The following is a 57671-nucleotide window of genomic DNA, read 5'->3' on the forward strand; positions in this document are numbered from 1 at the left end:
GATCGACCGCAAATACCTTGCCCGCGCGCCGCTGATCGCCGGCACTTCCAACCCGGTTGAGGGCATGCGCAGCTTTGGCGGCGTGGCGCGCAATGTCGCCGAAAACCTGGCAGCGCTCGGTGCCGGCGTCAGCTTCGTCTCCGCTGTCGGCGCGGATGAAAGCGGGCGCGATCTCGCCCGGCATCTCGGCGCCCGCGGCATCGATGTCGCCAATCTCTTTCAGTTGCCGGATGAGCGGACGGCGGAATATGCCGCCATTCTGGAGCCCGGCGGCGACCTTGCCTATGGCATTGCCGACATGGCGATCTTCGACCGCATGACGCCGGAGCTTATCGCCAACGCCGCGCCATCGCTTGCTGCGGCAAGGTTGGTGTTTGCCGATTGCAACCTGCCGGCGGCAACCCTTGCCGCGTTGATCGAGCAGAGGCGTGCCGGACGGTTCGAGCTGGCGATCGACGCGGTGTCGACGCCGAAAGTGATGAAGCTGCCTAGGGATCTTTCCGGCGTCGACCTGTTGTTTTTGAATCTGGACGAGGCTTCCGCCTATCTCGGATCAACTTATACCAGAGATATCAATGGTATGGAGAATGCTGCGAAAGCGCTGATCGAAGCCGGTGCGTCCGCGGTTATCCTCACATCCGGCACGCTCGGCGCCGTGGTTGCCAATGGCGGCGGGGCGATCCTTGTGCCGGTGGTTGAAGCCCGCCCCGTCGATATGACCGGGGCCGGCGATGCGATGATTGCCGGAACCCTGCATCATTACCTGCACAGCGGCGCGCTGCACGAGGCCGCGCGGCGCGGTGCGCTGATCGCGGCGCTGACGACCGAGAGCGCCGCGAGCGTTCATCCGCAAATGTCCCCACACTTTGTCGAGGCCAATCTTCACCGCCTCGCACCATTCGAAGGAGAAGCACGTGTCTGACATCGAAATCGTCCTCGGCACGGAGGTCAGGGAAGCGCTGGCGCAGAATAAGCCGGTGGTGGCGCTGGAATCCACCATCATCACGCACGGGATGCCCTATCCGGCAAACCTCGAAACCGCGCTCGGCGTTGAAGCCGTGGTGCGCGAAAACGGCGCGGTGCCGGCCACCATCGCCGTGATTGACGGCAAGCTTCATGCCGGCCTCGACCGCGACGTCATCGAGCGGCTCGCGAAGGTCGAGGACGGCGTTGTCAAGGCGTCCGGCCGTGATCTCTCGGTGGCGATCGTCAAGCGCCAGACGGCGGGCACCACGGTCTCCGCGACGATGAAGATCGCCGAGCTGGCCGGCATCCCGATCTTCGCCACTGGCGGCGTCGGCGGCGTGCATCGCGGCGCGGAGCAGACCTTCGATATCTCGGCCGATCTCACCGAACTCGGCCGCACGCCGGTGACGGTGATCTGCGCCGGGGTCAAATCGATCCTCGATATTGCGAAGACGCTGGAATATCTCGAAACCCAGCGCGTGCCGGTTATCGCCTATCGCAGCGATGATTTTCCCGCCTTCTTCACCCGCTCCAGCGGCTTCAAGGCCGACCATCGGCTGGACAGCGCCGAGGAAATCGCCGCCGCCATGATCGCTCATGACGGGCTTTCGACCGGAACCGGCATGCTAATCGCCAATCCGGTGCCCGAGGCCGATGCGCTGACGCCGGAATTCATCGACGGCACGATCGACGATGCGGTGCGCGAGGCCGATGAGCGGGGCATTGCCCGCAAGGAGCTAACGCCCTTCCTGCTGGCGCGGATCAACGAGCTGTCGGAAGGCCGCAGCCTAAAGGCCAACATCGCGCTGGTGAAGAACAATGCCGCGCTCGCCGCACGGATCGCGGTCGCAAGGGTTGCAGCGCTCGCCTGAAGGCGGATTGCGTTTCGCGCGGGTCTCGTTACTCTCCGGTGCAAAATCGCAGAACCCGAGGAGACCGCGATGACCGAGACCTTTCCCGCGCTGCTGATCCGCGACAAGGACCACCCCGCCGCCGTGCTGACGGAGCTGAAACGCGAAGACCTGCCCGCTCTGCCGGTGCTGGTGCGGGTCGATTATTCCAGCCTGAACTACAAGGACGGGCTTTCGATTACGGGCAAGGGGCGGATCGCCCGGCGGTTTCCGATGGTCCCGGGCATCGATATCGCCGGCACGGTGGTCGAATCGGAAAGCGATGCGTTTCAGCCCGGCGACCAGGTGATTGCCACCGGCTCCGGCCTTTCGGAGACGGAGTGGGGCGCCTTCTCGGCCTATCAGCGGCTGAAGCCGGAATGGCTGATGAAGCAGCCGGACGGCTTCGACCAGCGTCAGGCAATGGCGATCGGCACGGCAGGCGTCACGGCGGCGCTCTGCGTCAACCAGCTTCTCGCCTGGGGCAATCTGTCGACAGATGGCGGCAGCGTGCTTGTTACGGGCGCGGCCGGCGGCGTCGGTTCCTATGCGGTGGCGCTGCTTTCAGCGCTCGGCTTTCACGTGACCGCTTCCACCGGCCGGCCGGAGACCCATGACTATCTGCGCCGGCTCGGCGCGAAGGACTTCATCGACCGCAAGACGCTGTCGGAAGCCGGCAGGCCGTTGCAGGAAGAGCGCTGGATGGGCGCCGTCGACAGCGTGGGCTCGACCACGCTCGCCAATGTTCTGGCGCAGACGGTGCGCGACGGCGCGGTTGCCGCCTGCGGCCTTGCCGGCGGCCCCGATCTTCCCGCAACGGTGATGCCGCATATCCTGCGCGCGGTCACGCTGATCGGCGTCGATTCCGTGTTCGCCGCGCCCAAGCGCCGCGAGGCCGCATGGCGGTTGCTGCAGAACAATCTGACGCCTGAGCACATCGACCTCGTCACCGCCGGCGAGATCGATCTTAAGGGCCTGCCGCAGGCCGCGGAGGACATTCTGGCCGGCAAGGTGCGCGGACGGCTGATCGTGAAGGTGGCGTAGCGCCGCCTATCGCCGCCGCGCCTCCATCCACCGCGTTCCCTGGAGCGCAAGCAGGATCACTGCCACGCCGATGAAAATGCGCGGTGGGGGCACCTCGGCGAAGAAGAAGAAACCGGCGGCGGCGGAGAAGAACACCGAGAGATAGCCGAACGGGGCGAGCACGCTTGCGTCGCTCTTCTGATAGGCCTTCAGCCAGCAATATTGTCCGGCCTGTGCCAATAGTCCGATCAGCGCCAGCACCGGCCAGTGGGCGAGTGGCACGGGTTGCCACAGCATGAGGGCGGGGATGCCGGTCAGCAGCGCGAGGCCGACGGTGTAGAACACCATCATCACGATCGTGCTTTCGTCCTTCAGCCGCCGGGTCTGGATCGTCGCCATCGCGCCGAAGACGATGCTGGCAAGCACCACCAGCAGGCCGGGATGAAACGCCATTTCGCCGGGCGCGACGATGATCAGCGCGCCGCCGAAGGCGAGGCCCGCGCCGAGCCAGCGGAGCCGGCTGACCGTTTCGCCGAGCAGAAGCGCCGCAAGTCCCATGGTCACCAGCGGCCGGGTGAAGCCGAGCGCGTTCACGAGCACGAGCGGCAGCATGGCGAAGGCGAGGAAGTTCGAGGTCAGCGCGATCGCGTTGCAGGTGACGCGAAAGGCATTGCGCAGCGGATAGCGGATGTTCATCAGCGCCGCGCGATTGCGAAAAATCATCGGCAGGATGAACACGAGGCCGATCAGGGCGCGGATGAAGACGAGCTGGATCGCCGGATAGGCGACGCTGTTGGCCTTCACCAATACGCTCATGAAGGTCACTAGCGTCATGTCGGCCAAGAGCCATGCGACGCCCTGGCCCGCCGCGTTCTTGTCCTCGGTCGGCGGTGCCGGGGCGCTCACGGGATCATGCCGGCTGAACGAGATTCGCCATCAGCCGGAAAGCGCCGGGGGTGAGGCGGTCCATCTGGTGGTGGAGCACGAGGCTCGTATGGGTGTGCCGACCCTTGCCGATGACGGCCGAGACGAGCGCGCCGGTGAGCGGCTTCTCGTCGGCATCATGCATGGCGAGCAGCGGCTCGTAGGCGTCGTCCCATTCGGAAGCGAAATAGAGCCCGCGCTCCTTGTGCCAGCCGGCCCAGTCTTCCGGTCCGATGACGTTCGGGCCGGCGAGCAGCGTGTGGTCGGGCGACAGCACCTCGACCTCGCCATCCGGATTGGTGACGCGCCAGCGCAGCGATGGCGATCCGATCTTCAGATAGTGCGGCGGTGTCGTCTCCGGGTTCCAGCCGTCGGAGGGACGGTGGTAGAGGGTGACAAGGTGGCCGCCGTCTTCCACGAAGCGGTGAAGCTTCTTCGTGGCCGCCGCAAGGTCCGGTCGCGTGCCGAAGGCGAAGATGCCGATCACGATCGTGGTGAAGGCCAAGAGATCGCCCGACAGCGCGTTGGCGTCGAGTTCGGTGACGTCGAGCCCCATGCGCTGCAGCCAGACGCCGACATTGTCCGCGCCGCCGCCGATATAGCCGACCTTCGCGCCTTTCGGGAGCTCGAGATCGAGGGTCAGAACGTTCAGCAACTCCGGCCGGACGAAGCGGTTGCGGCCGATATGGGGATAGCTGAAGCTGGTGATATTGGCCGCCGGCTTGCCGTCGATCTCGGGCGTCATGACGGTGAGGCCGGAGGAGGGGCTGGAAGGTATTTTAACCTTGAAGCTTTCACCTTCGCCGGTGACCTCGAAACCGTTAACGCTCTTGAAGTGAAGTGGCAGGTCGGTGTCAGCGGTAAATGAAAGTTCCGACGGAAGCTTTTGAAGTGGAACGATAAATGCCGATGGCTTTAACGTGAGGGAATGGGCCGGCGCAAGCGGAAGGGCGGCTTCTAGGTCGAAGCTGCACGTCACTTCGCGTCCGGCGATGCCGGCCGAAAGCGTCACGGAAACCGGTCCATTGCCGCCAAGCGAGGACCAGAGCGGCGGGTATTGGTTGGAGAGCGGTGCGTCGGAATCGGCGGCTAGCGTGAAGCGGTGGATGCCATCGGCCACGGTGGCGTCGGCGACGCGGACGCCCTCCGGCAGGCTCGGCGTCACGGTGGCGTCCGCGCCCTCGGCGAGCACGACCGTCAGCGTCGCGGTTCCGCCCGGCGTCAGGTAGTCGACCTCGCCATAGGCCCGCTCGAAGACCTGCGCGCTCTCGAACAGGGCTGCGTCGATCTCGGCGCGCTTGCGGGCGAGACGGTGGCCATGGAGGGTGCGGAAAGTCTCATCGGCGGCAGCTTCCGCCGCCTCGATCCGAGCCGCCGCCTCGGCAAGGCACTGCTGCACGGCATCGGCATTCGGGAAGGCGGCCAGCGCCGCGGCTATCACCTCATCGACAGCGGCGAGTGCCGCGCCGAGCGCGCCTTCGGGGGCAAGATCCTCAAGCGTCGACGGCAGGCCGTCGAGGATCGTGGCCTCCGGCATGCCGGCCTTGTCGCCGCGCAGCAGATGAAGCTGCCAGACATGGTCCGGGCGTTCCGGCCACCAGCCCATGCCCTGCGAGGCGTGGTAATAGCGCGACCATTCGCCGATGCGGTCGTAATCGGCGCCGGTGACCGGGTCCTTGTCATGGACCTCAATGGTCAGCGTTGCGGGGGGCGGGGGCAGGTCGTCATCATAGGTCCCACCGCCGCCGGACCATGCCGGCAGGTAGTATTTTGCCATTTTCCATGGCGTCAGGCCCTCGGTGAAATGCTCGGGGAAGGCGGTGTTATCGGCCGCAAGCCGGATCGCGGTCTCGGCGGCGCGGGTCATGGCACGGTGGTGGCCGTGCTGGCCCGGCACGTCGAGAAAGGTCGGGATCACGATATCGGGCCGCTCCGCGCGGTAGGCGCGCACCAGCCGCTCGACGATCCGGTCCTCGCCCCAGCGGGCGAATGTGGCATCGCCATCCTTGGAGAAACCGAAGTCGTGAACCGGGTCATCCGGGCCGTGGCCAAGCCAGTGGATATCGGCATCGAGCGCGCGGGCGGCCTCTTCCAGCTCGCGGGTTCTGAGCACGCCGAGCGCGCCGAGCCGTTCGGGACCCAGCACGTTCTGCCCGCCTTCGCCGCGCGTGGAACAGGCGATGATTACCCGTATGCCCAGGCCGAGGCTCAACCATGCGAGCATGCCGGACTGTTCGTCATCGGGGTGGGCGCCGGTGTTCATCATCGTCAACGGCGAGGTCAGCCGCGTCAGCGCCCGGTAGAGCCGCACATGGGCGGAAGACGACATTTCCTGTTCGATGCGCTGGCGCGGCGTAAGCATGCTGTTCCCCGTGATTGTTTCAGGCCACCTGTTGATCAGATGGCGATGTTTCCAGTTTCGGTGTCAGGATTTCGAAAAGCGGCAGGGCGGCAGCACCCAGCGCGGCCGTGTACTGACCTGTCTGGCCGCGCATCACCCGCGGCTCTTTGCGCCCGGCGCGGGCGGCGACGGAAGGCGGAAGCGGCGGCAGCCGGGCGATCACCGCATCCATGACGCTGTCGGAAAACGCGCCGCTGAAGATGATCGTTTCCGGGTCGAAGATGTTTTCGAGCAATCCGATGACGGTGGAGAGGTGTGCGGCCGCCTCGTTGATCCACTCTTCAACCACTTTGTCACCGGATTCAAAAAGTTCTTCTATTTCAGATATCTGCGGACGTTCCTTGCCGTAGTAGTCGAATTTTTCATGAAGCGCGTGAAGCGAGGCGTAGCGCTCCAGGCAGCCGCGCTGGCCGCAGGGGCAAAGCCTTCCGGACGGCACCACCGGCACATGGCCGATCTCGCCGGCATTGCCGAAAGCGCCGCGATAGGGCGCGCCGTCCTGGATCATGCCAAGGCCGATGCCGGTGCCGAAATAGAGCATGCAGAAATGCGAGATCGCATGGCCCGCGCCGAACAGCCGTTCAGCAACGGCGGCGGCGGCCGCATCGTTTTCCAGCGCGACCTCCATGCCGCAGGCCTCGCTCAGCGCGGCCTTTACGTCGATGCCGCTCCAGCCGGGCAGAGTGGTGGGGCCGACGAAGCTCATGCCTTCGATGCCGAATGGTCCGGGCATCACCACGCCGACGCCGAGCAGAGGCGAATCGAAGGCGCTGCGCGCGCGCTCGACCTCATGGGCAAAGACCGGCAGGCAGCGTTCCGGCGTGGTGTCGGAAAGCGCAACGATCCGCTTGTAGCGGAGCACGCCGGTCAGATCGAGCACGGTCACCACCATCTGGTCGGTGGCGATCTCGACGCCGATCGTGGCGGCCCCTTCCGGATTGACGGCGAACTGGATCGGCGGCTGGCCGCGGCCGGAACGGCGCCTGCCGGTGCTGATCAGCAGGCCGGAGCCGACAAGGTCGTCGACGATGTTGGCGACGGCCTGGGCGGTTAGCTGGGTCTGGCGCGCGATCTCCATGCGGCCGAGCATCCCATGCTGGCGCACGAGATCGAGCACGACCCGGCGATTGTGCTCCCTGTTGCGTTCCGGATTGTTGCCGATGGCGAACTGCCCGCGCGACTTCTCGTTCATTTCATTCCGCTTTCTGATGTCGTCAGTCTGATCCGCGCCGTTTCTAACGTCAATATATTAATTCAATTAGATTATGTTATTGACAAAACCGCGATGTCACGCGACCGTAATGACGAGGCGTCGGGATTGCGACGTCCCCGGCGCGCCGTAACAGCGGGCGCCGGCAGGGATAAACAACGGCCGCCACCGAGAGGGATGACGGCTTTTCGGGAACAAAAGCCCAGAGGGCCGTGGCGGCCGTCATGGGAAGTGGAGAGAATTATGCGCAAGGCAGTTTTGCTCGCCGGACTGATGTCCGGCATCAGCCTCTATTCCGTCGCCCCGGCGAACGCGGTCGAGATCGAGTACTGGCAGTATATCTACGAGACCCGCGTCAATGCGATGGATCAGCTTATCGAGAAGTTCGAGGAAGCCAATCCGGATATCACCGTCAAGCAGGTAACCTTTCCCTACGCCGATTACCAGACCCGCATCGTCGCCGCCAACATGGCCGGCAAGGGTCCGGACGTGATGCAGCTTTTCTATGGCTGGCTCGACAAGTTCGTGGCCGGCAACCTGTTGCAGCCTTTGCCGCAGGAAGCATTCCCGCATGACCAGATCGAGAGCGAGTTCTTCCCGATCGTGACGGCGATGAAGCGCGACGGCGAATATTACGGCCTGCCGACGGCGGTGCGTTCGCTGGCGCTGTTCTACAACAAGAAGCTTTTCGAGGAGAACGGTCTCGACCCGGAAAACCCGCCGCAGACGCTGGATGAGCTCGTCGCCGCCGGCAAGGCCATCGCCAAGTTCGACGACGCCGGCAATATGGTGACCGAGGGCATGACGCTCGACATGGCCGGCCAGGACCACCAGTGGTGGCGCGAGGTGCTGGTGCGCCAGTTCGGCGGCGAACCTTATGCCGACGATTATCGCAAGGTGACCTATGACAGCCCCGAAGGCACAGAGGCGCTGGAATTCTATACCAATCTGCAGCTCGTGGATAAGATCGGCCAGTCCGGCTTCATGGACGAAGGCCAGGCCGCTTTCCGCGCCGGCAAGGCGGGCATGACCATTGACGGCACCTTCCGTCTCGGCTCCTTCAGCCAGATCGAGGATTTCGACTGGGCCGTGACCGAACTTCCGGCCAATGCCGATGGCATGCGCTCCAACTATTCGAGCTATTTCGCAAACGGCATCGGCGCCAAGGTTGAGGGCGAGGAGCTCGAGGCGGCGGAAAAATTCCTCACCTATCTGACCTCGCCCGAAGCCATGAGCATCTGGCTCGACGTGGTTGGCGAACTGCCGGCGCGCCGCGCGGTGGCGCTGACCGACGAGAACACGTCGAACCCGATCTACGGTCCGTTCCTCAAGGGGCTCGACTATGCCCACACCACGCTGTTCGTGGATGAGGCCGCCCAGCGGCAGGTTGCCATCGACATGGCCAACCGGGTGCTCCTGAACGGCCAGTCGCCCGCCGACAGCATCAAGGAAGCGGCCGAGGAAGAGCAGGCCATCATCGACGACGCGATGTAAGCCGGATCGAGCCAATGTCTCTTCAGGCGGAAAACACCAAGGGGGCGGCCGCCGGCCGCCCCGAGGGCGGCGGCTTTGCCGACCGCTTCTCCATGCACACCAAGCGCCTTGTCTGGGTCTGGACCTTCCTGGCGCTGCCGGTGCTGTTTTACAGCGTCATCCGGTTCTATCCGACACTCGACGCCTTCCGGCTGTCGCTGACGGACTGGAACCTGATGCGTCCGCCGAAATTCATCGGCTTCGAGAATTATACCAAGCTCTTCGCCGATCCGGATTTCTGGCAGGTGTTCAAGAACACCTTCGCCTATCTTATCTTCGGCACGCCGATCTCGCTGGTGTTGTCCTTCACCATCGCCTTTTTCCTCGATCGCGTGCGCTTCGGTCACGGCCTCATCCGCGCGCTTTATTTCATGCCGTTCCTGACGACGGCGGCGGCTATGGCCTGGGTCTGGCGCTGGTTCTATCAGCCGGCTCCCATCGGCGTGATCAACGATGTGCTCGCCGCCTTCGGCCTGCCGCAGCAGCCCTTCCTGCGCTCCACCACCCAGGCGCTGCCCTCGATCATGGTGACGGCGATCTGGGCCGGCCTCGGTTTCCAGATCATCATCTTCATGGCGGGGCTCCGCGCCATTCCGACGACCTTTTACGAGGCCGCGCGGATCGACGGGCTCGGCGAATGGGCGATCCTGCGCAAGATCACGCTGCCGCTTTTGAAGCCGACCACCGTCTTTCTGGTCGTGCTGTCATCCATCGGTTTCCTGAGGATCTTCGACCAGGTCTACAACATGACCACGAATGATCCGGGCGGTCCGCTTGGCACCACCAAGCCGCTCGTGCTGATGATCTACCAGTCTGCCTTCTCATCCTACCAGATGGGCTATGCGGCGGCGCAAACCGTGGTTCTTTTCCTCATTCTCCTCGTCATATCACTGCTGCAGCTCTGGATCCTGAGGGACAAGTCATGAGCGAACTTCGCCAACAGGACGCGGTCTCGCGTTACAAGCCGAAAGTGCGGCCGGGCAGGGTGCTGATGTGGACGCTGCTCTTCATCGGCGGCATCATCATGATCACGCCGCTGCTCTTCATGTTCTCCACATCGCTGAAGCCCGCAAGCCAGGTCTATGACCTGCGGCTGATCCCGCAGGACCCGACCTTTTCGAACTATGTGAAGGTGCTGACGACCACCGGCTTTGGGCGCTGGTTCTTCAACTCGCTGCTGATTGCCACCATCGTCACCTGCTCGAACGTGTTCTTCGACAGTCTTGTCGGCTACACGCTGGCGAAATTCCGCTTTCGCGGCCGCCGCTTCATCTTCCTCGCGATCCTCTCGACCCTGATGATCCCGACTGAAATGCTGGTGATCCCGTGGTATCTGATGTCGGCCAATTTCGGCTGGCTCGACAGCTATTGGGGCATCATGTTTCCCGGCATGATGACCGGGTTCGGCACCTTCCTGATGCGCCAGTTCTTCGAGGGTGTGCCGGATGACTTCATGGAAGCCGCCCGGATCGACGGGATGAACGAATTCGTCATCTGGTGGAAGATCGCCATGCCGCTCGTCGCGCCCGCGCTTTCGGCGCTTGCGATCTTCACCTTCCTCGGCAACTGGACCGCCTTCTTCTGGCCGCTGATTGTCACCACCTCGAGTGAGCTCTACACGCTGCCCGTCGGCCTTTCGAGCTTCGCCGTCGAAGCCGCGATCCAGTGGGAGATGATCATGACAGGGGCGGCGCTTGCGACCATACCCACGCTTCTCGTCTTCCTCATCTTCCAGCGCTACATCGTGCGCGGCGTGATGCTGGCGGGCGTCAAGGGATAAGAAAATGCAGAACCCAGCCAACAACGACACCACGCAATTTCCCGATCCCGTGTATAAGGAAACGGTCCTCAAACCGCTGTTCGACGGTGCGAAGACGCATTTCGTCGACGGTTTCCGCGCCATTGATCGCGCTCATCTGGTGATGCTCGCCGAAACCGGCATTCTCACCGCCGAACAGGCCGGAAAGATTGCCGACGCGCTGGTCGCCATCGATGCCGAAGTCGAACCTGCCGCGCTCGAATATACCGGCGAGGTCGAGGACTTCTTCTTTCTGATCGAGAAGGAACTGAAAACCCGGCTCGGGCCTGATCTCGGCGGACGCCTGCACACTGCCCGCTCGCGCAACGATATCGACCACACGCTGTTCAAGCTCGGCCTGCGCCGCTATATCGACGTCGCGCTCGGCAAGGCGCTCGGCCTGCTTTCGGCGATGATCGACACGGCGGAGCGCGAGAAGGCGACGCTGATCGTTGCCTATACCCACGGCCAGCCCGCGCAGCCGACCACCTTCGGCCATTATCTCGGCGCCGCCATCGAGGTGCTGTCGCGCGATATCGCGCGGCTTTTCGAGGCCCGCAGGACGGTCGATCTGTCGCCGATGGGCGCCGCCGCGATCACCACATCGGGGTTCCCGATCGACCGCCATATGATGTCGGAGCTGCTAGGGTTTTCGGCGCCGCTGCAGAATTCCTATAGCTGCATCGCCGCCGTCGACTATGTGACCGGCGTCTATTCGGCGCTCGAACTCATGTTTCTTCACCTCGGCCGGTTGATCCAGGATTTCCAGTTCTGGACCAGCTTCGAGGTCGGCCAGCTCTATGTGCCGAACGCGCTGGTGCAGATATCCTCGATCATGCCGCAGAAGCGCAACCCGGTGCCGATCGAACATATGCGCCATCTCGCAAGCCAGACTGTCGGCCGGGCGCAGACGGTGCTGACGGTGATGCACAACACGCCGTTCACCGACATGAACGACAGCGAGGGCGAGACCCAGGCGATGGGCTATCAGGCCTTCGAGACAGGCTTCCGGGTGCTTGATCTGATGGCCAGCCTGATCTCGGCCGTCCGGATCAATGGCGAGCGGGTGGCGGCCAATCTCGACCGCTCCTGCATCACCATCACCGAGCTTGCGGATTCGCTGGTGCGGCGCGAGCAGCTCTCCTTCCGCCAGGCCCACGAGATTGCTGCCGACGTCGCCCGCGCCGTCGTTGCCGCCTCCGGCGCACTCGCAAGCGATGGCTATGCGCCCTTCCGCAAGGCCTTCGCCGCCCATGCCGGACGCGAGACCGCGCTGGATGAGGCCGCCTTCCGAGAGATCGTCTCTCCCGAATATTTTGTCAGCGTGCGCGCCCGTTACGGCGGGCCGGCGGAAGAGCCGCTCGGCAACGCCATTGCCGGCTACCGCCATACGCTCGGGAACTATCAGCAACAGGCCGATGAGCAGGCCGCCCGCCTGGCGGCGGCAAGCGCGGAGCTCGCTGCCCGCTTCGAACGGTTGAGGGGAAAAGCATAATGGCTTCAATCGCACTGGAAAAACTGGTTAAGCGTTACGACAAGGTCGAAGCGGTTCATGGCATCGATCTCGAGATCGCCGATGGCGAGTTCGTGGTGTTCGTCGGCCCGTCCGGCTGCGGCAAGTCGACGACCCTCCGCATGATCGCGGGGCTGGAGGAAATCTCCGGCGGTACGCTCCGGATCGGCGGCGACGTGGTCAATGAGCGCGCGCCAAAAGCCCGCAACATCGCGATGGTGTTCCAGAACTACGCCATCTATCCGCATCTGACCGTGCGCCAGAATATTGGCTTCGGCCTCTACACCGCGAAGCTTTCCAAGGAAGAGAAAAATGCCCGGATCGATGAGACGGCCCGGATTCTCGGCCTCACCCATTATCTCGAACGCCGCCCGGCGGCGCTTTCCGGTGGCCAGCGCCAGCGGGTCGCGATCGGCAGGGCGATGGTGCGCAATCCGTCAGCCTTCCTGTTCGACGAGCCCTTGTCCAACCTCGACGCCCAGCTACGCGCCCAGATGCGCATCGAGATCAAGAAGTTGCATCAGGAGCTGAAGACCACCACCGTCTATGTCACCCACGACCAGATCGAGGCCATGACCATGGCCGACCGGATCGTGGTGATGAAGGACGGCAATATCCTGCAGACCGGCACGCCGGTGGAGCTTTACGAACATCCCGCCGACGTGTTCACCGCCCGTTTCATCGGCTCGCCGTCGATGAACATGCTGAAGGCCGGAAATCTCGGTGAACCCGGCGAGGCCATCGCGGAAGGCCGCGATGTGCTCGTCGGCATCCGCCCACATGATCTCGTCGCCGTCGTTGATGGCGAAGCGCCGCCGGATGCGATCCTGACGCTTCAAGGCAAGGTCGAGGCGGTCGAGCCGCTCGGGCCGGAAACGATGGTGCATCTCGTTGTTGGCGGCGAGAACGTGATCGCCACCTCGCCGGGCACGGTGTCGCCGGCGGTCGGCGCGGCGGTCACATGCGCCGTCATGCCGGGAAAACTCTATCTGTTCGACGCCAAGACGGAAAAGAGCCTGGGCCGCAGATGACAGCCGGACATGATGAAGGGTCGGCCGTCCTCTGCGTCGGCCGGATTTACTGCGACCTGATCTTTACCGGGCTTCCGCGCATGCCGGTGCTGGGGCGCGAGGTGTTTGCCGACGATCTGACGATTGCCGCCGGCGGTGGAGCCTTCATCTCGGCCGCGCATTTCGTCGATGTCGGCCGCCATGCAGCCCTTGTCGGACGCCTTGGCCGCGACGCGATGTCGATGGCGATTGATCCCCAGCTTCAGGACAGCGGCATCGACATTTCCTTTGTGGAACGCGCCGATGATGCCGGGCCGCAGCTTACCGTCGCCTCGGTGATCGGTTCGGAACGCGCCTTCCTGACACGGAGGGCAGGGGCGGCGGAGCCATCCACGCTTGATGCGGCTCTTGCGTGGCCGCGCGCCCGCCATCTGCACATTGCCGAATATGCGACGCTTGCCGAAATGCCGGACCTCGTCACCCGCGCCAAAGCCGCCGGCCTCACGGTCTCGCTCGATCCGAGCTGGGATGATGCGCTGATCGGTGATCCGTCATTGCTGGAAAATTGCCGGGGCGTGGACGTTTTTCTGCCGAACCTCGAGGAGGCCCGTGCGATCACCGGCGAGCGCGACCCGACCGCCATGCTGGACGTTTTGAAGGCGCGTTTTCCCTATGTCAGCATCAAGGCCGGTGAGGGGGGCGGCTATGCCGCTTCCACCGAGCAGGTCCTGCATCACCCGGCGGAAACCGTCCCGGTCGTCGACACCACCGGCGCGGGCGATGCCTTCAACGCCGGTTTCGTCAATGGCTGGCTTTCCGGGGCGCAACTGCCCGCAGCCCTTGCCGCCGCGATCCGGGCCGGCAGCCGCGCCGTTCAGGTCGCCGGCGGCGCCGTGCGGCGAAAGGTCTGAGCCCTTTGACCGCCCTGTTTCCGCGCCCCGGTTACGGCGTCTGCTTTTTTCAGCGGAAAAACAACGAGCGTCTTGATCGACGTGCGAAAAACGCCTATCAGGGCCGGACCGGAGAGGTGGCCGAGTGGTCGAAGGCGCTCCCCTGCTAAGGGAGTATACCAGAGATGGTATCGAGGGTTCGAATCCCTTCCTCTCCGCCATGGATTTTTGCAAAAATTCGAGGTTAAACTCCCTGATTGCGTTTGCTGTAGCGGACCAATGGTGAGATAGCGGGCCTGTGGCATTTACGTTCAGACAGTTGCAGTATTTCGTTGCCGTGGCCGAACAGGGCACGGTTTCGGGCGCGGCCCATGTCATGTCGGTCTCGCAATCCTCGATCACGGGGGCGGTGAAGGAGCTGGAGCGCGATCTGGGCGTCAGCCTGTTCGAGCGCCACTCGCGCGGCCTGACCATCACCCAGCAGGGGCACCAGTTTCTCCGGCATGCGACGAAAATCCTGTCCGATGTCGCCGAGGCGCGCACGGTGTTCGATGCGGCGACCGCCGAGACCACCGGCACGCTTCATCTGGGCGTAACCTCGCTGGTCGCAGGCTATGTCCTGTCCGACCTTCTCTCCCGCTATCGCCGCGCCTTTCCCGCTGTCACGGTGACCACGATGGAGGATGACGGCAGCTATCTCGAACATCTCCTGGTCGGCGGCGAGGTCGATGTGGCGGTGATGTTCATCAACAATCTCAGGGACCAGCAGGCGCTGCGGTCCCAGGCGCTGGAAATGTCGCCTTTCAGTCTCTGGTTGCCAAGCGGCCATCCCTTGGTCGGGCGCGAGTCGATTACCATGGCCGATATCGTCGAGGAGCCGCTGATCATGCTGACGGTCGATGAAATCGAGGAGGCGACCCGCAAGCTGCTCGCAGCCTTCGGCGCGCGACCGCGGGTCGCCTTTCGCACCCGTTCGGTCGAGGCCGTGCGCAGCCTTGTCGCGACCGGCGCTGGCGTGGCAATCCTGCCGGATATGATCTACCGGCCCTGGTCGCTTGAAGGGGACCGGATCGAGGTGCGCGATATCTCCGCGAGCCTGCCGGCGGTCCATGTCGGGATGATCTGGCGGCGCGGCCTGTCGCTCTCGGAGCCGCTCAAACACTTTATTGAGCTCGCTCAGGCGCAGCGCATCCCCCGATTGCGGTAGAAAATCGGTAATTCTTCAAGCTACTTACGCAGTGAATTCGGAAAAACCGAAATCACTGTCGATATAAAAGAAATTGTGAAAGCGAAGTTTCCCGCTAGAGTTTTGAGGAGAGGCCGAAAACGGCTGCGATCCAAAAAAGGGGAACATTGATGAGAAAATTGTTGTGCCTTTCAACCGCGCTGACGCTGGTTTTCGGCGCTACTGTGCCCGCCTTTTCCGCCGATATGAAAACCGAAATCGGTCCCGGCGAGGGCGAAGTCGATATCGTTGCCTGGGCGGGCTATATCGAAAGCGGCGAAACCGATGCCGCCTATGACTGGGTGAGCGCGTTCGAAGAAGAGACCGGCTGCATGGTCAACGTCAAGACCGCCGCGACCTCCGATGAAATGGTGGCGCTGATGAACGAGGGTGGTTTCGACCTCGTGACCGCCTCCGGCGACGCCTCGCTGCGACTGATCGCGGGAAACAGGGTTCAGCCCATCAACACCGATCTGATCAAGGGCTGGGCCACGCTCGATGACCGGCTGAAGGACGCGGCCTGGTTCACGGTCGATGGCGTCCATTACGGCGTTCCCTATCAGTGGGGTCCGAATGTGCTGATGTACAACACCGATGTGTTCACCACGCCGCCGGACAGCTGGAACGTCGTTTTCGAGGAAATGACCCTGCCTGACGGACAGTCCAACAAGGGCCGCGTCGAGGCCTATGACGGGCCGATCCATATCGCCGATGCCGCCAACTATCTGATGAGCCACAAGCCCGAACTCGGCATCAAGGATCCCTACGAGCTGAACGAGGACCAGTATGCCGCCGCCCTCGATCTGCTGCGCCAGCAGCGCGAACTCGTCACCCGCTACTGGCACGATGCCTATGTGCAGATGGACGATTTCAAGAATGAGGGCGTCGTCGCGTCCGGCTCATGGCCGTTCCAGGTCAACATGCTTGCCTATGAGGAACAGCCCGTTGCCTCGGTGATCCCGAAGGAAGGCGCGACCGGCTGGGCGGACACGACGATGCTTCACGCGGACGCTGCCCATCCCAATTGCGCCTATATGTGGATGGAGCATTCGTTGTCGCCGAAGGTTCAGGGCGATGTCGCGGCCTGGTTCGGCTCCAATCCGGTGGTGCCGGCGGCCTGCAAGGGCAATGAACTGTTGACCGATGAAGGCTGCTCCACCAACGGATTTGACGATTTCGACAAGATCAAGTTCTGGCGCACCCCGGTCACCAAGTGCGAAAGCCAGGAAAGCTGCGTTCCCTATTACCGCTGGGTCTCCGATTATATCGCGGTGCTGGGCGGCCGGTAGGCCGCTTCTCGCGAAGCTGAAACGCGCCTTACCCTCAGCAACCAATGGCCGGTCAAACCCGTGCCATTGCCGGCGGCATGATCTTTGCCGCCGGTGGTCGCCAAGCGGATGATCAAACTTATGAATGCCATCGAACTTGAGAATGTCAGCCGGGTTTTCGGCTCGGTCCGCGCCGTTGACGGCGTCGATCTGGCGGTGGGGGCAGGAGAGTTCTTCGCCCTGCTCGGGCCGTCGGGCTCCGGCAAGACAACCTGCCTGCGCATGATTGCCGGTTTTGAAAAGCCGAGCGCGGGGCGGCTATCGCTGTTCGGCGAGGATATCGCCGCCGTGCCGCCATGGCGGCGGGACGTCAATACCGTGTTTCAGGACTACGCGCTGTTTCCGCACATGAGCGTCCGCGACAACGTCGCCTACGGTCTGATGGTGCGCGGTGTCGCCCGGGCGGAACGCTACCGGGAGGCCGAAAAGGCACTGGCGATGGTCAAGCTGCCCGATATGGGCGGGCGCAAGCCATCGGAGCTTTCCGGCGGTCAGCGCCAGCGCGTGGCACTGGCGCGGGCGCTGGTCAACCGGCCCAAAGTGCTGCTGCTCGACGAGCCGCTCGGCGCGCTCGACCTGAAGCTCAGGGAGCAGATGCAGGAAGAATTGCGGCTTCTTCAAAAGCAGCTTGGCATCTCGTTCGTCTTCGTCACCCATGATCAGGGGGAGGCGCTCTCCATGGCGGACCGGGTGGCGGTGTTCAACAAGGGCAAGATCGTGCAGGCCGGCACGCCCGAAGAGATCTACAACCGGCCAAAGACGCGTTTCGTTGCCGATTTTGTCGGCTCCTCCAACGTGCTGTCACCGGGTTTCGCCGCCCGCCATGGGGCAGGCGACCATGCCGTCAGTCTCAGGCCGGAAAAGATCCAGCTTGGCGAAGGGAGGGGCGCGGACGAGATCACCGTGACGGCGCGGCTTCTGACCGTCAATTATTTCGGCGCGACCAAGCGGCTTGCGATGGAGGTCGAGGGCGAGCGGCTGCATGCCGCCGTTTCCGCCGACGCACCGGTTTCCGGCGAGCAGGTCGCCGTGCACTGGCGCAGGGATGACATGTGGGTGCTGGCATCATGATCGCTGATGGTCTCGGCAGACGGGCACATCCCGCGAAGCTGCGCATTGCCGCCGGCGATCTGTTCTGGCGACGGCCGGGCCTGCTTGCCGCCGCCCTGCTGTTGCCGCCGCTTCTGTGGCTCGGCATCGTCTATATCGGCGCGCTGCTCAACCTTCTGGCGCAAAGCTTCTTCTCGATCGACGAGTTTTCCGGTCTCGTCATTCACCAGTTCACGCTGAAATCCTATCTGGAGCTTTTGCGCCCGGCCAATGCCGATATCATCCTGCGCACCCTTGTCATGGCGGCGAGCGTCACGCTGGCAAGTGCGGTCATTGCCTTCCCGATCGCCTATTACGCCGCGCGCTATGCCAGGGGAAAGGCCAAGGCGCTGTTCTATCTCGGCGCCATGCTGCCGCTGTGGTCGTCCTATCTGGTCAAGGTCTATGCCTGGAAGCTCATTCTCGCCAAGGAGGGTATCCTCACCTGGGTGCTGTCGAAACTGCATCTGACCTTTCTGCTTGACGGTCTGCTGGCGCTGCCGGCGGTTGGCGGTTCGTCGCTGTCGGTGAGCTTTCTCGGCACCTTCATCGTTTTCGTCTATATCTGGCTGCCCTATATGATCCTGCCGATGCAGGCGGCGCTGGAGCGCGTGCCGATGAACCTGATCGAGGCTTCGGCCGATCTCGGCGCAAACGGCGGCGCGACCTTTCGCCATGTGATCCTGCCGCTGGCGCTGCCCGGCGCGGTCGCCGGCTCGATCTTCACCTTCTCGCTGACGCTCGGCGATTACATCATCCCGCAGATCGTCGGCCCGTCGCGGCTGTTCATTGGCCAGGCGGTCTATGTGCAGCAGGGCACCGCCGGCAATGTACCGCTGGCCGCCGCCTTCTCGGTGGTGCCGATTGTCATCATGGTCATCTATCTGGCGCTGGCCAAAAAAGCGGGGGCGTTCAATGCACTCTGATGTTCGCAGCCCCCTGATGCTCAGGCTCGCGGCCTTTGGCGGGCTCTTGTTCCTGCATCTGCCGATCCTGCTGATCTTTGTCTATGCCTTCACGACGGAAGAACGCTCCTATCAGTGGCCGCCGCCGGGGCTGACGCTCAGATGGTTTGCCGCCACCTGGAACCGTCCCGATGTCTGGGCAGCGCTTGGCCTGTCGCTGCGCGTTGCCGCCATTGCCACGGGGGTAGCGCTCGTGCTTGGCACGCTGGCGGCGGCTGCCGTCTCGCGCACGCGGTTTTTCGGCCGCGAGAGCATTTCGCTTCTGGTCATCCTGCCGATCGCATTGCCGGGGATCGTCACCGGCATCGCCTTGCGCACAGCCTTTGGCGAGGCGGGCATTCCCTTCTCGATCTGGACCATCGTCATCGGCCACGCCACCTTTTGCGTGGTGACGGTCTACAACAATGCGGTTGCCCGGTTTCGCCGGACATCGTCATCGCTGATCGAGGCGTCGATGGATCTCGGCGCGGACGGTTTCGCCACCTTCTGGCATGTGGTCCTGCCGCATATCGCAACGGCGCTTCTGGCCGGCGGCATGCTGGCCTTCGCGCTGTCCTTCGATGAGGTGATCGTGACGACGTTTACCGCGGGCCAGCAGCAGACCCTGCCGATCTGGATGCTGGAAGAGCTGATCCGCCCGCGCGAAAGGCCGGTCACCAATGTGGTGGCCATGGTTGTCGTGCTGGTCACCTTCTTCCCGATCCTTCTTGCCTATTACCTGACCCGCGGCGCCGAGGACATCGGCGGGAGCGGAAAATGAACCAACGGAGCTTCGACATGGAAAAACAAATGCTGATCGGCGCCGACCTTGTGAACGGGGAGGAGCAGAGCGAAACCGTCCTCAATCCGAAGACCGGAGAGCTGATCGCTGAATTGCCGGAAGCATCCGCCGACCAGATCGACCGGGCGGTAGGCGCGGCGACGAAAGCCTTTGCCGGCTGGTCGCGCACGACGCCGGCAACGCGGTCGGCCTATCTGCTGGCGATCGCGGAGAGGATCGAGAAGGAGGCGGAAAGCTTCGCCGCGCTCGAGGCGCTCAATTGCGGCAAACCGATCAATGCGGTGCTCCAGGACGAGATCCCGGCGATCGTCGATTGCTATCGCTTCTTCGCCGGCGCGATCCGCACCCAGCAGGGCATGATTGCCGGCGAATATCTGGATGGCTTCACCTCCATGATCCGGCGTGATCCCGTCGGCGTCATCGGCTCGATTGCGCCGTGGAACTATCCGTTGATGATGATGGCCTGGAAGCTGGCGCCTGCCCTTGCCGGGGGCAATACGGTGGTGTTCAAACCCTCCGAGCAGACCCCGCTGACCGCGCTGAAGCTGGCAAAGGTAATGGCCGAGATCCTGCCGGAAGGCGTGGTCAATGTCGTGCTCGGGCGCGGCGAGACGGTCGGCAACGGACTGATCAACCATTCCGGCGTGCACATGGTGTCGATCACGGGCGACATCGCCACCGGCCGCAAGATCCTGCAGGCCGCGGCCAAGACCGTGAAGCGCACCCATCTGGAGCTCGGCGGCAAGGCGCCGGTGATCGTCTATGGCGATGCCGATATCGAGGCGGTGGTCGAGGGCATCCGCACATTCGGCTATTACAATGCCGGGCAGGATTGCACCGCCGCCTGCCGCATCTATGCGGAAAAGTCGATCTACGACAGGCTCGTCGCCGATCTGTCGAGCGCGGTATCGACCATTTGCTACAATGATCCCGACGATACCAAGAATGAGATCGGCCCGCTGATTTCCGAACGCCAGCGCGACCGGGTGGCAAGCTTTGTCCAGCGCGCGCTGGATACCGGACATATCGAACTGGCCACCGGCGGCGCGGTGCCGGAAGGGCCGGGCTTCTTCTATCAGCCGACGGTGGTTGCCAATGCCAATCAGGATGATGAGATCGTCCGCCGCGAGGTGTTCGGTCCCGTCGTCTCCGTGACGCCATTTACCGCCGAAGACGATGTGATCGGCTGGGCCAATGATTCCAATTACGGTCTGGCCTCGTCGGTCTGGACGAAGGATGTCGGCAAGGCGATGGCGGCATCTGCTGCGCTGCGCTATGGCTGCACCTGGGTCAACACCCATTTCATGCTGTGCAATGAAATGCCCCATGGCGGGTTGAAGCAATCCGGCTACGGCAAGGATATGTCGCAATATGCGCTGGAAGACTACACGGTCGTCCGCCATGTGATGATCAGTCACGGCTAGAGCGCGACAAAGCCAGACTAAAGCCCCGATCTCCCCTTTATGCCGGGGAGATCGGAGATATTGCGGAAAGCGGAGGCGTCGGGTTACGAAACCCCGCCGAGGCAGAGATATTTGATCTCCAGATAGTCCTCGATCCCGTATTTCGAGCCCTCGCGGCCAAGGCCGGACTGCTTGACGCCGCCGAATGGGGCGACTTCGGTGGAAATCAGGCCGGTATTGATGCCGACCATGCCGGTTTCAAGCGCTTCGGCCACGCGGAAGACGCGGGCAAGGTCGCGGGCGTAGAAATAGCCGGCAAGGCCGAACTCGCTGTCATTGGCCATCGCGATCACCTCGTCTTCGCTCTCGAAGCGAATGAGCGGCGCCACCGGGCCGAAGGTTTCCTCATGCGCGACCTTCATTTTCTAGGTCACGCCGGTCATGACGGTCGGCTCGAAGAAGGTTGCGCCGAGGTTCGAGCGGTTGCCGCCCGCAATCACCTTTGCACCCTTGGTGACGGCGTCGGTGATATGGTCCTCGACCTTTGCAAGCGCCAGGGGGCTGATCAGCGGGCCGACAGTGACGCCGTCTTCGAACCCGTCGCCGACCTTCAACGCGAGCACCTTTTCCTTCAGCTTCTCGGCGAAGGCATCATAGACGCCGGCCTGGACATAGATGCGGTTGGCGCAGACGCAGGTCTGGCCGTTGTTGCGGTATTTGGCGATCATCGCACCCTCGACGGCGGCATCGAGATCGGCATCGTCGAACACGATGAAGGGCGCGTTGCCGCCGAGCTCCAGCGACATTTTCTTGATCGTATCGGCGCATTGCCGCATCAGGATGCGGCCGACGCGGGTGGAGCCTGTGAAGGTGATTTTGGCGACCTTTTCGTTGGCGCAAAGCTCTTCGCCGGCCGCGGCGGCATCGGCGCAGGGGATCACGTTGAAGACGCCGGAGGGAATGCCGGCGCGCTCGGCAAGCACCGCCATGGCAAGCGCCGAGAGCGGGGTTAATTCGGCGGGCCGGGCAACGAAGGTGCAGCCGGCGGCAAGCGCGGGCGCGACCTTGCGGGCGATCATCGCGTTGGGAAAGTTCCACGGCGTGATCGCGCCGACCACGCCGACCGGCTGTTTCATCACGATGATGCGCTTGTCGGGCTGGTGGCCCGGTATGGTATCGCCATAGACGCGCTTGGCCTCTTCGCCAAACCATTCGATGAAGCTTGCGCCATAGAGGATTTCGCCGCGCGCTTCCGGCCAGGGCTTGCCCATTTCGGCTGTCAGGATGGTCGCTAGATCATCGGCGTTCTCGACCATCAGGTCATACCATTTGCGCAGAAAGCCGGCGCGCTCCTTGCCAGTCAACGCGGCCCAGGCGGGCTTTGCGGCATGGGCAGCATCGATCGCGGCGCGGATATCGTCGACGGAAAGATCGGCGACAGAGGCGATCTTCTCGCCCGAGGCGGGATTGAACACGTCGAAGGTTCGATCGCGTTCGATCCACGCGCCGTTGACAAAGGCGCGGTGCTCCAGAAGGGACGGGTCTTTCAGCTTCATGCCAGCCTCTCCTTCACGGCGGCAATCGATGCCTCGAGAATGTCGACGCCTTCGGCCAGCACCGCTTCCTCGATCGTCAGCGGGGCGAGGAAGCGGATGACATTGCCGTAAACGCCACAGGTGAGCAGGATCAGACCGCGCTTCTGCGCTTCCAGCCGGACGGCATTGGTCATGTCCGGGTTCGGCGCGCCGTCTTCCGTCATGAACTCGGCGGCGACCATGAAGCCCGGACCGCGGATCTCGGCGATTTCGGGCGTGGTCGCGCGGATCGCCTCAAGCCGCTGCTTGAGGTACGAGCCAAGCCGGTTGGCGCGGTTCAGGAGGTCTTCCTCCGCGATCACGTCGAGCACCGCGTTGGCGGCGGCGATCGACAGCGGATTGCCGCCATAGGTGCCGCCGAGCCCTCCGGGCCCGGCCGCATCCATCATCGACGCCCGGCCGGTGACGGCGGCAAGCGGCAGGCCGCCGCCGATGCCCTTGGCGATGGTCGTCAGGTCGGCGGCGACATCATAGGCTTCCATGGCGAAGAGATGCCCGGTGCGGCCGATGCCGGTCTGCACCTCGTCGGCGATCATGACGATGCCATGCTCGTCGCAGAGGGCGCGAATGGCGCGCATCAGTTCGGCGGGCGCCGGATAGAAGCCGCCTTCGCCCTGCACCGGCTCGATGATGATGGCGGCGACGCGGGCGGGGTCCAGATCGGTCTTGAACAGGGACTTCAGCGCCTTGAGGCTGTCCTCGACCGAGGTCTCGTGCAGTTCAGCGGGGTAGGGGATGTGGAACACATCCGGCATCATCGGCCCGAAGCCGGTCTTGTAGGGCGCGACCTTGCCGGTGAGCGACAGCGTCATGAAGGTGCGGCCATGGAACCCGCCGTTAAAGGCGATGACGGCGGAACGGCCTGTGGCGGCGCGCGCGACCTTGACGGCATTTTCAACCGCTTCGGCGCCGGTGGTGACGAACACGGTCTTCTTGTCGAAATCGCCGGGCACGGCGGCATTCAGCCGCTCGGCGAGCCGGATGTAATGCTCGTAGGGCAGCACCTGGTGGCAGGTGTGGGTGAAGCGCTTGAGCTGATCTTCCACCGCCGCCATCACCTTCGGATGGCAATGGCCGGTATTGACCACGGCGATGCCGGCGGCAAAGTCGATATAGCGCCGGCCCTCGACATCGAAGACTTCCGCGTTCTTGGCGCGGTCGACATAAATCTGCGTCTGCATGCCGACGCCGCGCGAAATGGCCGCGTCCCGCCGCGTGGCGATGTCCGAATTCAACATGAGCTGCTCCTGGTTTGGCGGTTCTTGCCGCTGTCTTAATGGCAGGAGCGTATGTGGCTTTCGATCGGTAAAAAAGTCTGTTTCTTGCTGAAGGCAAGATATTGATTTAATTGGTATCGAAGCAGGACCGATGAGGATATGAAGCATGCTCAGCACATCGCATGACGATATCGAGCTTGGACGGACGCTGAGGGCCGTGCGCGAGCGGGCCAAGCTGTCGCAGCGGGCGCTGGCGAAAAAGGCGAATGTATCGAGTTCGACCATCTCCTTGATTGAATCCGGCAGGCTCAATCCTTCAGTCGGCTCGCTGAAGCGGATCCTCGAGGGCATCCCGATCGGCCTGTCCGAATTCTTCGCCTTTACCCCGGAGGCCGAGAAGACGGTGTTCTATGCCGCCGAGGAACTGACCGAGATCGGCAAGGCGCGGCTATCGCTGAAGCAGGTGGGTAATTCCATCGGCCGCGCGATGATGATCCTGAAGGAGACCTACAGGCCGGGCGCGGATACCGGCCGGGTGATGTATCGCCACGAGGGCGAGGAGGGCGGGATCGTGATTTCCGGCCGGATCGAGATCACCGTCGGCGACCAGCGCAAGATACTGGGCCCCGGCGACGCCTATTATTTCGACAGCCGCGAGCCGCACCGCTTCCGTCAGGTGGGGCCGGAGGACTGCATCATCGTCTCCGCCAGCACCCCGCCGACATTCTGAGAATAGCCGTCACTCAAAGGCCCTTTGTATGAAACCCTCAGACCACAGGCGCCGATGCCGGTTCAGAAAGCCGCGCGGTAGATCGACAGCGCATCTTCCTCGCAGACCGGGCGCGGGTTGTTGACCAGAAGCCGGGTCTGGTTCATCGCGTCGGAGGCCAGTTTCGGGAGCATGTCCTCGGGAATATTCATCGCTCTGAGATTGGGCTGCAGGCCGCAGGCGCGCGACAGTTCCGCAAGCTTCTCGCAGAGGGCCGCGGCCCGTTCCTGTCCCTCCAGAGCCGATAGTTCCGGAAAAACGAAAAGCGCGAGCTCGGCATAGGGAGCAGGGGAGGTGACAATGTTGAACCGCAGGACATGCGGCAGAACCAGCGCGTTCGAGAGACCGTGCGGGATGTGGAAGTGCCCGCCGAGCGGATAGGCAAGCGCATGGACCGCGGCAACCGGCGAGTTGGCGAAGGCCTGTCCTGCCAGCATCGATCCCAGCAGCATGTCGGAGCGCGCGGCCTGGTCCGAGCCGTATTCGACCGCCTTCAGAAGCGAGCGGCCCATCAAGGTCAGCGCCTGTGTCGCCAGCATGCGCGATAACGGGTTGTTGTTGGGGCTCGCCGAGGCGTAGGCCTCGATCGCATGCACCATGGCGTCGATGCCGGTTGCCGCGGTTATGTGCGGGGGGAGGCCATAGGTCAGGGCGGGATCGAGCAGGGCGATATCGGGCAGCAGCACCGGCGAGACCACGCCCATCTTCTCATTGGCGCCGGTGGTGACGATCGATATCGGCGTGACCTCCGAGCCGGTCCCGGCGGTCGTCGGCACGAGAATGAGCGGTAGGCGCGGGCCGCGCGCCTTGTCCACGCCGTAGACATCCGCCAGCGTTTCCTTGCCCGGAACCAGAAGCGCAACCAGCTTCGCGACATCGAGCGAGGAGCCGCCGCCAAGGCCAACAATCCCTTGCGCGTCAGCCGATCGCGCCGCGTCGACGGCTGAAAGCACCACATGCTCGGGCGGATCGGCCTCTACATCGCCGAACAGTTCCACGGCGATGCCGCCTTTTCGCAAAAGGTCCACAGCCCGGTCGACGATCCCCGTCGCCATCATGCCGGGATCGGTGACAAGCATGATGCGATCTCCGATCTGGGCCTTCACCAGCGTCGGCAGTTCCTCCAGGGCGCCGACGCCGAAGCGGATGGATTTTGCGGTGTTGAAAGCGAATTTATTCATGGTTTCCTCGAAAGTCCGTCTTGGCCGGCGAAGCGGAACGCGAACGCCGCAACCGGAGTCAAGCACGCGGCGGGCGGCTCATACGGCGATGCCGCCAATCTGCAGCTCGGTAATGCGGCGCGCCATTGCGCGCTGCTGTTCGGGGGTCTCGCCGGAGCGCGGCCGATACCAGATCGCCATCCAGTTCACGGCGCCGAGCATGCCCTTGACGGCCAATGAAACGTCCGCGTCGGAGCGGATGCTTCCATCGGCCTGACCCGCGCGAAAAGCTTCGACGAAGAGCAGTTCGAACCGGTGCCTTATATCCATCAGCTCATCAAGGCTGTCGCGCTGTTCGGGGGTGGTCGCGCCCAGGCGGTGCATGTGCACGCCCTGCACGACGACCGCTTCGTAGGCGATGTTCTGCATCATGGTCAGAGCGTGCGCCTCAAGCATGCGCGTGAGCTTTTCGCGACCGGTGCCGCCGGCCGCCATCGCTTCATTCACCGCGTCCATCAGCCGTCTCATGCCTTCGCGGTGCACCTCGAAGAACAGGTCGGTCTTGGAGCGGAAGTAATGGTAGATGCGACCCTTGGTCGCGCCGAGGCGACGGGCGACATCATCGATGCTGGTTCCCTGAAACCCCATTTCGGTGAAGCAGAGCGCGGCGCAATCAAGGATTTCGACGACGCTCTCGCCGAGTTCGCCCGACTCTTGCTGACCTCGGGTCTTCAGCGCCCATTCGCGGTGCATGTCGTTTTTCGCCACCGGTTCCCCCTGCGGTCAATTCCCAATCTGCGTCCTTCCAGCAATAAAGCCGATATCGAAGGCTCACAACAAACTTGATGTCGCGTTTGCGGTCTGGACAGTTCCGGATTGGCATACTACGGAGTATGTTGCAATAAGAAAGTCGCCGATATGCAAGGAGGTCCCAAGTTGAATGAAGCGCACGCCCCCCACCTTTCCGAGTGGGTAACCGTCGATCAGCCGATGGTCGACCGATTCGCCGACGCGATCGACGACCACCAGTTCATCCATGTCGATCCCGAACGGGCCAGGGCCGAAACCGCCTATGGCGGCACTATCGTGCACGGCTTTTACCTCTTGTCGATGCTGACTTCCTTCGCACGCAGCGCCCTGCCGCCGGCAAAACCGGGCGCGGTCGACGTCAATTATGGCTTCGACAAGCTGCGCTTCCTCACCCCGGTCCCGGTCGGCTCGCGCTTGCGCGCCAGCTTTACCCTGACAGGCGAGACGCCAAAGGCGGGCGGCATTCTGCGCAGCTATGAGGCAAGCGTTGAAATTGAAGGCGTGGATCGCCCCGCTCTCGCGGCAAACTGGCTGGTTCTGACGGTTGGGGACTGACGACGAAGAAGCGGGCCAGCGGCGCTGATTGCGCGTAACAGAAACGAAATTCATCGAGACAAGTGATTCGGAGGAGATAGATATGTCGGTTTCATTCAAGGATCAGGTGGCGGTCGTCACCGGCGCGGGCGGCGGTCTGGGCCGTTCCCACGCTCTCATGCTTGCCAGCCACGGCGCGGCCGTCGTGGTGAACGATTTCGGCGGCGCGCGCGACGGCAGCGGCGGCACGACGGGGGCCAGCGAAGCCGTGGTGCGGGAAATCACCGCGGCGGGCGGGCGCGCCATCGCCAATGCCGGCAACGTCGCCTCGGAGGCGGATATGGCGGAGATGGTCGATCAGGCGCTTTCGGCCTTCGGTCGGATCGACGTGCTGATCAACAATGCCGGCATCCTGCGCGACAAGTCCTTCGCGAAGATGGAAATCGAGGATTTCCGTCGCGTGGTCGAGGTGCATCTGATGGGCACGACGATTGCGACCAAGGCCGTCTGGGCGCAGATGCGCGAGCAGAAATACGGCCGCATCCTCGTCACCTCATCGACATCCGGCAGCTATGGCAATTTCGGCCAGTCCAATTACGGGGCCGCCAAGATGGGCGTGCTCGGGCTGATGAATGTGCTCCATCTCGAAGGCGCGAAATACGGCATTCACGTCAACGCGATCGTGCCCACCGCGGCCACGCGCATGACCGGCGACATGATGGATCCGGCCATGCTGGAGTTGCTCGCGCCCGAACTGGTATCGCCCGCAGCGGTCTGGCTGGTGAGCCGCGACGCGCCCTCGCGCACCGCGCTGCTCGCAGGCGCGGGCACCGTCGCGCGCCTCGCGCTGGTCGAAAGCCAGGGCGTGTGCTTCGCCGGTCAGGAATTCACGCCTGAAACCGTCGGCGCGCGTTTCGAGGAGATCGCCAGTCTTGACGGGCAGATCGAGGTGATGGCCGGTCTCGATCACGTCGACCGGATCATCGCGAATGCCCGCGCAGCCATGGCGAAGGAGGGCTGAGGCGATGAGCGAACGTCTCCCGCCGCTACCGCGCAGCGCCTATGCCTGGCACTACGATACGGTGACGCAATGGAACGATTGCGATGTCTACGGGCACGTGAACAACGTGTCCTACCTGTTCTATTTCGACACGGCGATGAATATGGCGCTGATCGAGCATGGCGCGCTTGATCTCTCGGCCGAGGCCAAGGGGCCGATCGGGCTGGTGGTGCAGAACGGCACGCAATACTTCCGCGAGATTACCTTTCCGGCGAAGCTCAGCATCGGCGCGCGCGTCGAGGCCATCGGGCGCACCAGCCTGACCTGGGGTTTCGGCCTTTTCGACCTTGAAAGCGATAGCTGCGCCGCAAGGGGCCGCTTCGTCCACGTTTATGTGGACCGGGTCACGCGCCGCCCGATCCCGCTCACGCCGGAGTTGCGGGCCTGCGCCGAGGCGCTGTTGCGCGATCCTGCCTTAGACAACAAGGAGTCCTCGTCATGAGGGAAGCCGTCATCGTTTCGACCGCACGCACGCCGATTGGCAAGGCCTATCGCGGCGCGTTCAACGCCACCACCGCGCCCCGGCTGATCGGCCATGCTATCGAGCATGCCGTCGGCCGCGCCGGCGTTGACCCCGCGGAGATCGAGGATGTGGTCGTCGGCGCCGCCCTGCAGCAGGGCACCACCCATATGAACATCGCGCGCACGGGCCTTTTGCGCGCCGGGCTTCCGGTGACCGTTCCGGGACAGAGCGTCGACCGGCAATGCGCCTCCGGCCTGATGGCGATCGCGATCGCGGCCAAAGAGATCATATCGGACGGAATGGCGGTGACGATCGGCGGCGGCGTCGAGCAGATTTCGCTGGTGCAGACGCCCGAGATGAACACACGTCACTGGCACGACCCATGGATTAGCGAGCGGCTGCCGGCAACCTATATGGCGATGGTGGAAACCGCCGAGATCGTCGCGCGCCGCTATGGCGTGAGCCGCGAGGCCCAGGATGCCTATGCGCTGCAGTCGCAACAACGCACCGCCGCGGCCCAGGCGGCCGGCAGGTTCGATGACGAGATCGTGCCGCTCCGTACCACCATGCAGGTCACCGACCGCGAGAGTGGCGAAACCACGATGCGCGAGGTGACGCTTGAGCGCGACGAGGGCAATCGCCCTTCCACGACGCTGGATGGCCTCGCGGGCCTTGCCCCGGTATTCAAGGATGGCCAGCAGGTGTCTGAAGGCGTGTTCGTGACCGCCGGCAACGCCTCGCAACTGTCCGACGGCGCCTCGGCCTCGGTGCTGATGGAACGCCGCGAGGCGGAACGCCGGGGGCTTGCGCCGCTCGGTCTTTATCGCGGCATCGCCGTCACCGGCGTTTCGCCCGACGAGATGGGGATCGGCCCGATATCGGCGGTGACGAAGCTTCTTGCCGCCCATGACCTGAGCGTCGACGACATAGGCCTTTGGGAGCTGAATGAAGCCTTCGCCGCCCAGGTGATCCCGTCGCGCGACCGGCTCGGCATTCCCGACGAACTGCTGAACGTGAACGGCGGCGCGATCTCGATCGGCCATCCTTACGGCATGTCGGGCGCGCGCATGGTGGGCCACGCCTTGACTGAGGGCAAGCGGCGCGGCGCGCGCTACGTCGTCGTCACCATGTGCGTCGGCGGCGGCATGGGCGCGGCAGGGCTGTTTGAGGTTCTCTGAGCAAAAGCATTAAGACGGCCACCGCACGCGGCGGCCGTCTTCTTTTTTTAACAGACCCAAAGCTCAGCCCGAACCACGCAGCAAACGCCGGGCAGACAAGCGATGAGCCTCAACCCAGACCGGTGCGTCGATTGAGCCAGTCCGGGTAGGGGACATCCCGCTGCGCCATTTCCATCTCCTGCAGGCGCGCGGCGGCAGTCGGAGGGAACGGCGCGGCCTTCGGCTTGCCGGTATTGCGGGCAACGTGGAGCAGAACCTGCTCGCACCAGGCCAGCCGTTCGCCGCTCTCGTCCAGCATCTCCTGATAGAGGTGCATCCGCTTGGCATCGACCGCCAGAACCCGCGTGCCGACCGTAAAGGCGTCGCCCTCATGGCATTCGCGCTGATAGCCGATCCGCATCTCCAGCGTGTAGAGGGTGGCTTCGCTTTCGGCACGATAGGCCTCATCGAGGCCGATCTCCTCCATCAGCGCGGTCACCGAGCGGGAAAAGGCGATGCCATAGGCGAAATCGCCCATGTGGCCGTTATAGTCCACCCAGTCCGGTAGCACGCGGAACGCGCTCTGGAATATGGCGTTGCTCATGATTTGCTCCTGGCAGCGAAACGATGGCGGATTTCGCCCACGATCCCGCGGCGGAACAGCAGGACGCAGACGATGAAGGTTGCGCCAAGCGCCGTGGTCACGGGGAAGCCGGTGGTGGCGAAGTAATTCTGCAGGGTGACGACCAGCCCCGCGCCGACGATCGGCCCGGCAATGCTGCCGATTCCGCCCAGAAGCGTCATCAGGATCACCTCGCCGGACATGTGCCAGTTCACATCCGTCAATGTCGCGAACTGGAACAGGATCGCCTTGAGCCCGCCGGCCAGACCGGCAAAGCCCGCCGACATGACGAAAGCGCCGAGCTTGTAGCGCTGCACCGAGTAGCCGAGAGAGATCGCCCTCTGTTCATTCTCGCGGATGGCCTGCAGAACCATGCCGTAGGGCGAATGCACGATCCGCCAGATCGCGAAGATGCTGGCGACGAAGACAATGGCGATGACGTAGTAGAGCACATTGCCGTCGGCGAGATCGATCACCCCGAAAAGACGCCCGCGCGAGAAACCCTGAATGCCGTCTTCGCCGTGCGTGAAGGGCGCCTGAAGGCAGAAGAAGTAGAACATCTGCGCCAGCGCCAGTGTGACCATCGCAAAATAGATGCCCTGCCGGCGCACCGCCAGAAGCCCCATGACCAGGCCCAGCACAAGTGCTGCGGCGACGCCTGCGAGAATGGCAAATTCGGGGTTCACCTCCCAGACCTTCAGCGCATGCGCCGTGACATAGGCGGAACCGCCGAAGAAAGCGGCATGGCCAAAGGACAGGAGTCCGCCATAGCCAAGCAGAAGGTTGAAGGCGGAAGCAAACAGCGCGAAGCACATCAGCTTCATCAGCAATACCGGATAGATCCAGAGCGGCAGTATCATCAGTAGGGCGATGAGCGCCAGCACGATAAGCTGTTGCCGCCGGTGCGGGCGGGCGGTCTCGGCCACCGTCTCGAATTCTTCGGCTTCGATCATCTCAGTTTTCCTTTCCGAAGAGCCCTGCAGGGCGCAAGATCAGGACGATCGCCATGATGACGAAGATCGCGATATTCGCCGCCTCGGGGTAGAACACCTTGGTCAGCCCCTCGACGACGCCCAACAGATAGCCCGTGGCGATTGCGCCGAGGATCGAGCCCATGCCGCCGACGACGACCACCGCGAAGATGATAATGATCATGTTGGAGCCCATTGTCGGGCTGACCTGGAAGATCGGAGCGGCAAGCACGCCGGCAACGCCCGCAAGCGCGCAGCCAAAGGCGTAGGTCAGGGTCAAAAGCAGCGGCACGTTGACCCCGAAGGCCTGCACGAGCGTGGCGTCCTCGGTTGCGGCCCGCAGATAGGAGCCGATCTTGGTCTTCTCGATCAGCGCCCATGTGCCGAAGCAGATCAGCAGCGAGGCGATCACGACCCAGCCGCGATAGATCGGCACGGTCACGAAATCGGTGCGGATGACGCCTCGCATTTCGGCCGGGGTCGAAAACGGTTTGCCGGACGCGCCGTAGAAATGCTGGAACGCGCCCTCCAGAAGGAGAGCGAGGCCGAAGGTGAAGAGCAGGCCGTAGAGGTGGTCGAGATCGTAGAGGCGGCGCAGCATGGTGCGCTCGACCAGCGCGCCGACGAGGCCGACGAGGACGGGCGCAAGCAGTAGCGACGGCCAGTAGCCGAGACCCAGATACTGGCCCAGCATCCAGGCGGCGAAGGCCCCGAGCATGTAAAAGGCGCCGTGGGCGAAGTTCACAACTCGGAGCAGCCCGAATATCACCGCAAGGCCGAGCGACAGCAGCGCGTAGAACGAGCCGTTGATCAGGCCGATCATCACCTGCCCGGTGAGCACCACAAGCGGCACGCCAAAAATCATTGTCATGTCAAACTCCCAGTGCCTTGTTCAGCGCCTCGCGTCTGCCGGGCAGCTCGGCGACGGCAAAGCTGTCGATCATCTCGCCCTGATCCATGACGTAGAAATGATCCGCGATCCTGGCGGCGAAACGGAAGTTCTGTTCGACCAGAAGGACGCTGAGCCCGTGGGCCTTCAGCGCCTTCAGCATCTCGCCGATCCGGTTCACGATCACCGGGGCCAGACCCTCGGTCGGCTCATCAAGCAGGATCAGGCTGACGCCGGTGCGCAGGATGCGGGCGATCGCCAGCATCTGCTGCTCGCCGCCCGAAAGCTTGGTGCCGGGGCTGTGACGGCGTTCCAGCAGGTTCGGAAACAGCGTGTAGATCTCGTCGAGCGACATTTCCTTGCCGCTGCGGGCCACCAGCGGCGGCAGCATCAGGTTCTCTTCCACGCTGAGCGAGGCAAAGATGCCGCGTTCCTCGGGCACGAAGCCGATGCCGGCATGGGCGACGCGGTGCAGCGGCAGGCGCAGGATCGATCGCTGATCGAACTCGACCGTGCCGGTCCGCTTGCGCACGATCCCCATCAGACTGCGCAGCGTGGTGGTCTTGCCGACGCCGTTGCGGCCCAAGAGGGTCACGGTCTCGCCGGGGTAGACGTCAAGATCGACGCCATAAAGCGCCTGGCTTTCTCCGTACCAGGCTTCAAGGCCGCGCACCTTCAGCTGCTGCGGGCCGCGGGCCTCGCGCGTCGTCGCGGATGCATCAGTCATCGTCCTCGGTCCCCATATAGGCTTCGCGCACGCGCGGATCGGCGCTGACCTCGTCATAGCTTCCCTGCGTGAGTATCTCGCCGCGCTGCAGCACCGTGATGTCATCGCCGATATCGGCAACAACCTTGATATTGTGTTCCACCATCAGGACGGCGCAGTCCCGTGCGACATCGGCAATCAGCCGAGCCATCGTCTCGACATCCTCCTGGCCCATACCGGCCAGCGGCTCGTCGAGAAGCAGCACTTTCGGGTCGAGCGCCAGCGTGGTGGCGATCTCCAGAGCGCGCTTGCGCCCATAGGAGAGGTCCGCCGCCCGGTGATCGGCCATATCGGCAAGGCCGACGCGTCCGAGCAGCTCCATCGCGCGGGGCCTCAGCCGCGACAGGCTGGCGAGCGAGCGCCAGAACTGAACGGCAAGCCCGTTTTGCCTTTGCAGCGCCACACAGACATTGTCCACCAGCGACATGTCGCCAAAGGTCGCCGAGATCTGGAACGACCGGGCGACGCCAAGCCGCGCCACCTGCGCCGGCGCCATCCGGGTGATGTCCGTCTCGCCGACCATGATCGTGCCCGCGCTCGGCTGCAGGAACTTGGTCAGGAGGTTGAACACCGTGCTTTTGCCGGCGCCGTTCGGACCGATCAGCGCGTGGATCCGTCCGTAACGGATGTCGATATCGACATCCGTTACGGCCTGGAAGTTCCCGAAGGACTTGCTGAGACCCCGTGCCGACAGTGCGGCACGGGCGCTCTCCGGCGCGGTATGCGCCGAAACGGTAGCCATCGTCATAAGGTCGCCTTTACCCGTCGATGAGCGGGCAATCGCTCTGGTCGAGCGGCCGGAAAGCCTCGTCGCCCGGGATGGTGCGCAGGACCTTGTAATAGTCCCAAGGGCCCTCGGATTCTTCGGGTGACTTGACCTGGACGAGGTACATGTCATGGACGACGCGGCCATCCTTGCGCAGGGAGGCGTTATGGTTGAAGAAGTCGTCGATATCCATGCCGCGCATGGTTTCCATGACCTCGGAACCGCTCTTTGCCTGGCCCGATGCCTCGGCGGCCTTGAGGTAGTTCATCACCGAGGAATAGACGCCGGCATGGACCATGGTCGGCATCTTGCCGTCCATGCGTTCCCCGAACCGTTCCGACCAGGCGCGGGTTTCGTCGTTCATGTCCCAGTAGAAGGCGGTCGTCAGCGTCAGGTTCTGCGCGATGTCGAGACCGACGCCATGAACATCGGTCAGGAACAGCAGCATGCCGGCGATATCCTGCCCGCCGGCGGTGATGCCGAACTCTTCCGCCTGTTTCAGCGCGGTCATCGTATCGCCGGAGGAGTTGGCAAGCGCAATCACATCCGCGCCGGAGGCCTGGGCCTGCAGCAGGTAGGACGAGAAATCGGAGGTTTCGCGCGGATGCATGACCTGCCCGACAACCGTGCCGCCGGCAGCCTTGACGGCCGCAGCCGTATCGGCCTCAAGCGCATGGCCGAAGGTGTAATCGACAGTCAGGAAGAACCAAGTCTTGTCGCCCTGCAGCGTCATCGCGCGACCGGTTCCGTTCGCCAGCGCATAGGTGTCCCATGTCCACTGGGCCGTCGATGGTGAACAGGAAGCGCCTGTCAGCGCCGAGGAGCCCGCGGTCGAGATCAGCAGGGCCGTATCGCTCTGGCGGGTGATTTCCTGCACGGCGAGGGCCACCGAGGACGTCGGCACGTCGGCGATCGCGATCACGTTCTGCTCGTCGATCCAGCGGCGCGCCAGCGTGGAGCCGACATCCGGCTTGTTCTGGTGGTCGCCGACGATGACCTCGACATCTTCGCCCAGAAGCTTGCCGCCAAAGTCCTCGACAGCCATCTCCGCGGCGACTTGCGAGCCCTTGCCGGAAAGGTCGTAATTCATCCCCGACATGTCTGTCAGAACGCCGATCCGATAAGGCTCGGCCTGCGCTCCCGCCGCCAGCGCGACGGAGAAGGCCGACGTCAGAATGGCCTTTGTTATTACAGTCATAAATATTCTCCTCCCAATTGGCACCACTCGAGGTGCATGAAAAAGCCGGGCGAACCCACGCGCCGGCCGGTGATCAGGCCCCGCCGCCGCCTTCGGCAAGCAGCTTGGCCAGCAGAAACTGGTCGCCCTCGGCGCCTTCGGCCCAATTGCGCCGGGCATGGGCGTCGATGGCGGATTTGGTCATGCGCAGCGACATCGGCGGTATTTCCGCGATCGCTTTCGCCCATGTTTTCGCCTCTTCAAGGGCCCTGCCCTGATGAACCGTGCGGTCGGCGAGGCCGAGCGTCAGCGCCTCGTCTGCGCCGATCGTTTCATCGCAGCACAGAATTCTCTTGGCGCGGCCCGCGCCGACGCGTTCGGTTAGAAGCGGAAGGCCGCCCCAGCCGAGTGTCATGCCGAGACGCACCTCCGGAAAGCGCAGATAGGCACCCTCGGCCATGACGCGGAAATCGGCGCAAAGCGCGAGGATCGCGCCGCCGCCGATGGCCGGCCCCTCAAGCGCGGCGATGACGATCTGCGGAAGCCGCCGCCAGGCCGTGCTCATGCGCACGCCCGCATTCATGGCCAGGTGACGGGCGACCGCCGGGCCCTGCGGGTCCCAAAGCCGCGGGTCCTTCAGGTCCACGCCGGCGGCAAAGATTTTCGGCGTGCCGGCGAGAACGATCACCGAAACATCGGGATTGAGCGACAGCTCCCTTGCCGCCGTCTCCAGCGCGTCGATCATCGCGTGATCCAGCGCATTCGCCTTTCCGCCACGATCGAATCGTACGGTTGCAATCGCGCCTTCTACCTCAACCTCAACACCGGACATTGCGGCCATTTCCCTCGTCATTTCACCGTCGCCGAGCGACATACTACTAAGTATGTTGCACAATGAGGCACAACAATGCAATATGAAATATGAGAGGACGGAAGCCGACGCGCGTCCCGAATTTGAGTTTTTCCTGAGGAGGACAAGATGGCCCCCAAGCCCCCCGGCAAGGCCCCTGAAACCGCTGCGACGGCCGATCCGGCTTTGGACAGAAAGCGCTCCGTGCTGCGCTATGTCCTTGATGGGTATGCGCAAACCCAGCCCGAAGCGCCGTTCGTCCAGTTCTGGCCGGGGCCGACATGGACCTATGGCGAATTGCATCGCAGGGTGCGCCTCAGGGCCAGCGCGCTGGCGCAAGCCGGCGTCAAGCGCGGCGATCACGTGCTTTGTCTGATGGGCAACAGTCCCGACCTTCTGTGCAGTTGGTTCGCGATCAACTACCTCGGCGCGGTCTATGTGCCGATCAACACCGGCGCGCGCGGTCACATGCTCGAACACATCCTCAGCGATGCGGATGCGCAAGTGCTGATCGCGCAGGCCGCCTTGGTCGAGCGGTTGGCGGAGGTGAAGCCCGGCAAGGTGAAGACCGTGCTGGTGGTCGAGGGCGAGCCCGAGGCGATCGAGGGCTACGACATTCGGCCGCTGGTCGACCCGCAAGCCGAAGACGCGGAAGCGCTGAACCTCGCGCAGCCGATCGAACCCTGGGACCTGCATGCGATCATGTACACGTCAGGCACCACCGGCAACGCCAAGGGGGTGATGAGCACCTATGCGCAGCACTACACGATGGGCCCCGACGCCTTCGACTGCGTCGAGGCCGATGACCGATGCATGATCTGCGGGCCGATCTTCCATTGCGGTTCGACGCTTTACGTGAATGCGATGCTGGCGCGCGGGCTTTCGATCGGCATGATGCGCGAGTTCAAGACCGACACGTTCTGGCAGGCCGTTCGCGAGACCGGCTCGACCTACTGCCTCCTTCTCGGCGTCATGGCCGCCTTCCTGCTCAAGGCGCCGGTCCGCCCGGACGACCGCGACCATCCGCTGCGCCGCGCCTTCATTACGCCCTTCGGCGAGGATGGCCCTCTGTTTGCCGAACGGTTCGGCATCGAGGCCTGGACCATCTACAACATGACGGAGATCGCAAGCCCCCTGCATGCCGGCCCCGGCATCAAGACCAAGGGGATCGCCGGCAAGCCGCGCCCCTGGTGCGAGCTTCGGATCGTCGATGAAAACGACATGCCGCTGGGTGACGGCGAGGTGGGTGAACTGACCATCCGGTCGCACCGCCCCTGGGCGCTGATGGCGGGCTACTACAATAATCCCGCGGCAACCGTCGAGGCCATGCGCAATGGCTGGTTCCACACCGGCGACAGCTTCCGCCGGGACGAGGACGGAACCTACTACTTTGTCGACCGGCTCAAGGACGTTATCCGCCGGCGCGGCGAGAACATCTCGTCCTTCGCGCTGGAAAGCGAGGTCCTGAACCTGCCGGAGATCCGCGAATGCGCCGCCGTGGCGGTGCCGTCCGAGTTCAGCGAGGATGACGTGCTGATCGTCGTATCGCCGGCCAGCGGACAAGGCATAGACCCGGCTTCCGTCATCGAGCGGCTCGCCGGGACGCTGCCGCGCTTCATGGTGCCGCGTTACCTGCGCGTCCTCGAAGACCTGCCGAAGACAGCATCCGGCAAGGTGCAAAAGCACCTGCTGCGCAAGGACGGCGTCACCACCGATACCTGGGATCGCGAGGGCGCAGGAGAGTCTCGCGCGCGGTGAGAATGCGCGTGAATGATTCACAGACATGGTCTTGAGGATTGCGAACCGATAATCAGTTTACGCGCGACGGTGCGGCGATAAGCGGGCAACGCCGCGATTCTGTCGTTGAGGAAAGCTGAACCATTCTTCGCGGTTCTTTTAGGGGGGCGGCCCGGTGTCAGCGTGTTCTTCGCTTTCCCGCGCGTCCTGCCTATTCCAGATCGATCCGCTGGCCGGTTTCGTCGAAGAGATGCCAGTGGCTCTGTCTCGGGCGAACATCGACGACGTCGCCGCGCGAAAGCGCGCTCTGTCCCGGCTCATGGATCAGAACCGGTGTTCCATCCGGCAGTGTGCAGTGCAGGTAAGTGTTGGCGCCGTGCTGCTCGGAGACCGAGACGGTGACCGGCCATGTCAGTGCGTGCTCTTCAGCCGTCACGAGGTGTTCGGGCCGGATACCGAGCGTCACTTTCTGCCCGGCTGCATGCCCGGTGGCATGGTCGGCGAGTTTAAGCGGCGGCAGGTGCTCCGTGTTGAAAACCAGCGCTCCGTCGTCAGCCCGGTCGAGTTTGCCCTCGACGAAATTCATTCTGGGCGAACCGATAAAGCCGGCGACGAAGGTGTTGCGCGGGGTGTTGTAGAGTTCCAGCGGCGCCCCGACCTGCTCGATGACGCCGCGTCTCAATACCACGATCTTGTCGGCCATGGTCATCGCCTCGATCTGGTCGTGGGTCACGTAGATCATGGTGTTGCCGAGCCGTTCATGAAGTTTGGTGATTTCGAGCCGCATATGGACGCGCAGTTCGGCGTCGAGATTGGAAAGCGGTTCGTCGAACAGGAATATCTTCGGATCGCGGGTGATCGCGCGGCCGATCGCCACACGCTGCCGCTGGCCGCCGGAAAGCTGCTTTGGTCGGCGGTCGAGCAGCGCATCGATCTGCAGCATTTCGGCGGCGATCGCGACGCGGCGGTTGATCTCATCCTTCGGCATCCGGATGTTTTCCAGTCCGAAGCTCAGATTTTCCCGCACCGTCATGTGGGGATAGAGCGCATAGGACTGGAACACCATCGCCACGCCGCGATCTGCCGCCGCCACATGCGCTACGCTTTCGCCGTCGATCCGGATGTCGCCGCTGGTCACATCCTCAAGCCCGGCGATCATGCGCAGCAAGGTGGACTTGCCGCAGCCGGACGGCCCGACAAAGACGACGAATTCACCATCATCGATTGTCAGGTTGACGTCGGGGATGACTTCGACAACGCCGAAACATTTGTTGAGGTTTTCGAGGGTCAGTTTTGCCATGGTTGTCGAGCCTACTTGATGCCGGTGGAGGCGATGCCGCTGGTGATGTAACGCTGCAGAAAGATAAAGGCGAAGGCGAGCGGCAGGGCTGTCAGCGTGGTCATCGCCAGAAGCAGGTCGTAGCGGATCTCGAATTCCGTCTGGAACGAGGCGAGGGCGAGCTGCAGGGTGAAAGATTCCCGGTTGTTGAGCACGATCAGTGGAAGCAGGAAATCGTTCCAGCGCGACAGGATCGAGAAGATCGCGACCACCGCCAGCGCCGGGGAGGACAGGGGCAGGATGATGCGCCAGAAAATGCGCCATTCGCTGGCATGGTCCATGCGCGCCGCCTCCAGCAATTCGTCGGGAATGGTGAGCATGTATTGGCGCAGCAGAAACACGCCGGTCGGTGTGGCGACGGTCGGCAGGATCACACCCCACAGACTGCCGACGAGACCGAGTTGGGCAACGATCAGATAGACCGGCACCAGAACCACGGTGGCCGGGATCATCAGCGTCGCCAGAATGGCCGTCAGCGCGGCCGTCGAGCCGCGAAACCGGTATTTCGACAGCGCGAACGCCGCCATCGAATTCATCACCAGCGTGATCGCCGTGGCCACCACCGTGATGAACAGCGAATTATAGACATAGCGCCAGATGTCTGGGCCCGCCGAGGTCAGAAGATTGATATAGTTGTTGATCGTGAAACGGATCTTGCGCACCGGCTCGGCGTTCGCGACCTTGACCACGACCCGTCCTGCGCCCGGGTTGGCGGGGTCGATCATTTGGGCGTTCAGCCCGACGCGGCGGATCTGGGCGAGTCGGATGGTCTCGCCGTCTTCGGTCCTGACGTCGTAGAGCGGCAGCGGCTCGTCGAAGCCTTCGACGGAGACCGTTTCGGTCGTGACCGGCAGCAGCGTCGGGGGAAAGTCCTGCAGATTGGCGGGCGTCTTGAACGAGGAGATCACCAGCCACAGCACCGGCGCGAACATGATGACGAGGCCGAGCAGGAGGTAGCCATAGGTCAGGTAATCGGTCCAGTCGGCTTTTCTGCCGCCGCGCTTGACGAAGATCAGACCGAGAAGGCTCGGCGTCGGCGGGTTTCGGGCGATGCGAATATCGTCGAGGTCAGTCATTCCGGGCGCTCCTGGAAAGCTTCAGCTGCAGCGCCGTGAACAGCAGCAGCACGAGACCGAGCAGCAGCGAGGCGGCCGCGGCAAGGCCGAAATTGCGCGGCTGCGCGGCAAAACCGACCTCGTAGATGTACTGGACCATCAGCATGGTGGCCGAGCCGGGCCCGCCGCCGGTCAGGACATAGAGTTCGTCGAATGTCTGCACCGAGCGGATCACGCAAAGGACGAAGACCACAAGAAGCACGGGCAGCAGAAGCGGGAGGGTGATGCGCCGGAACACACGCCAATGGCTGGCCGAGTCCATCTTTGCGGCCTCATAGACATCCCGCGGGATGGCCTGGAGTCCTGCAAGAAGAATGATGGTGTAAAACCCCATATGCGCCCAGATCGTGACCGCGACGGCCCAGGCAAAGGCCGTGTCGGCGTGAACCAGCCAGTTGATGCCGCTGAGGCCGACAGCCTCCAGAAGCCCGTTGAGCGCGCCGTTTCGTTGCAGGATCCACTGCCAGGTGAGCGCGACGACCACCGGCGAAAGCATGACGGGGAAGAAGAAAACGCCCCTGAAGAAGCCGCGCCCCCTGATCTCGCGGTTGAGGCAGATGGCGGTCAGCAGTGAGATGCCGATCATCAGCACCACCTGTGTCGGCACGAAGACGAGGCTGTTGCCGAGTGCGCGCCAGAACAGATCGCGCGAGCAGGTCGATGGCTGGAGATAGTTCTGGCAGTCGAGCAGCGTCTCGTAATTGGCCATTCCGATGAACGGCCGATCGGTGGGATAGAGCCTGTCGCTGCCGGTGACGGAATAAAAGATATTGATGAAAACCGGAAGCAGCGCAAACAGCAGCACTGCCGTCAGATTGGGAATCAGGAAAATCCAGGGCATCCGCTTGATGCCGATTGTCTTCTGGACGCCGGTCATCACCGGTTCGACCAGACGCGCCGGCAAGGTCGCCACATTGGCCAGAACCCGACCAGGATGCATGCGTGCTGTCATCCGTTCCTCCCAACGGCTTTCGATGTGGGCGCCCTTCACCGGGCGCCCCCATCTTCTGGCGGGCCGCTTTACTGGTTGCCTTGGGCGGCATCGATCGCCAGGTTGACGTCCGCCTCGATCCGCGCGAGCGCCTCATCGACCGTCAGTTCGTCATTGAGCACCTGGCTGATGCGTGTCGTGAGCGAGTTCATCATCGCGCGCTGGTAGCGCCAGCCCTGGAATCGGAAGGCGGCGTCGGCCATCTTCGGCACCTGGGCGCTGAAGGTCGCGAGCGCTTCCTGGGTCCGCTCCGAAGCGCCCGGATATTCGACGCCGGCATCGCCGACCGAGCGGGAAGCCGGGATCTCGACCGAGGCGGCGATCACCTCGGTGAGATTTTCGGGCTGTGACAGATAGTTGATGAAGGCGCCCATGGCTTCCGGGTGTTCGGTGTGTTTGAACGCCACCAGCGCGCCGCCGCCCGGCATCACCGTGCAGGAGGACGGGCCGCAAGGGGCGGGTGCGACCTCCCAGTCGAACAGGTCGCCGACTTCGGCATCCATCTTGCCGAGATTCCAGGAACCGCCGAAATAAAAGACGACATTGGCATTGAGGAAATCGGCGAACAATTCGCGATGGGTCGCCCCGCCGACCGCCCCCCAGAGATCCATGGGCATTACGCCGGTTTCATGCCAGTCCTTGAATTTCTCGATGGCGTTGCGAAGGCCATCGTCGACGACCGGCCGGCCCTGATCGTCGACCAGTTCGGCGCCCTGGCTGATGGCGAAGCTGGCGAAGCGGTGGCCTGACCTGTCCATTTCCATCGGAAAGTCGGTATCGGTGGCTTCGGCCACCTTCTGTGTCGCCGCGGCCCAGTCATCCCATGTCGCGCCTTCCTCCGGCAACGGCACGCCGGCCTGCTCGAACAGGGTCTTGTTGACATAGGCACCATTGATTGTCAGCGAGGTTGGCATGCCGAAAATCGCGTTGCCATCGGGGTCGCTGCCACGCAGCCAGGACAGGGTCTGGCCGTAGTCCTTCTCGAACTGTGCCGCATCGACATATTCGGTGAGATCAAGGTAGAAACGGCTCAAGCCGCCGAGATCGGTAATGATCGCGCCATCCGGTCCTTCACCGGATTCAAGCTGGACCGGCAGGCTCTCCACGATCGTCTGATAGCTCACGGATTCCAGTTTGACCGGCAGATCGGGGTGCTCTTCATTGTAGCGATCGGCCACGGGTTGCATGGTGATGCAGCCGAAGCCGGTGTCGTCGCAAAGGATCGTGGCTGCGCCATTCTGTGCGGAAGCGGCAACGGCGCAGGCAAAAAACGCGCCGGCGGCCGCCGGGTAAGCGAAAGCGGAAAGTTTCATTTTGCTCCTCCCATTGGACGATGCCAGCCCTCCGCTAGACATCTTGTCCCGTCGGAAACGCTGGTCCGACCAGAAAACTATTCATTGGCCAGACCAAAATGTCAACACCGCAGTTTTCTCGGCAATTATTGGTCCATTTCAGCGAAAAATCATCCTATTCGTGCGAAAACGACGCTTGACAGATGTGCGGTATTTCTGTCTGGTCTGTCCAAAGTTGGGTTCTGGCGACGTGAGGCAGTCGGGGCTCAAACGGCCGCGAGGCTTGTCATCACCATGGAGGATTGGGGTAGATGTTGAGGTTTGGCGTCGTGGGCATCGACCACGGACATATTTTCGATCACGTCAACGGATTGCTGGCCGCAGGGGCGGAATTCGCCGGATATTGCGACAAAACCTCGGTTCCCGGGCTCCTTGACGCCCTCCGGAAAGCCTATCCCGATGTGCCTGTCATCGACCGGCAGGCGCTTTTTGACGATGACAGTATCGATGTCATCTGCATCGCGGCGATCCCCGCCGACCGTGCAGGTCTGGCGATCCGTGCGATGGAGGCCGGCAAGGATGTCATCGTGGATAAGCCTGGTATGACCACGTGGGCACAACTTGCCGACATACGCGAGACGGTCGAGAAAACCGGGCGGATTTTCTCGATCTGCTTTTCCGAGAGGCTTTGTGTTCCCTCCGCGGTGAGGGCCGGCAAACTGGTGAAAGCGGGTGCGATCGGCAAGGTGGTGCAAACCATCGGCATGGGGCCGCACCGCATGTCGGCGGACCAGCGTCCGGACTGGTTTTTCAAGCTGGACCGGTTTGGCGGCATCATCGTCGATATCGCCTCGCACCAGATCGATCAGTTCCTGTTCTATACCGGCTCCGAGACGGCTGATGTTGCCGCGGCCAGCATCGGAAATTTCGCCACCGGCGACCATCCCGCGTTTCAGGATTTCGGTGAGGTGCTGCTGCGCAGCGATCGTGCTGCCGGCTATATCCGCGTCGACTGGTTCACCCCGGACGGGCTGCCGACATGGGGGGACGGGCGGCTGACAATCCTTGGAACGGACGGCTATATCGAGCTGCGGAAATATGTCGATATCGGCGGCCGCGAAGGCAAGGATCACCTCTTTCTCGTCGACCAGACCCACACCGAGTACATCGATTGCTCCGGGGACAAGCTCGATTACTTCGACCAGTTCGTCGTCGATGTGCGCGAGCGGACGGAGACCGCCATGAGCCAGGCTCACGTCTTCGAGGTCTGCCGGCTGTCGCTCGAGGCCCAGGAAAAAGCCCACAACATCACTGCGCGCTGAGCGGAGCGGGAGGAGAGAATATGACCAGGAAGTTTCGCGTCGCCGTGATCGGGGCCGGCATCGCCGCCCGTCACATGGTGGGCTACAAGTGGAATGCCGAGCGTTTCGAGGTCAAGGTGATCTGCTCGCTCGACGAGGATCGTGGCCGGGCTCTTTGCGAGGAATTCGGCGTGCCCGAATACACGCAGGATACCGAATCTTTGTTCGCGCGCGCCGATATCGATATCATCGATGTCTGCACGCCGCCGCACAACCATTTTGAACTGTCGCGCAAGGCGCTGGAAGCGGGCAAGCATGTCATTTGCGAAAAGCCGCTGTTCGGCTCGCTCGCCGATATCGACGCGATGGAGAAGATCGCCGCCGCATCCGGCAGGAAGATCATGCCGATCTTTCAATATCGCTATGGCACCGGCCTGCAGAAGCTGAAACACCTGATCGCCAAGGGCCTGACCGGCCGGCCGTTCATGACCACGATCGAGACCCACTGGTGGCGGCCGCCGCCCTATTTCGCTGTGGAATGGCGGGGCAAATGGGCAACGGAACTGGGTGGCGGGCTTCTCGGCCACGCCATTCACGCCCACGACATGCTCAACTATGTGCATGGTCCCTGCACCGAGATTTTCGCCTACGGGGCAACCCTGGTCAACAAGATCGAGGTCGAGGACACAATGGCGCTGGCCGTGAAAATGAAAAACGGATCGCTGGCGAGCCTGTCGATGACGCTCGGCTCGCGCGAGGAAATTTCACGACTGCGCTTCTGCTTCGAGAACGTCACCGTCGAGAGTATTCATGAGCCCTACACGATGGGGCGCGACCCCTGGCGGTTCGTTGCCGGCGATGAGGCGCATCAGGCGCGCATCGATGCCGCTCTCGCCGAGGTGGCGGCTACGGAGGATGGGTACACTCGCCAGTTCGAACTGTTTCACGAAGCGCTTGTCGAAGATCGCGATCCGCCGGTCACGCTTCAAGACGCCAGGAATTCGCTGGCATTGGTCACCGCTGCGTATTATTCAGATCGTACCGGCAAGCCCACAGGGTTACCGATTACCGAGGACCATCCGCTTTATCGGTCATGGCTACCGGAGGCGGGGAAGGAGTAGCAGGGCGCGTGCGCAGTTCCAACACACCCAACCCGAACACCGAAGGATCGACTGCAGCCGCTCAGGGCTCGAGGGGGGAGGGGCGAAAGGTGCGCCTGCTCGCAGCCAAGCGGCTTTACCAGGTCGTGGCGCGGCGGATCGCCCGCATGATCGAAGACAATCAGGGCAAGGAAGACTGGCACTTGCCATCCGAACGGGAACTTGCCGAACAGCTGGAGGTGAGCCGAACGGTGGTGCGTGAGGCGGTGATCGCTCTGGAGATGCGTGGCATCGTCGAGGTGCGGGGCCGGGCTGGCATCGTCGTGCTACCGGCCCATGTCAACCCGCTCAGTTTCGACGCTATCAATACCGATATTGGTCCTGGTCCGTTCGAATTGCTGGAAGCCCGGCTGGCGCTTGAATCGAGTGCGGCCGCACTGGCCGCCGAGCGGGCCACACGCTACGACATCATGGAGCTCGAGGAATGCATCGAGCGCATGCAGCTGGAAACCGACGAGGTTTTCCTGAATGAAAAGGGAGACCGGGAGTTTCATCTGACGATCGCGAATATGACCGGCAACGCCATCATTCTCTCGATGATCCAGGCCTTGTGGGACCAGCGCGACGCCTCGCGCATGTGGCAGCGGGTGCACCGGCACATCCATGCCCCGAAGGTGCGCGCGCTTTGGATCGGCGATCACTATGCCATCGTTGCGGCACTGAAGATGCGCAATGGCGAAGCCGCGCGTCATGCGATGATACGCCATATCAACAATGTCACGGAGGAACTGCTGCGCGCGGACGAACTGGGCCGGTTTTCTTCCGATGGCGCGGAGGAATGAGGAGGTGGAGATCATAAATGCTTAAGGGTTTCGAACATGTTGGCATGACTGTCAGCAATATTGACAAGAGCCTGAACTTCTATGTCGACCTGCTTGGCCTGAAGCTGGTCGTGCGCCGAAAGGGACAGGACGAGCACGGTTTCGAATTCTGCTTCCTCGATGCCGGCAATGCGATGCTGGAGATGACGGGGCCTGCGACCGGTGCGCTTCTGGCTGAAGACGTAGCTGCCGGACGCGCGGGACTGCGTCATCTGACCTTCTGCTTCGATGATGTCGAAGCGCTCTACCGCAAGCTGGAGGAAGCCGGCGTTGAACTGGTCGAGGCCCCGCGCAAAGCCTACAACAGCGATATCATGACCAAAGTCGCCTTCTGCCGCGATCCTGATGGAATCCTCATCGAACTCGGCGAGCGCTAAGGCCCTCGTGAGGCGGACCACGGGGTCCGCCTCGGCAGGCATTGCCTTTGGTCCGGCTGGTCAGATGACCAGGTCGATCAGGAACGGGCCGGCCTGATTGAAGCTTTGTCGCATCAGGTCCGCGCATTGCTCCAGCGTCGTCGCGCGGGCAGCCTCGACTCCCATGCCGTTGGCCAATTTCACCCAGTCCAGATCCGGTCTGGACAAATCCAGCATGCCCATCGCGGTCGGGCCCGGTTCGGCGCCGACATTCTCGTACTCGCCGATGAGGATATTGTATCTGCGATTGTTGAGCAGGATCGTGGTGCAGGGCAGTTGTTCGCGCGCCTGCGTCCATAATGATTGCAGGGAATACATCGCCGAGCCATCCGCCTGCAGGTTGATCACCCGCCGTTCGCCCCTGGATGCGACCGCCGCGCCGCTCGCAACCGGAAGGCCGTCGCCAATCGCCCCACCGCCGAGATTGAGCCAGTCATGCGCGGGGGCGGCGTAGGTGAAATGCTCAAGATATCCGCCGAACGAGATGCTCTCGTTCGATATGATCGCGCCCTCCGGCATCAGGGCGGCCAGGGTTTGCGCCAGCCCCTCCGGCGTTGGCGCGCCTGTGCCGGCGGCGGGCAAGGGGCCGGGATCCGGAATTGCGGTTTCCGGTGCGCCGATCTCGTCCACAAGCGCCTGAAGCGCTGCTTCGGAATCCTGATCCGGTCGGGACAGGACATGAAGCTGGGCATCCGGCCGATGCAAGGCCGACGGCCGGTTGGGATAGGCAAAGAAGCCCACCGGCGGTTCGGCGTTCACGAGAATGATATGCTCGTATTTGTCGAGCGCCGCCACCGCGGCATCGACGACATAAGGAACGCGGGGCAGGGGAACGCGCCCGCGCCCGCGTTGCAAATGTCCGTTGGTGTAGCTGCCCATAAGGTCGGCGCCGGTCGCCTTGGCCACGCGCCAGGCAAGGTGCTGGGAAGGCGCAAGCGTCGCCTGATCGGCAATCAGGATCAGGACGTTCTTTTGCGAGCGCAGGATGCGGCTCGCCGTCGTGACGGCATGCGGGTCGATCGGCGGTGGCGGCGGCACGGAAAGCGGTTCCGCAACCACGCCGCCCATGTTCCATGATGAATCCGCCGGAAGGATCAGCGTGGCTATCTGGCCGGACACGGCGCTTGCCGCCTGCACGGCAGCGGCGGCATCGCGCCCGACATCACGGGCATTCGAGCAGGTGCGGACCCAATGGGAAACGGTGCGCGCCATGCCCTCGGTATCGGCTGTCAGGGGAGCATCCAGCGGCCGGTGATAGGTGGCCTGATCGCCGACGATGTTGACGATTCCGGCGCGCGCGCGCCGCGCATTGTGCAGATTGGCCATTCCATTGGCCAGGCCCGGGCCGCAATGAAGCAGGGTGCAGGCCGGCTTGCGGGCGATCCGGTAATAACCATCCGCCATCCCCGTCACGACATTTTCCTGAAGGCCGAGCACACAATGCATGCCCGGAATGCGATCCAACGCGCCAACGAAATGCATTTCGCTGGTCCCCGGATTGGCGAAACAGGTATCGACACCCGATTTCAAGAGCGTGCGAACGAGGCTCTCGGCTCCATTCATTTCAGCTTGCAAGGACAACGAATTTCCTCCTATCCCTTGGTGCGAGGCCAGCTATTAATTTGAAATCAAAAGCAAGTGGTGGCCTCTCTCCCATCCGCGGACTGCCGGCGTTCGACACTATCTCCCGATCGTCACGTGGCGGTAAAGTATCGCCGCGTAGACGTTGAATGAAGACACGTATTTTCTCTCAAGTGATAAACATCGATTATCATCATCGGTAGCCTTCCTTTTCCGGAACTACCGCCATACGACTGCGGCGCGCAAAAGGCGACAACGGTAATTTCTTTTCCGCGATCCGGCGACATCAATCGGTGGATGCCGGTCCTCCAGAAAAACGCCTGTTCCAACTGCGTGGCCGCCCGTATCCTTGTCAGGCCAAGGCGTCTTCGCCGCCGCGGGAGAATGATGACTTGAGATGTTTGTATAGCTGGTTCAGCGGTTCGAAGCTGCGGTTTTGGCTGAGCGTGACGAACTGAATATTGCTGGCCTCGATGTTGAGATCACAGGCCGACAAACGCTTTACAAGGCCGTCGGACCCGGCGCGCGCGATCGTCGTGTCGGGTATACACGACAGCAGTTGCGTTCGCGCGATGAGCTGCACCAGTGCGAAGGGGTCCGAAGACACTTCCACCACCGGGCTTGGCGTCCGCAGATCAATATCGCGGAAGGCGTTTTCTAGCAGGTTGCGATGATAGGAGCCGTCTGGCTGCAGCGCCCACTGCCATTCGAGCAGTTCTTCGGCGAAAAGAGGCGCGCGGCTCAACAAGGGATGATCACGATTGCAGATAATCGTCAGCGGTGTGCGGCCAAGCGACTCGTAGCTCAGGTTTGCGGCAGCCTGCGCGGGCATCTTGTTCCAGTTGACGATGCCAAGATAGCAGTCGATCTCGCCGTCCTCCAAGGCCTGCACCATCAATCTTTCCCGTGCGGAGCTGATCTTGTAGCGCAAGGTCGCGCCCTCGGCGAACATATTGGCGAAGGCGGTCGGAAACGCCTCATCGTGCAGTAAAACCGGGTTTGTTCCGATCCTGAGAACAGGGATCTTGCCGACTTCAAGTTCCTCGGAGAGGTGGTCGATTGCGGCGACGGCCTGGCGGACGCGCTGCAAAGCGAGGCGTCCGGCGGGTGTCAGGCTCACGCCGCGCGCGGACCGTTTGACCAGCGAGGCGTCAAAGGCGTTCTCCAGATCACGCACCAATTGCGACAGGGCCGGCTGGCTGGTGTTCAGCACCTCCGCAATCGTGCGCAGGGAGTCGTGGCTTTCGATCATCTCCAGAAGCTTGAGGTGACGAATGCGCAGGCGGTCGATGTAGATCTGGTTTCTCGGCATAAAGAAAACGTATCACTTGAGAAGAATATACGTCTATTCATTTTCACTCGAGCGTGTCAAAAATCGGACTTACAGTTGTCATATCGGGAGGTGTAAACCTAAGGGTTGAGGTAAAGCGCTGCCGACCTTCTTCGTGACCGGAGCAGCTAGCCGGATGACGCGGCGAAGCGGCTGCAGCCGGCATCTTGGTCGCGGCGGCGAGCGTGAATGGAGGATACTTTGACGATTGAAGCACACTCTGAGGTCAGGATCGCGTATCATGACAACTGATCATCACCACTTTGACGCCTATCGCAGGCCGGACGGTTCGATAGCGCTTCGCAACGATTTGCTGATCCTGTCGATATCGGGGCTCACGGTTCCGATAGCGCAGCGGGTCGGGATGATCCTGAAGCAAGCCAAGGTCATTACCACAGCCTATACCGGCGGCATTATCGCCGAGGACGCGAAGCTGCGCTACCGCATGCTGGAAGGCTTCGCGCTGCACCCGAATGTCGGCGCGGTGCTGGTGATCAGCTGCAATTTTCCCGAGGCCGAGCGATTTCGCGACAAGATCGCCGCAAGCGGGCGTCCGGTCGAGATGCTGGTGCTGGACGCTTTCGGCCACGACAGCCTGCGCCTGACCGACGCTGCCGTCCGGGCCGGCGCGCATTTTCTGCAGCAATTGTCGGCCGCGCGTCGCGGTCCGGCCAGCCTGTCCGATCTGTGCATCGGGGTCGAGTGCGGGCGTTCCGACACAACGTCCGGCATCGCGTCCAACCCTTTGCTGGGCCATGTCGCCGATGCCGTCGCGGGCGCGGGCGGAAAGGTCATCGCCGGCGAGACGATGGAATGGTTCGGGGCGGAGCATCTTCTGGAAAAACGCGCGAAGACGCCGGAGGTCATGCGCTACGTGCAGGATGCGATAAACCGGCGGATAGAGCGCGCCGCCGCCGCCGGCATTGACCTGATCGGCACGAATCCCGGACCCGTCAACATATCGATGGGCCTGTCCACGCTTGAGGAAAAATCGCTCGGCGCCGTCAGGAAAACCGGTTCGACGCCCCTTCAGGGGTTGTTGCAGCAGGGCGAAGCGCCGAAGGGGCCGGGCGTGTGGCTGATGGATCAGCCCTATTACAGCACTGAATCGCTCTCCGGATTCGTCGCGGCGGGCGCGCACATGATCCTGTTCACCACCGGTCCGGGAAACAACTATGTCAGCCTTCTGGCGCCGACCGTCAAGGTGTCGGCCAATGCGGACACCTGCGCCAATCTGACCGAGCAGATCGATTTCGATGCCAGCCCGATTCTCACGGGAACGATGGGTTTCGCCGAGGCGACGCAATTGCTCCTGGCACGTATCGCCGAGGTGGCCTCCGGGACCGCAACATTCGGCGAAATCCTGTCCGAGGGCTCTGAAACCATCAGCAGATGCGGAGAATCGCTATGACGGAGAAAGAGACGCCCTATGCGGGGCTGATGCTCGACAGTGAGGATCACGTGGCGCTTGCCCTGACGCCGCTTGCGCCCGGAGACATCGCGAAGATCAAGACCTCCGATGGCGACCGGCAAGTGGAGATCAGTGAGGTTATTCCGCGCTACCACAAATTCACGGTGCGCGCACTTTCAGATCAGACGCCGGTCATCAAGGGCGGGGAGGCGATCGGGATTACCACGGCGGATGTCCGTGCGGGCTGCCATCTGCATACCCATAACATCAAGAGCGTGCGCTATGGCGTAAGCTGAATTTCATCGCCGCGTGGAGGGGGCGGGTAATGGAGGATATTTTTGGAGCGCTGTTTCTCGGGCTCAGCACGATATTCACCGTAAAGGTCCTCGCCTGGACGTTCGTCGGCATTATCGCGGGGATGTTCTTCGGCCTTATTCCCGGGCTCTCCGGCTTGACCGGCATGGGGCTGCTGCTGCCGTTTGCAATTGGACAACCGCCCGAGGTGGCGTTCTCCTTCCTGCTCGGCATGTATGCCGTCACGACGCAGACGGATGCCATTCCGGCGGTTCTGCTCGGCATTCCCGGCACGTCGGCGGCACAGGCGACCTATCTCGATGGCTATCCGATGGCCAAGCGCGGCGAGGCGGGTCGCGCCCTGTCGGCCTCCTATTTTGCCTCCATCGTCGGCACGATCGTGTTTTCGGCGATCTTCCTGGTGCTGCTGCCGGTTATCCGCCCGATCATCAATTCCTTTGGCTCGCCCGAATTCTTCATGCTGGCGATGATGGGGCTCGTCATGGCGGCATCGCTTGTCGGCCCCAACCTGCCGCGCGGGCTGATGGTCGCCTCGGCGGGCCTGCTGATCTCGTGCATCGGCATTGCCGGCTCCACGGGCGATCATCGCTACACGCTCGGCACCTATTACCTGGAGGACGGGATGCCCATCGTGCCCGTGGCGCTCGGCCTGTTCGCTGTGCCGGAGGTGATGGAACTGATGATCCGCCGCTCGCCGATCGCCCACTCGTTCTCCGCCGTGGGCGGCGCGGCCGCGGGGCTGAAGGACACGATACGGCACGGCTGGCTGGTTGTCCGATGCTCGATCATCGGCGGGATATGCGGCGTCATCCCGGGCCTTGGCGGATCGGCGGCCGAGTGGCTCGGCTATTCCCATGCAGTGCAGACCGCACGCGACAAGTCGCAGTTCGGCAAGGGCGACATTCGCGGCGTGCTGTCGGCGGAGGCGGCGACCACGGCGCAGAAGCCGGGCGCGATCATCCCGACCGTCGCGCTCGGCATTCCCGGCAACGCGTCTATGGCGGTGATGCTCGGGGTCTTTCTCATCGTCGGCCTGCGGCCGGGCAGCGCGATGCTCAACGAGCAACTCCCGCTTACCTTCCAGATGCTGTGGACGGTAATCCTCGCCAATATCGTGGTCGCGATCCTCTGCCTTGTGCTTCAGCGCTATATCGTGAAGCTCTGCCAGGTGCGGGCGTCCATCATCGCGCCGCTGATCATCGCCTTCATGGCGATCGGCGCGACGTTTGCGAGCAACTCGTTCGGCGATCTTGTCGCCTTTGCCGTGTTCGGCGCTCTCGGGCTTTTCATGAAAGCCTATGACTGGCCGCGCGTGCCGCTGCTGATCGGCATGGTGCTGGGCGAGATTGCCGAGCCGAATTTCTTCATTTCCGTTCAGGTCTATGGCGCGTCGTGGCTCTGGCAACGGCCGATCGTTCTCGCCACCCTTGTCGTTATGCTGGCCTTCCTGCTGACGATGCTGGTTCGACGGGCGCGGGGACGCGGGGAAATCCGGGGAGGCGGCGCCGATGCGTGAACCGGTTCTGAATAGCAGGTTTCGGGATGTTTCATGGCGGTTCGGCATAGCACTGTCGGCGCTTGCCGTCGTCGCACTGATCAGCGCGTTGAGCTGGGAGACGATGGCCGCAAGCTTCCCGATCTTCAATTGCGTGGTGATGCTCGCATGCGGCATAGCGCATACGCTCCTGCCGCAATCCGCCGGCTCTTCTCCGATGATGGAGGGGGAGCGCCTGCCGATCGGACTCACCTTGCGCTATGCGGCCTGGATCGGCGCGTTCTTCGCCGGGGCCATCGTCTTAGGGTTTCCCGTTGCCACGCCTGTGTTTGTGCTCAGCTACATGCTTGCGCATGGCGAGCGATGGACGACGGCATTGATCGCGTCCGCTTCGACGCTTGTCTTTCTGCTGATCGTTGTGGAGCGCGTGCTTCGTCTTCCGCTTCCAGAGCCATGGTTCTTCTTCACCTAGCGGAAAGAGGCGTGCGACCGGTGCGACGAGCTGGAAGAGGAGCCTGCTCGCCTCGCATCGGACCAAAACCGGAATACTCGGGAAAGCGGTGCAGGGAGGACAAGTGCCGCTTCCCAAGGCGACCGTGTGCACCGGTTGCTGATTGACCAGTCTCGTGCACCCAAGGAGGAGGAAAAAATGAAGCTGAATCTGATTGCTACGGTATCGGGCGTCCTTGCCATATTGTCCATGGCGGGACCTGCGGGGGCCTCGGATGTGGATTTTTCCGGCAAGACCGTGCGCATTATCCAGAACTACGGCGCCGGCGGATCCACGGATCTCTTCGCCCGCACCATTGCGCCCTTCATTCAGAAATATCTGCCGGGACAGCCAACCGTCGTCGTCGAACCGAAACCGGGTGCGGCGGGCATTCAGGCCGGTAACTATATGCACAATTCCTCGTCGCCTGACGGAATGGAAATCTGCCTGTGCAACTCGATGCCGGCCAGGTGGGTGACCGTCAACGACTTCGACTTCGATCTGCGCGATCTCGCAATCGCCGGAAGCCAACCGGTCAACACCGTCGTTCTCATACGCGATGACATGAACGTGTCGAAGCCGACCGATCTCGCTCACACGCCGAAGCCGTTGCTTTTCAGCGCTACTTCTCCGGCCAGCGAGAACGCCAGCCGCTTCGCCGTATTCGCCAATATCTTCGGCGCCAAGGTCAATATCATCGGCGGCTACCGGCTGGCCGGCAATATGGTTCAATCGGTCACACAGGGCGAAACGAACGTCACGAGCCTCAACGGCGACTATTATGCCGTCCAGAGCACGGCCATTGCCGAAACGGGATCCGTCAGGCCTTTCGGCCAGGTCGGCATTCCGAACGGCGACAGGTTCGATCCGGAACCGGCGATCGATGCGCCGACCTTCGATACCATGGTGCGCGAATATGCGCCCGAGGTGCTGGGCACGCCGAAATACAAGCTGTTTTCGGCCTTCAATCAGGCGGCCGCCGCACAGATGATCTATGTCCTCGCGCCCGGAACGCCGCAGGAATATGTAAACGCCTGGCAGGATGCCATCGCCAAGGCCGCGGCCGATCCCGAATACGCGAAGGCCGTGGAGAACATGCAGACCGCCCTGCGACCGTTCACCGGCGAGGCGGGCACGCGGAAAATGCTCGACGCCCTTTATGACGGCTTCAAATCGCCCGATGTTGTCGAGGTTCTCAAGGAGATCGCTCCGGTCTATTTCAAATAGACCGGTCACCGCCGGACGCGTCCCGGGAGGCGTCCGGCTCAAACGGGATCAGTCTCGCGGATCGGATGCCGCGCGCTTCGACTGGCGCGGCGCGTTGCCGGTCCATTGCTTGAAGGCGCGGGAGAAGACGGCGCTGTCGGCATAGCCGAGGGCCTGGGCGACATCGGAGACGCTGGTGCCGGACTGTTCCAGCAGGCCGGCGGCCAGTTCGGCGCGGTGTTCGCGCGTCAGCTGGCGGACGGACAGACCTTCCGCGCCGAGCTGGCGTTGCAGACTGCGCACGGAAATGCCGAGTTCCTCGGCCAGGAAGCGCGTGGTGACGGGCCTTCGTCCCATATAGAGCTGGATCAGCAGGCGCACCTTGTCGGAAAACGCCTCCTGCGCCTCGACCTGGCCGATCAGATCGTTGAGATGGTGCTCGAGGATCATGGTGAGTTGCGCGTCTTCGCTGCGATAGATCCGGTCGGCGTCTTCCACGGAATAGACGAGGCGGTTATTGGCCTGGCCGAAGAAGATCGGCGCGCGGAACAGCCGGGTCAAAGGCCCTGTATCCTCGGGGCTTTCGTGCTCGAAATGCACCTCCAGAGGGTTCAGGCTGGTGCTGAAGCAGCTGCGCACGAGCTGGCAGGACGCGGCGAGCGAATATTCCGCATCCTGCCTGCGCGGCCAGATCGTCCGGTCCGAAATCCGGTAGTGCCAGACGATCATTCCGTCTTCTTCCGCCAGTCCCGAATTCGTCGCGCTCTGCAGGGCGTTCACATATTTCGAGATGCGTTCGAAGCCGCTTCTTATCGTGGGGGCGAGCGAGAACAGGATGCCCATCGGTCCCATGTCGGCCGGCTTGAAATGGGTGCCGAGCCTCGCCGCGAAGGTCGGGTCGCCCGCAGCCTCCGCAGCGTCTTCGAGAAAGGCGACATAGCGGTGAAGCGGGATCAGGGCGTAGGGGTCTTTCAGTTCGCGCATCGAGATGCTGTGGCGCGCCAGAAGCGGGGGCAGGAACACATGCGACTTCAGCAGCGTGTCCATCAACGGGGTAAAGGCCGACACCCTGATATAAGTGACGGATCGCGTTGTCCCGGTGCTGGCCCTGGCGGTGTTCATGGTGCAATGCAGCGTTGTTTGGCGTAAATTATCAAGTTAGCGGCACAAATTGCAATATGCCTCAGCGAACCTCCTCCTATTCTCATTAACAATAATCAAAACCAAAAGGGGTTCATATGTCTGTCGCATCCAGCGAGCCGACGCCTGACGGGCGCCTGGCCAGAAATTCCGTGGGCATTGCCCACATCGTCTTCTTCGTCGTTGCGGCCGCCGCGCCGTTGACTGCGGTCGTCGGCGCCACGCCGCCGGCCTTCGCCTTTGGAAACGGCGCCGGGGTGCCCGGCGCTTTCGTTCTCGCAGGCCTGCTCTACCTCCTGTTCTCGATGGGCTTCACCGCCATGAGCCGCCATATCGGCGGGGCAGGGGCGTTCTATACCTATATCACCCATGGCATCGGCAAGCCGGCCGGCGTCGGCGGCGCATTCATGGCGCTACTGACCTACAGCGCGGTACAGATCGCGGTTTACGGTCTGCTCGGGCTTTTCACCGAGGGCGCGGTTGCCGGTCTCGGTCTCGACCTGCCCTGGTGGGTCTGGTCGCTTGCCTTTCTCGTCATCGTGCACTTTTCCGGCCAGCGCAACATCGCTTTCTCCGGCGCGATCCTCGGCGTCTGCATGCTGGCGGAGATCGTCATCCTGCTCTTGCTTGATGTCGGCATCGTAGCCCAGGGCGGTCCGGAAGGGTTGAGCTTTTCCTCCTTCGCGCCGGCGACGGTGTTCACCCCCGCGCTCGGCGTTACGCTGGTGTTCGTGGTCGGCTCGTTCATCGGCTTCGAGGCGACGGCGATCTTCGGCGAGGAGGCGGAGCATCCGGAAAAGACCATTCCGCGCGCGACCTATATCTCGGTCCTGCTGATCGCGATCTTCTATGCCTTCTCCACCTGGGCAATCACCCAGTATTACGGGCCGTCCAATGTGCAGGAGGCTGCGGCCGGCGCGCTCGATACCTTCTATTTCGATGCCGCGGCCAATGTGCTGGGCGGTTGGTCGGCGCTCACAATGAACATTCTACTGATCACCAGCCTTTTCGCCTGCGTTCTGTCGTTCCACAACACGCTGAACCGCTATTTCTTCGCTCTCGGCCGCGAGGGGCTGGCGCACAGCGCGCTCGGCAAGGTGCATCACATTCACGGCTCGCCCTATGTCGCCGGCATCCTGCAATCGGCGATCGCCGCGATCATTCTTGCTGCCTTCGCGATCACCGGTCAGGACCCGTTCGCCGTGGTGTTTTCCTACATGTCGGCGCTGGCGGTGCTCGGCATACTGGGCGTTCAGGTTCTGGTCAGCGTGGCGATCATCATGTTCTTTCGCAAGAACAGGCTCGGCCACGGTCTCTGGCGCACCGCGGTGGCGCCCGTGCTTGCGCTCATCGGACTGATCGGCGCGCTGGTTCTGGTGACCTCCAATCTGGAGCTTCTGGCCGGCACGTCCAACATCGTCGTCAATTCCTTCCCCTATCTCGTCGCGCTGACCGGCATTGGCGGCATCCTCTTCGCGCTCGCCATCCGCAAGTCCGATCCGGCGCGTTACGAGGCGCTCGGAAAGGTCTTCGAGGAATAGCCTCCGCGATTGGGCCGGCCCCTAAGGGACCGGCCGATTGCCCAACGACCACCATTTCACGCGGCGGCCCGGCTGCCGCGAACCCTTCGTCACAACCTATCGAGAGTGCCCAAATGACCGAAGATACACGGATCGATTTCATCTACCTGTCGGAACAGGACATGCTGGTTGCCGGCGTCACCGACATGCCCGCCTGCGTCGACACGATGGAGGAAATGTTCGCGCTGCTTTACCATGGCGACTACCGCATGGCCGGTGCCAACAATGATTCCCACGGCGCCATGATCATGTTTCCCGAGCACTCGCCGTTTCCGACCATGCCGAAGCCGACGGCCGACCGCCGGTTCATGGCGATGCCGGCCTATCTCGGCGGGCGTTTCGGCACCACCGGCGTGAAGTGGTACGGCTCCAATATCGCCAATCGCGAAAAGGGCCTGCCGCGCTCGATCCTGATGTTTACGCTGAACGACACGGATACCGGCGCGCCGCTTGCCCATATGTCGGCGAACCTGTTGTCGGCCTATCGCACGGGCGCGGTACCCGGCGTTGGCGCCCGCCATCTGGCGCGCAAGGATTCCAGGGTCGTCGGCATTATGGGCCCCGGCGTCATGGGCAAGACCTCGCTTTCGGCCTTCATGGCGGCTTGCCCGTCGATCGATACCGTGAAGGTCAAGGGGCGCGGGCAGAAGAGCCTCGATTCCTTCCTGTCCTGGGTCCGCGAAACCTATCCGCAGATCACGACCGTCGAAGTGGTCGACAGCATCGAGGCGGTGGTGCGCAACAGCGACATTGTCACCTTCTGCAATTCGGGCGCGGTCGGCGATCCCTCAACCTATCCCATGGTCCGGCGCGAATGGGTGCGGCCCGGCACGTTTCTGTCGATGCCGGCGCTTTGCAACATGGATGAAGGCATGGAAAAGACCGACATCCGCAAGGTGGTCGACAATACCGGGCTTTATGAAGCCTGGTTTCATGAACTGCCCAAGCCGGCCCATGTTCACGTGCCGATCATCGGCGTCAAATTCATGGATATGATCGCCGAGGGTCGGATGGCGAAGGAAGACCTCGAGGATATCGGCAAGATCGTCGCCGGCGAGGCGCCCGGCCGCAAGAGCGACGACGAGATCATCATTATGTCCGTCGGCGGCATGCCCGTCGAGGACGTCGCCTGGGGCACGGTGATTTACCGCAACGCCATCGAAAAGGGCATCGGCGTCAAGCTCAATCTCTGGGAC

Annotated in this window: 52 protein-coding genes, 1 tRNA gene and 1 pseudogene (2 of these 54 running past the window's edge); 33 read left to right on the top strand and 21 right to left on the bottom strand. The window is 62.9% G+C overall.

Annotated features, from left to right (window positions below):
• From V6765_RS10290 to V6765_RS10300, 3 genes are all read left to right on the top strand, one after another.
• Positions 1-922, top strand: the 3' portion of a protein-coding gene (locus V6765_RS10290; protein WP_448428376.1) for a carbohydrate kinase. It extends 209 nt beyond the left edge of the window; 922 of the gene's 1131 nt are visible here — the last part of the coding sequence; the start codon falls outside the window, past its left edge; it ends in the stop codon at positions 920-922.
• A complete protein-coding gene (locus V6765_RS10295) occupies positions 915-1838 on the top strand; it encodes a pseudouridine-5'-phosphate glycosidase (RefSeq protein ID WP_448428378.1) in 924 nt (307 codons plus the stop codon). Before V6765_RS10290 ends, V6765_RS10295 begins: the two co-directional genes overlap by 8 nt.
• Before the next feature lie 69 nt (positions 1839-1907).
• Positions 1908-2900: an MDR family oxidoreductase gene (locus tag V6765_RS10300; RefSeq protein ID WP_448428380.1), complete on the top strand. Its 993-nt coding sequence runs from the start codon at positions 1908-1910 to the stop codon at positions 2898-2900.
• A 6-nt stretch (positions 2901-2906) separates the two neighbouring features.
• On the opposite strand, the gene V6765_RS10305 is transcribed toward V6765_RS10300, so the two are convergent.
• From V6765_RS10305 to V6765_RS10315, 3 genes are read right to left on the bottom strand one after another with little or no spacing between them, the layout of a single operon-like run.
• Entirely contained in the window at positions 2907-3785 is an 879-nt protein-coding gene (locus V6765_RS10305) for a DMT family transporter (RefSeq protein WP_448428382.1), read from the bottom strand.
• A gap of 4 nt (positions 3786-3789) precedes the next feature.
• Positions 3790-6165, bottom strand: a complete 2376-nt coding sequence (locus V6765_RS10310) for a PIG-L family deacetylase (RefSeq protein ID WP_448428384.1) — start codon at positions 6163-6165, stop codon at positions 3790-3792.
• Between the two features lie 19 nt (positions 6166-6184).
• Positions 6185-7396, bottom strand: coding sequence for an ROK family protein (locus tag V6765_RS10315; protein WP_448428386.1), 1212 nt, complete (start codon positions 7394-7396; stop codon positions 6185-6187).
• 261 nt (positions 7397-7657) lie between these two features.
• Here V6765_RS10315 and V6765_RS10320 point away from each other — a divergent pair, with 261 nt between their 5' ends.
• The 13 genes from V6765_RS10320 (at position 7658) to V6765_RS10380 (ending at position 20970) form a co-directional block, all read left to right on the top strand.
• Positions 7658-8908, top strand: coding sequence for an extracellular solute-binding protein (locus V6765_RS10320; protein ID WP_448428387.1), 1251 nt, complete (start codon positions 7658-7660; stop codon positions 8906-8908).
• A 14-nt stretch (positions 8909-8922) separates the two neighbouring features.
• Entirely contained in the window at positions 8923-9873 is a 951-nt protein-coding gene (locus tag V6765_RS10325; RefSeq protein WP_448428389.1) for a carbohydrate ABC transporter permease, read from the top strand.
• The gene (locus V6765_RS10330) at positions 9870-10727 is read left to right on the top strand and encodes a carbohydrate ABC transporter permease (RefSeq protein ID WP_448428391.1); all 858 of its coding nucleotides are present in this window, start codon (positions 9870-9872) and stop codon (positions 10725-10727) included. The genes V6765_RS10325 and V6765_RS10330 overlap by 4 nt, the downstream gene beginning before the upstream one ends.
• A 4-nt stretch (positions 10728-10731) precedes the next feature.
• A complete protein-coding gene (gene argH, locus V6765_RS10335) occupies positions 10732-12240 on the top strand; it encodes an argininosuccinate lyase (protein WP_448428393.1) in 1509 nt (502 codons plus the stop codon).
• Positions 12240-13289 carry an ABC transporter ATP-binding protein gene (locus V6765_RS10340; RefSeq protein WP_448428395.1) on the top strand — a complete coding sequence of 350 codons (1050 nt, stop codon included), beginning with the start codon at positions 12240-12242 and terminating at the stop codon, positions 13287-13289. Before argH ends, V6765_RS10340 begins: the two co-directional genes overlap by 1 nt.
• The gene (locus V6765_RS10345; RefSeq protein WP_448428397.1) at positions 13286-14179 is read left to right on the top strand and encodes a carbohydrate kinase family protein; all 894 of its coding nucleotides are present in this window, start codon (positions 13286-13288) and stop codon (positions 14177-14179) included. Before V6765_RS10340 ends, V6765_RS10345 begins: the two co-directional genes overlap by 4 nt.
• A 110-nt stretch (positions 14180-14289) precedes the next feature.
• Positions 14290-14379: transfer RNA gene (locus V6765_RS10350), tRNA-Ser, on the top strand.
• Between the two features lie 77 nt (positions 14380-14456).
• Positions 14457-15365 (top strand): LysR family transcriptional regulator, encoded by a 909-nt coding sequence (locus V6765_RS10355; RefSeq protein ID WP_448428399.1) that lies wholly within the window; start codon positions 14457-14459, stop codon positions 15363-15365.
• A gap of 149 nt (positions 15366-15514) precedes the next feature.
• The gene (locus V6765_RS10360; RefSeq protein ID WP_448428401.1) at positions 15515-16672 is read left to right on the top strand and encodes an ABC transporter substrate-binding protein; all 1158 of its coding nucleotides are present in this window, start codon (positions 15515-15517) and stop codon (positions 16670-16672) included.
• A 120-nt stretch (positions 16673-16792) separates the two neighbouring features.
• Positions 16793-17782: an ABC transporter ATP-binding protein gene (locus V6765_RS10365; protein WP_448428403.1), complete on the top strand. Its 990-nt coding sequence runs from the start codon at positions 16793-16795 to the stop codon at positions 17780-17782.
• Complete coding sequence (locus V6765_RS10370) at positions 17779-18726, top strand: ABC transporter permease (RefSeq protein WP_448428405.1); 948 nt, start codon at positions 17779-17781, stop codon at positions 18724-18726. The genes V6765_RS10365 and V6765_RS10370 overlap by 4 nt, the downstream gene beginning before the upstream one ends.
• On the top strand, positions 18716-19525 hold the full coding sequence (locus tag V6765_RS10375; protein ID WP_448428407.1) for an ABC transporter permease: 810 nt from the start codon (positions 18716-18718) through the stop codon (positions 19523-19525). Before V6765_RS10370 ends, V6765_RS10375 begins: the two co-directional genes overlap by 11 nt.
• Positions 19526-19542: 17 nt before the next feature.
• Positions 19543-20970, top strand: a complete 1428-nt coding sequence (locus V6765_RS10380) for a gamma-aminobutyraldehyde dehydrogenase (RefSeq protein ID WP_448428409.1) — start codon at positions 19543-19545, stop codon at positions 20968-20970.
• A gap of 83 nt (positions 20971-21053) precedes the next feature.
• On the opposite strand, the pseudogene V6765_RS10385 reads toward V6765_RS10380, so the two are convergent.
• Together V6765_RS10385 and V6765_RS10390 are read right to left on the bottom strand one after the other, a co-directional pair.
• Positions 21054-22505: pseudogene (locus V6765_RS10385) on the bottom strand (NAD-dependent succinate-semialdehyde dehydrogenase).
• Positions 22502-23782 (bottom strand): 4-aminobutyrate--2-oxoglutarate transaminase, encoded by a 1281-nt coding sequence (locus V6765_RS10390; RefSeq protein ID WP_448428411.1) that lies wholly within the window; start codon positions 23780-23782, stop codon positions 22502-22504. The pseudogene V6765_RS10385 and the gene V6765_RS10390 overlap by 4 nt, the downstream one beginning before the upstream one ends.
• Positions 23783-23927: 145 nt before the next feature.
• On the opposite strand from V6765_RS10390, the gene V6765_RS10395 reads away from it, so the two are divergent.
• Positions 23928-24491: a cupin domain-containing protein gene (locus tag V6765_RS10395; RefSeq protein ID WP_448428413.1), complete on the top strand. Its 564-nt coding sequence runs from the start codon at positions 23928-23930 to the stop codon at positions 24489-24491.
• 62 nt (positions 24492-24553) lie between these two features.
• Here the strand turns inward: V6765_RS10395 and V6765_RS10400 are convergent, their stop codons facing one another.
• Both V6765_RS10400 and V6765_RS10405 read right to left on the bottom strand, forming a co-directional pair.
• Positions 24554-25711 (bottom strand): iron-containing alcohol dehydrogenase, encoded by a 1158-nt coding sequence (locus V6765_RS10400; RefSeq protein ID WP_448428415.1) that lies wholly within the window; start codon positions 25709-25711, stop codon positions 24554-24556.
• A 78-nt stretch (positions 25712-25789) separates the two neighbouring features.
• Positions 25790-26458 (bottom strand): TetR/AcrR family transcriptional regulator, encoded by a 669-nt coding sequence (locus V6765_RS10405; protein WP_448428417.1) that lies wholly within the window; start codon positions 26456-26458, stop codon positions 25790-25792.
• Between the two features lie 168 nt (positions 26459-26626).
• On the opposite strand from V6765_RS10405, the gene V6765_RS10410 reads away from it, so the two are divergent.
• The 4 genes from V6765_RS10410 (at position 26627) to V6765_RS10425 (ending at position 29735) form a co-directional block, all read left to right on the top strand.
• Complete coding sequence (locus V6765_RS10410) at positions 26627-27055, top strand: MaoC family dehydratase (protein ID WP_448428419.1); 429 nt, start codon at positions 26627-26629, stop codon at positions 27053-27055.
• Between the two features lie 82 nt (positions 27056-27137).
• Positions 27138-28055 carry an SDR family NAD(P)-dependent oxidoreductase gene (locus tag V6765_RS10415; RefSeq protein WP_448428421.1) on the top strand — a complete coding sequence of 306 codons (918 nt, stop codon included), beginning with the start codon at positions 27138-27140 and terminating at the stop codon, positions 28053-28055.
• A 4-nt stretch (positions 28056-28059) separates the two neighbouring features.
• Positions 28060-28536: an acyl-CoA thioesterase gene (locus V6765_RS10420; protein WP_448428423.1), complete on the top strand. Its 477-nt coding sequence runs from the start codon at positions 28060-28062 to the stop codon at positions 28534-28536.
• Positions 28533-29735 (top strand): acetyl-CoA C-acyltransferase, encoded by a 1203-nt coding sequence (locus V6765_RS10425; protein WP_448428425.1) that lies wholly within the window; start codon positions 28533-28535, stop codon positions 29733-29735. Before V6765_RS10420 ends, V6765_RS10425 begins: the two co-directional genes overlap by 4 nt.
• Before the next feature lie 109 nt (positions 29736-29844).
• Here the strand turns inward: V6765_RS10425 and V6765_RS10430 are convergent, their stop codons facing one another.
• The 7 genes from V6765_RS10430 to V6765_RS10460 form a co-directional block, all read right to left on the bottom strand.
• Positions 29845-30318, bottom strand: a complete 474-nt coding sequence (locus tag V6765_RS10430; RefSeq protein WP_448428427.1) for a thioesterase family protein — start codon at positions 30316-30318, stop codon at positions 29845-29847.
• Complete coding sequence (locus V6765_RS10435) at positions 30315-31289, bottom strand: branched-chain amino acid ABC transporter permease (RefSeq protein ID WP_448428429.1); 975 nt, start codon at positions 31287-31289, stop codon at positions 30315-30317. Before V6765_RS10435 ends, V6765_RS10430 begins: the two co-directional genes overlap by 4 nt.
• Position 31290: 1 nt before the next feature.
• Positions 31291-32178 (bottom strand): branched-chain amino acid ABC transporter permease, encoded by an 888-nt coding sequence (locus tag V6765_RS10440; RefSeq protein WP_448428431.1) that lies wholly within the window; start codon positions 32176-32178, stop codon positions 31291-31293.
• A 1-nt stretch (position 32179) separates the two neighbouring features.
• Positions 32180-32923 (bottom strand): ABC transporter ATP-binding protein, encoded by a 744-nt coding sequence (locus V6765_RS10445; RefSeq protein ID WP_448428433.1) that lies wholly within the window; start codon positions 32921-32923, stop codon positions 32180-32182.
• The gene (locus V6765_RS10450) at positions 32916-33710 is read right to left on the bottom strand and encodes an ABC transporter ATP-binding protein (RefSeq protein WP_448428435.1); all 795 of its coding nucleotides are present in this window, start codon (positions 33708-33710) and stop codon (positions 32916-32918) included. The genes V6765_RS10445 and V6765_RS10450 overlap by 8 nt, the downstream gene beginning before the upstream one ends.
• Before the next feature lie 10 nt (positions 33711-33720).
• Positions 33721-34926, bottom strand: coding sequence for an ABC transporter substrate-binding protein (locus V6765_RS10455; RefSeq protein WP_448428437.1), 1206 nt, complete (start codon positions 34924-34926; stop codon positions 33721-33723).
• 73 nt (positions 34927-34999) lie between these two features.
• Positions 35000-35737 carry an enoyl-CoA hydratase/isomerase family protein gene (locus V6765_RS10460; protein ID WP_448428439.1) on the bottom strand — a complete coding sequence of 246 codons (738 nt, stop codon included), beginning with the start codon at positions 35735-35737 and terminating at the stop codon, positions 35000-35002.
• A gap of 147 nt (positions 35738-35884) precedes the next feature.
• Between V6765_RS10460 and V6765_RS10465 the strand changes: the two genes are divergently transcribed.
• On the top strand, positions 35885-37513 hold the full coding sequence (locus V6765_RS10465; protein ID WP_448428441.1) for an AMP-binding protein: 1629 nt from the start codon (positions 35885-35887) through the stop codon (positions 37511-37513).
• Positions 37514-37703: 190 nt separating this feature from the next.
• Here the strand turns inward: V6765_RS10465 and V6765_RS10470 are convergent, their stop codons facing one another.
• The 4 genes from V6765_RS10470 to V6765_RS10485 form a co-directional block, all read right to left on the bottom strand.
• On the bottom strand, positions 37704-38792 hold the full coding sequence (locus tag V6765_RS10470) for an ABC transporter ATP-binding protein (RefSeq protein ID WP_448428443.1): 1089 nt from the start codon (positions 38790-38792) through the stop codon (positions 37704-37706).
• A gap of 11 nt (positions 38793-38803) precedes the next feature.
• Positions 38804-39907 carry a carbohydrate ABC transporter permease gene (locus tag V6765_RS10475; RefSeq protein ID WP_448428445.1) on the bottom strand — a complete coding sequence of 368 codons (1104 nt, stop codon included), beginning with the start codon at positions 39905-39907 and terminating at the stop codon, positions 38804-38806.
• Positions 39900-40898: a carbohydrate ABC transporter permease gene (locus V6765_RS10480; protein WP_448428447.1), complete on the bottom strand. Its 999-nt coding sequence runs from the start codon at positions 40896-40898 to the stop codon at positions 39900-39902. Before V6765_RS10480 ends, V6765_RS10475 begins: the two co-directional genes overlap by 8 nt.
• Before the next feature lie 68 nt (positions 40899-40966).
• Positions 40967-42250, bottom strand: coding sequence for an ABC transporter substrate-binding protein (locus V6765_RS10485; protein WP_448428449.1), 1284 nt, complete (start codon positions 42248-42250; stop codon positions 40967-40969).
• A 290-nt stretch (positions 42251-42540) separates the two neighbouring features.
• On the opposite strand from V6765_RS10485, the gene V6765_RS10490 reads away from it, so the two are divergent.
• From V6765_RS10490 to V6765_RS10505, 4 genes are all read left to right on the top strand, one after another.
• A complete protein-coding gene (locus V6765_RS10490) occupies positions 42541-43551 on the top strand; it encodes a Gfo/Idh/MocA family protein (RefSeq protein WP_448428451.1) in 1011 nt (336 codons plus the stop codon).
• Between the two features lie 20 nt (positions 43552-43571).
• Positions 43572-44651, top strand: coding sequence for a Gfo/Idh/MocA family protein (locus V6765_RS10495; protein WP_448428453.1), 1080 nt, complete (start codon positions 43572-43574; stop codon positions 44649-44651).
• 89 nt (positions 44652-44740) lie between these two features.
• On the top strand, positions 44741-45472 hold the full coding sequence (locus tag V6765_RS10500; protein ID WP_448428455.1) for an FCD domain-containing protein: 732 nt from the start codon (positions 44741-44743) through the stop codon (positions 45470-45472).
• Positions 45473-45489: 17 nt separating this feature from the next.
• Positions 45490-45888 carry a VOC family protein gene (locus V6765_RS10505; RefSeq protein WP_018066143.1) on the top strand — a complete coding sequence of 133 codons (399 nt, stop codon included), beginning with the start codon at positions 45490-45492 and terminating at the stop codon, positions 45886-45888.
• Between the two features lie 60 nt (positions 45889-45948).
• Here V6765_RS10505 and V6765_RS10510 read toward each other — a convergent pair whose 3' ends face one another.
• Entirely contained in the window at positions 45949-47490 is a 1542-nt protein-coding gene (locus V6765_RS10510; protein ID WP_448428799.1) for an acetolactate synthase large subunit, read from the bottom strand.
• 370 nt (positions 47491-47860) lie between these two features.
• The gene (locus V6765_RS10515; protein ID WP_448428458.1) at positions 47861-48820 is read right to left on the bottom strand and encodes a LysR substrate-binding domain-containing protein; all 960 of its coding nucleotides are present in this window, start codon (positions 48818-48820) and stop codon (positions 47861-47863) included.
• Positions 48821-49079: 259 nt separating this feature from the next.
• On the opposite strand from V6765_RS10515, the gene V6765_RS10520 reads away from it, so the two are divergent.
• The 5 genes from V6765_RS10520 to V6765_RS10540 all read left to right on the top strand — a co-directional run bounded on the left by V6765_RS10520 (position 49080) and on the right by V6765_RS10540 (position 53776).
• The gene (locus V6765_RS10520; RefSeq protein WP_448428460.1) at positions 49080-50249 is read left to right on the top strand and encodes a UxaA family hydrolase; all 1170 of its coding nucleotides are present in this window, start codon (positions 49080-49082) and stop codon (positions 50247-50249) included.
• Positions 50246-50545 carry a UxaA family hydrolase gene (locus V6765_RS10525; protein WP_448428462.1) on the top strand — a complete coding sequence of 100 codons (300 nt, stop codon included), beginning with the start codon at positions 50246-50248 and terminating at the stop codon, positions 50543-50545. The genes V6765_RS10520 and V6765_RS10525 overlap by 4 nt, the downstream gene beginning before the upstream one ends.
• A gap of 29 nt (positions 50546-50574) precedes the next feature.
• Positions 50575-52080, top strand: coding sequence for a tripartite tricarboxylate transporter permease (locus tag V6765_RS10530; RefSeq protein ID WP_448428464.1), 1506 nt, complete (start codon positions 50575-50577; stop codon positions 52078-52080).
• Entirely contained in the window at positions 52073-52531 is a 459-nt protein-coding gene (locus V6765_RS10535) for a tripartite tricarboxylate transporter TctB family protein (protein WP_448428466.1), read from the top strand. The genes V6765_RS10530 and V6765_RS10535 overlap by 8 nt, the downstream gene beginning before the upstream one ends.
• A gap of 177 nt (positions 52532-52708) precedes the next feature.
• On the top strand, positions 52709-53776 hold the full coding sequence (locus V6765_RS10540) for a hypothetical protein (protein WP_448428468.1): 1068 nt from the start codon (positions 52709-52711) through the stop codon (positions 53774-53776).
• Between the two features lie 48 nt (positions 53777-53824).
• Here V6765_RS10540 and V6765_RS10545 read toward each other — a convergent pair whose 3' ends face one another.
• Complete coding sequence (locus V6765_RS10545) at positions 53825-54877, bottom strand: AraC family transcriptional regulator (RefSeq protein WP_448428470.1); 1053 nt, start codon at positions 54875-54877, stop codon at positions 53825-53827.
• 116 nt (positions 54878-54993) lie between these two features.
• On the opposite strand from V6765_RS10545, the gene V6765_RS10550 reads away from it, so the two are divergent.
• Positions 54994-56436: an APC family permease gene (locus V6765_RS10550; RefSeq protein WP_448428472.1), complete on the top strand. Its 1443-nt coding sequence runs from the start codon at positions 54994-54996 to the stop codon at positions 56434-56436.
• Between the two features lie 113 nt (positions 56437-56549).
• On the top strand, positions 56550-57671 hold the 5' portion of the coding sequence (locus V6765_RS10555) for a tyramine oxidase subunit B (RefSeq protein WP_448428474.1). 18 nt of this gene lie beyond the right edge of the window; the window shows 1122 of its 1140 coding nt (coding positions 1-1122); its start codon is at positions 56550-56552; its stop codon lies beyond the right edge, outside the window.

The sequence above is a fragment of the Martelella sp. FOR1707 genome (assembly GCF_053484265.1).

Excerpts from the sequence above, each read along its gene's own strand:
- V6765_RS10300 (WP_448428380.1), top strand. The coding sequence starts at position 1,908 with ATGACCGAGACCTTTCCCGCGCTGCTGATCCGCGACAAGGACCACCCC.
- V6765_RS10310 (WP_448428384.1), bottom strand. The coding sequence starts at position 6,165 with ATGCTTACGCCGCGCCAGCGCATCGAACAGGAAATGTCGTCTTCCGCC.
- V6765_RS10315 (WP_448428386.1), bottom strand. The coding sequence starts at position 7,396 with ATGAACGAGAAGTCGCGCGGGCAGTTCGCCATCGGCAACAATCCGGAA.
- V6765_RS10320 (WP_448428387.1), top strand. The coding sequence starts at position 7,658 with ATGCGCAAGGCAGTTTTGCTCGCCGGACTGATGTCCGGCATCAGCCTC.
- V6765_RS10325 (WP_448428389.1), top strand. The coding sequence starts at position 8,923 with ATGTCTCTTCAGGCGGAAAACACCAAGGGGGCGGCCGCCGGCCGCCCC.
- V6765_RS10330 (WP_448428391.1), top strand. The coding sequence starts at position 9,870 with ATGAGCGAACTTCGCCAACAGGACGCGGTCTCGCGTTACAAGCCGAAA.
- argH (WP_448428393.1), top strand. The coding sequence starts at position 10,732 with ATGCAGAACCCAGCCAACAACGACACCACGCAATTTCCCGATCCCGTG.
- V6765_RS10340 (WP_448428395.1), top strand. The coding sequence starts at position 12,240 with ATGGCTTCAATCGCACTGGAAAAACTGGTTAAGCGTTACGACAAGGTC.
- V6765_RS10345 (WP_448428397.1), top strand. The coding sequence starts at position 13,286 with ATGACAGCCGGACATGATGAAGGGTCGGCCGTCCTCTGCGTCGGCCGG.
- V6765_RS10360 (WP_448428401.1), top strand. The coding sequence starts at position 15,515 with ATGAGAAAATTGTTGTGCCTTTCAACCGCGCTGACGCTGGTTTTCGGC.
- V6765_RS10365 (WP_448428403.1), top strand. The coding sequence starts at position 16,793 with ATGAATGCCATCGAACTTGAGAATGTCAGCCGGGTTTTCGGCTCGGTC.
- V6765_RS10370 (WP_448428405.1), top strand. The coding sequence starts at position 17,779 with ATGATCGCTGATGGTCTCGGCAGACGGGCACATCCCGCGAAGCTGCGC.
- V6765_RS10375 (WP_448428407.1), top strand. The coding sequence starts at position 18,716 with ATGCACTCTGATGTTCGCAGCCCCCTGATGCTCAGGCTCGCGGCCTTT.
- V6765_RS10380 (WP_448428409.1), top strand. The coding sequence starts at position 19,543 with ATGGAAAAACAAATGCTGATCGGCGCCGACCTTGTGAACGGGGAGGAG.
- V6765_RS10390 (WP_448428411.1), bottom strand. The coding sequence starts at position 23,782 with ATGTTGAATTCGGACATCGCCACGCGGCGGGACGCGGCCATTTCGCGC.
- V6765_RS10395 (WP_448428413.1), top strand. The coding sequence starts at position 23,928 with ATGCTCAGCACATCGCATGACGATATCGAGCTTGGACGGACGCTGAGG.
- V6765_RS10400 (WP_448428415.1), bottom strand. The coding sequence starts at position 25,711 with ATGAATAAATTCGCTTTCAACACCGCAAAATCCATCCGCTTCGGCGTC.
- V6765_RS10415 (WP_448428421.1), top strand. The coding sequence starts at position 27,138 with ATGTCGGTTTCATTCAAGGATCAGGTGGCGGTCGTCACCGGCGCGGGC.
- V6765_RS10420 (WP_448428423.1), top strand. The coding sequence starts at position 28,060 with ATGAGCGAACGTCTCCCGCCGCTACCGCGCAGCGCCTATGCCTGGCAC.
- V6765_RS10425 (WP_448428425.1), top strand. The coding sequence starts at position 28,533 with ATGAGGGAAGCCGTCATCGTTTCGACCGCACGCACGCCGATTGGCAAG.
- V6765_RS10430 (WP_448428427.1), bottom strand. The coding sequence starts at position 30,318 with ATGAGCAACGCCATATTCCAGAGCGCGTTCCGCGTGCTACCGGACTGG.
- V6765_RS10435 (WP_448428429.1), bottom strand. The coding sequence starts at position 31,289 with ATGATCGAAGCCGAAGAATTCGAGACGGTGGCCGAGACCGCCCGCCCG.
- V6765_RS10440 (WP_448428431.1), bottom strand. The coding sequence starts at position 32,178 with ATGACAATGATTTTTGGCGTGCCGCTTGTGGTGCTCACCGGGCAGGTG.
- V6765_RS10445 (WP_448428433.1), bottom strand. The coding sequence starts at position 32,923 with ATGACTGATGCATCCGCGACGACGCGCGAGGCCCGCGGCCCGCAGCAG.
- V6765_RS10450 (WP_448428435.1), bottom strand. The coding sequence starts at position 33,710 with ATGACGATGGCTACCGTTTCGGCGCATACCGCGCCGGAGAGCGCCCGT.
- V6765_RS10455 (WP_448428437.1), bottom strand. The coding sequence starts at position 34,926 with ATGACTGTAATAACAAAGGCCATTCTGACGTCGGCCTTCTCCGTCGCG.
- V6765_RS10460 (WP_448428439.1), bottom strand. The coding sequence starts at position 35,737 with ATGTCCGGTGTTGAGGTTGAGGTAGAAGGCGCGATTGCAACCGTACGA.
- V6765_RS10465 (WP_448428441.1), top strand. The coding sequence starts at position 35,885 with ATGGCCCCCAAGCCCCCCGGCAAGGCCCCTGAAACCGCTGCGACGGCC.
- V6765_RS10470 (WP_448428443.1), bottom strand. The coding sequence starts at position 38,792 with ATGGCAAAACTGACCCTCGAAAACCTCAACAAATGTTTCGGCGTTGTC.
- V6765_RS10475 (WP_448428445.1), bottom strand. The coding sequence starts at position 39,907 with ATGACTGACCTCGACGATATTCGCATCGCCCGAAACCCGCCGACGCCG.
- V6765_RS10480 (WP_448428447.1), bottom strand. The coding sequence starts at position 40,898 with ATGACAGCACGCATGCATCCTGGTCGGGTTCTGGCCAATGTGGCGACC.
- V6765_RS10485 (WP_448428449.1), bottom strand. The coding sequence starts at position 42,250 with ATGAAACTTTCCGCTTTCGCTTACCCGGCGGCCGCCGGCGCGTTTTTT.
- V6765_RS10490 (WP_448428451.1), top strand. The coding sequence starts at position 42,541 with ATGTTGAGGTTTGGCGTCGTGGGCATCGACCACGGACATATTTTCGAT.
- V6765_RS10495 (WP_448428453.1), top strand. The coding sequence starts at position 43,572 with ATGACCAGGAAGTTTCGCGTCGCCGTGATCGGGGCCGGCATCGCCGCC.
- V6765_RS10505 (WP_018066143.1), top strand. The coding sequence starts at position 45,490 with ATGCTTAAGGGTTTCGAACATGTTGGCATGACTGTCAGCAATATTGAC.
- V6765_RS10510 (WP_448428799.1), bottom strand. The coding sequence starts at position 47,490 with ATGAATGGAGCCGAGAGCCTCGTTCGCACGCTCTTGAAATCGGGTGTC.
- V6765_RS10515 (WP_448428458.1), bottom strand. The coding sequence starts at position 48,820 with ATGCCGAGAAACCAGATCTACATCGACCGCCTGCGCATTCGTCACCTC.
- V6765_RS10520 (WP_448428460.1), top strand. The coding sequence starts at position 49,080 with ATGACAACTGATCATCACCACTTTGACGCCTATCGCAGGCCGGACGGT.
- V6765_RS10525 (WP_448428462.1), top strand. The coding sequence starts at position 50,246 with ATGACGGAGAAAGAGACGCCCTATGCGGGGCTGATGCTCGACAGTGAG.
- V6765_RS10530 (WP_448428464.1), top strand. The coding sequence starts at position 50,575 with ATGGAGGATATTTTTGGAGCGCTGTTTCTCGGGCTCAGCACGATATTC.
- V6765_RS10535 (WP_448428466.1), top strand. The coding sequence starts at position 52,073 with ATGCGTGAACCGGTTCTGAATAGCAGGTTTCGGGATGTTTCATGGCGG.
- V6765_RS10540 (WP_448428468.1), top strand. The coding sequence starts at position 52,709 with ATGAAGCTGAATCTGATTGCTACGGTATCGGGCGTCCTTGCCATATTG.
- V6765_RS10545 (WP_448428470.1), bottom strand. The coding sequence starts at position 54,877 with ATGAACACCGCCAGGGCCAGCACCGGGACAACGCGATCCGTCACTTAT.
- V6765_RS10550 (WP_448428472.1), top strand. The coding sequence starts at position 54,994 with ATGTCTGTCGCATCCAGCGAGCCGACGCCTGACGGGCGCCTGGCCAGA.